This window comes from Ectobacillus panaciterrae DSM 19096 (assembly GCF_000430785.1).
GTDB lineage: Bacteria > Bacillota > Bacilli > Bacillales > Bacillaceae_G > Ectobacillus > Ectobacillus panaciterrae.
This window is the reverse complement of sequence record NZ_KE387248.1, coordinates 1-57,671: the sequence shown is the minus strand read 5'-3', so window position 1 is coordinate 57,671 and position 57,671 is coordinate 1. Positions and strand designations below refer to the sequence as shown.

The 57,671-nt window shown below is 42.0% G+C and carries 51 protein-coding genes, 6 pseudogenes and 1 riboswitch (1 of these 58 running past the window's edge); of the genes and pseudogenes, 49 read left to right on the top strand and 8 right to left on the bottom strand.

What is annotated here, in order from left to right; genetic code table 11:
• The 3 genes from hisS to H540_RS0125050 all read left to right on the top strand — a co-directional run.
• On the top strand, positions 1–1,194 hold the 3' portion of the coding sequence (gene hisS / locus H540_RS0125060) for a histidine--tRNA ligase (RefSeq protein ID WP_028402900.1). Its footprint begins 78 nt before the window's first position; 1,194 of the gene's 1,272 nt are visible here — the last part of the coding sequence; the start codon falls outside the window, past its left edge; it ends in the stop codon at positions 1,192–1,194.
• 12 nt (positions 1,195–1,206) lie between these two features.
• Positions 1,207–2,982, top strand: coding sequence for an aspartate--tRNA ligase (aspS, locus tag H540_RS0125055; protein WP_028402899.1), 1,776 nt, complete (start codon positions 1,207–1,209; stop codon positions 2,980–2,982).
• 201 nt (positions 2,983–3,183) lie between these two features.
• Complete coding sequence (locus H540_RS0125050; RefSeq protein ID WP_028402898.1) at positions 3,184–3,951, top strand: tRNA threonylcarbamoyladenosine dehydratase; 768 nt, start codon at positions 3,184–3,186, stop codon at positions 3,949–3,951.
• Positions 3,952–4,176: 225 nt separating this feature from the next.
• Here H540_RS0125050 and H540_RS0125045 read toward each other — a convergent pair whose 3' ends face one another.
• A complete protein-coding gene (locus H540_RS0125045; RefSeq protein WP_028402897.1) occupies positions 4,177–4,818 on the bottom strand; it encodes an RsfA family transcriptional regulator in 642 nt (213 codons plus the stop codon).
• A gap of 1,054 nt (positions 4,819–5,872) precedes the next feature.
• Here H540_RS0125045 and H540_RS0125040 point away from each other — a divergent pair.
• From H540_RS0125040 to H540_RS0124935, 22 genes are all read left to right on the top strand, one after another.
• On the top strand, positions 5,873–7,132 hold the full coding sequence (locus H540_RS0125040) for a replication-associated recombination protein A (RefSeq protein ID WP_425388179.1): 1,260 nt from the start codon (positions 5,873–5,875) through the stop codon (positions 7,130–7,132).
• Positions 7,133–7,638: 506 nt separating this feature from the next.
• Positions 7,639–9,090 carry an anion permease gene (locus H540_RS0125035; protein WP_028402895.1) on the top strand — a complete coding sequence of 484 codons (1,452 nt, stop codon included), beginning with the start codon at positions 7,639–7,641 and terminating at the stop codon, positions 9,088–9,090.
• Positions 9,091–9,339: 249 nt separating this feature from the next.
• Positions 9,340–9,756 carry a cysteine metabolism transcriptional regulator CymR gene (cymR, locus tag H540_RS0125030; protein WP_028402894.1) on the top strand — a complete coding sequence of 139 codons (417 nt, stop codon included), beginning with the start codon at positions 9,340–9,342 and terminating at the stop codon, positions 9,754–9,756.
• A 36-nt stretch (positions 9,757–9,792) separates the two neighbouring features.
• Positions 9,793–10,935, top strand: a complete 1,143-nt coding sequence (locus H540_RS0125025; RefSeq protein WP_028402893.1) for a cysteine desulfurase family protein — start codon at positions 9,793–9,795, stop codon at positions 10,933–10,935.
• Between the two features lie 18 nt (positions 10,936–10,953).
• The gene (gene mnmA, locus H540_RS0125020) at positions 10,954–12,063 is read left to right on the top strand and encodes a tRNA 2-thiouridine(34) synthase MnmA (protein ID WP_028402892.1); all 1,110 of its coding nucleotides are present in this window, start codon (positions 10,954–10,956) and stop codon (positions 12,061–12,063) included.
• 117 nt (positions 12,064–12,180) lie between these two features.
• Positions 12,181–12,834, top strand: a complete 654-nt coding sequence (locus H540_RS0125015; protein ID WP_028402891.1) for a tetratricopeptide repeat protein — start codon at positions 12,181–12,183, stop codon at positions 12,832–12,834.
• 32 nt (positions 12,835–12,866) lie between these two features.
• Positions 12,867–15,179: an SF1B family DNA helicase RecD2 gene (gene recD2, locus H540_RS0125010; RefSeq protein ID WP_028402890.1), complete on the top strand. Its 2,313-nt coding sequence runs from the start codon at positions 12,867–12,869 to the stop codon at positions 15,177–15,179.
• Between the two features lie 115 nt (positions 15,180–15,294).
• Positions 15,295–15,486, top strand: coding sequence for a hypothetical protein (locus H540_RS0125005; RefSeq protein WP_028402889.1), 192 nt, complete (start codon positions 15,295–15,297; stop codon positions 15,484–15,486).
• 12 nt (positions 15,487–15,498) lie between these two features.
• Positions 15,499–15,627: a YrzQ family protein gene (locus H540_RS32690; RefSeq protein ID WP_081415276.1), complete on the top strand. Its 129-nt coding sequence runs from the start codon at positions 15,499–15,501 to the stop codon at positions 15,625–15,627.
• A gap of 298 nt (positions 15,628–15,925) precedes the next feature.
• Complete coding sequence (locus H540_RS0125000; protein ID WP_028402888.1) at positions 15,926–16,987, top strand: AI-2E family transporter; 1,062 nt, start codon at positions 15,926–15,928, stop codon at positions 16,985–16,987.
• A 290-nt stretch (positions 16,988–17,277) separates the two neighbouring features.
• Positions 17,278–19,914, top strand: a complete 2,637-nt coding sequence (gene alaS / locus H540_RS0124995; protein WP_028402887.1) for an alanine--tRNA ligase — start codon at positions 17,278–17,280, stop codon at positions 19,912–19,914.
• A 71-nt stretch (positions 19,915–19,985) separates the two neighbouring features.
• Positions 19,986–20,252: an IreB family regulatory phosphoprotein gene (locus H540_RS0124990; protein WP_028402886.1), complete on the top strand. Its 267-nt coding sequence runs from the start codon at positions 19,986–19,988 to the stop codon at positions 20,250–20,252.
• A 2-nt stretch (positions 20,253–20,254) separates the two neighbouring features.
• Positions 20,255–20,671, top strand: a complete 417-nt coding sequence (gene ruvX / locus H540_RS0124985; protein ID WP_028402885.1) for a Holliday junction resolvase RuvX — start codon at positions 20,255–20,257, stop codon at positions 20,669–20,671.
• A 33-nt stretch (positions 20,672–20,704) separates the two neighbouring features.
• Positions 20,705–20,989 carry a DUF1292 domain-containing protein gene (locus H540_RS0124980; protein ID WP_028402884.1) on the top strand — a complete coding sequence of 95 codons (285 nt, stop codon included), beginning with the start codon at positions 20,705–20,707 and terminating at the stop codon, positions 20,987–20,989.
• A 453-nt stretch (positions 20,990–21,442) separates the two neighbouring features.
• Positions 21,443–22,522, top strand: a complete 1,080-nt coding sequence (mltG, locus tag H540_RS0124970; RefSeq protein ID WP_028402883.1) for an endolytic transglycosylase MltG — start codon at positions 21,443–21,445, stop codon at positions 22,520–22,522.
• 284 nt (positions 22,523–22,806) lie between these two features.
• Positions 22,807–23,445 (top strand): O-methyltransferase, encoded by a 639-nt coding sequence (locus tag H540_RS0124965; RefSeq protein WP_028402882.1) that lies wholly within the window; start codon positions 22,807–22,809, stop codon positions 23,443–23,445.
• 5 nt (positions 23,446–23,450) lie between these two features.
• A complete protein-coding gene (locus H540_RS0124960) occupies positions 23,451–24,380 on the top strand; it encodes a peptidase U32 family protein (protein ID WP_028402881.1) in 930 nt (309 codons plus the stop codon).
• Between the two features lie 16 nt (positions 24,381–24,396).
• Positions 24,397–25,680, top strand: a complete 1,284-nt coding sequence (locus H540_RS0124955; protein ID WP_028402880.1) for a peptidase U32 family protein — start codon at positions 24,397–24,399, stop codon at positions 25,678–25,680.
• Between the two features lie 17 nt (positions 25,681–25,697).
• Positions 25,698–26,336, top strand: coding sequence for a uridine kinase (gene udk / locus H540_RS0124950; protein WP_028402879.1), 639 nt, complete (start codon positions 25,698–25,700; stop codon positions 26,334–26,336).
• A gap of 153 nt (positions 26,337–26,489) precedes the next feature.
• Positions 26,490–26,966, top strand: coding sequence for a transcription elongation factor GreA (gene greA, locus H540_RS0124945; RefSeq protein ID WP_028402878.1), 477 nt, complete (start codon positions 26,490–26,492; stop codon positions 26,964–26,966).
• A 120-nt stretch (positions 26,967–27,086) separates the two neighbouring features.
• The gene (locus tag H540_RS0124940; RefSeq protein WP_028402877.1) at positions 27,087–28,868 is read left to right on the top strand and encodes a peptidoglycan D,D-transpeptidase FtsI family protein; all 1,782 of its coding nucleotides are present in this window, start codon (positions 27,087–27,089) and stop codon (positions 28,866–28,868) included.
• A 113-nt stretch (positions 28,869–28,981) separates the two neighbouring features.
• Positions 28,982–29,623 carry a YrrS family protein gene (locus H540_RS0124935; protein ID WP_034671920.1) on the top strand — a complete coding sequence of 214 codons (642 nt, stop codon included), beginning with the start codon at positions 28,982–28,984 and terminating at the stop codon, positions 29,621–29,623.
• Between the two features lie 16 nt (positions 29,624–29,639).
• On the opposite strand, the gene H540_RS0124930 is transcribed toward H540_RS0124935, so the two are convergent.
• Positions 29,640–29,861: a YrzA family protein gene (locus H540_RS0124930; RefSeq protein ID WP_028402875.1), complete on the bottom strand. Its 222-nt coding sequence runs from the start codon at positions 29,859–29,861 to the stop codon at positions 29,640–29,642.
• A gap of 148 nt (positions 29,862–30,009) precedes the next feature.
• Between H540_RS0124930 and H540_RS0124925 the strand changes: the two genes are divergently transcribed.
• From H540_RS0124925 to H540_RS0124905, 5 genes are all read left to right on the top strand, one after another.
• On the top strand, positions 30,010–30,648 hold the full coding sequence (locus tag H540_RS0124925; protein ID WP_028402874.1) for a class I SAM-dependent methyltransferase: 639 nt from the start codon (positions 30,010–30,012) through the stop codon (positions 30,646–30,648).
• Between the two features lie 16 nt (positions 30,649–30,664).
• A complete protein-coding gene (gene mtnN, locus H540_RS0124920) occupies positions 30,665–31,360 on the top strand; it encodes a 5'-methylthioadenosine/S-adenosylhomocysteine nucleosidase (protein WP_028402873.1) in 696 nt (231 codons plus the stop codon).
• Between the two features lie 78 nt (positions 31,361–31,438).
• Positions 31,439–32,362: a PLP-dependent cysteine synthase family protein gene (locus H540_RS0124915; protein ID WP_028402872.1), complete on the top strand. Its 924-nt coding sequence runs from the start codon at positions 31,439–31,441 to the stop codon at positions 32,360–32,362.
• A gap of 2 nt (positions 32,363–32,364) precedes the next feature.
• Positions 32,365–33,498 (top strand): bifunctional cystathionine gamma-lyase/homocysteine desulfhydrase, encoded by a 1,134-nt coding sequence (locus tag H540_RS0124910; RefSeq protein WP_028402871.1) that lies wholly within the window; start codon positions 32,365–32,367, stop codon positions 33,496–33,498.
• 338 nt (positions 33,499–33,836) lie between these two features.
• Positions 33,837–34,073: a YrhC family protein gene (locus tag H540_RS0124905; protein WP_028402870.1), complete on the top strand. Its 237-nt coding sequence runs from the start codon at positions 33,837–33,839 to the stop codon at positions 34,071–34,073.
• A 144-nt stretch (positions 34,074–34,217) separates the two neighbouring features.
• Here the strand turns inward: H540_RS0124905 and H540_RS0124900 are convergent, their stop codons facing one another.
• Positions 34,218–35,180, bottom strand: coding sequence for a DUF4097 family beta strand repeat-containing protein (locus H540_RS0124900; protein ID WP_028402869.1), 963 nt, complete (start codon positions 35,178–35,180; stop codon positions 34,218–34,220).
• A gap of 576 nt (positions 35,181–35,756) precedes the next feature.
• On the opposite strand from H540_RS0124900, the gene H540_RS0124895 reads away from it, so the two are divergent.
• Positions 35,757–37,496, top strand: a complete 1,740-nt coding sequence (locus H540_RS0124895; protein WP_155891144.1) for a hypothetical protein — start codon at positions 35,757–35,759, stop codon at positions 37,494–37,496.
• 313 nt (positions 37,497–37,809) lie between these two features.
• Here H540_RS0124895 and H540_RS0124890 read toward each other — a convergent pair whose 3' ends face one another.
• Positions 37,810–38,055 carry a hypothetical protein gene (locus H540_RS0124890; RefSeq protein WP_028402867.1) on the bottom strand — a complete coding sequence of 82 codons (246 nt, stop codon included), beginning with the start codon at positions 38,053–38,055 and terminating at the stop codon, positions 37,810–37,812.
• Between the two features lie 534 nt (positions 38,056–38,589).
• Here H540_RS0124890 and H540_RS30870 point away from each other — a divergent pair.
• The 10 genes and pseudogenes from H540_RS30870 to H540_RS32685 all read left to right on the top strand — a co-directional run.
• Positions 38,590–39,321, top strand: a complete 732-nt coding sequence (locus tag H540_RS30870; protein ID WP_051317273.1) for a C39 family peptidase — start codon at positions 38,590–38,592, stop codon at positions 39,319–39,321.
• 401 nt (positions 39,322–39,722) lie between these two features.
• The gene (locus H540_RS0124880) at positions 39,723–40,487 is read left to right on the top strand and encodes an IclR family transcriptional regulator (RefSeq protein ID WP_028402866.1); all 765 of its coding nucleotides are present in this window, start codon (positions 39,723–39,725) and stop codon (positions 40,485–40,487) included.
• On the top strand, positions 40,481–41,188 hold the full coding sequence (pxpB, locus tag H540_RS0124875) for a 5-oxoprolinase subunit PxpB (RefSeq protein ID WP_028402865.1): 708 nt from the start codon (positions 40,481–40,483) through the stop codon (positions 41,186–41,188). Before H540_RS0124880 ends, pxpB begins: the two co-directional genes overlap by 7 nt.
• Positions 41,185–42,168: a 5-oxoprolinase subunit C family protein gene (locus tag H540_RS0124870; protein WP_028402864.1), complete on the top strand. Its 984-nt coding sequence runs from the start codon at positions 41,185–41,187 to the stop codon at positions 42,166–42,168. The genes pxpB and H540_RS0124870 overlap by 4 nt, the downstream gene beginning before the upstream one ends.
• Before the next feature lie 15 nt (positions 42,169–42,183).
• Positions 42,184–42,960 carry a LamB/YcsF family protein gene (locus H540_RS0124865; RefSeq protein ID WP_028402863.1) on the top strand — a complete coding sequence of 259 codons (777 nt, stop codon included), beginning with the start codon at positions 42,184–42,186 and terminating at the stop codon, positions 42,958–42,960.
• Positions 42,957–43,658, top strand: coding sequence for a DUF969 domain-containing protein (locus H540_RS0124860; RefSeq protein ID WP_028402862.1), 702 nt, complete (start codon positions 42,957–42,959; stop codon positions 43,656–43,658). Before H540_RS0124865 ends, H540_RS0124860 begins: the two co-directional genes overlap by 4 nt.
• A gap of 1 nt (position 43,659) precedes the next feature.
• The gene (locus H540_RS0124855; protein ID WP_028402861.1) at positions 43,660–44,622 is read left to right on the top strand and encodes a DUF979 domain-containing protein; all 963 of its coding nucleotides are present in this window, start codon (positions 43,660–43,662) and stop codon (positions 44,620–44,622) included.
• A gap of 16 nt (positions 44,623–44,638) precedes the next feature.
• A complete protein-coding gene (gene pcp, locus H540_RS0124850; RefSeq protein ID WP_028402860.1) occupies positions 44,639–45,286 on the top strand; it encodes a pyroglutamyl-peptidase I in 648 nt (215 codons plus the stop codon).
• 81 nt (positions 45,287–45,367) lie between these two features.
• Complete coding sequence (locus H540_RS0124845; protein ID WP_028402859.1) at positions 45,368–46,549, top strand: M20 family metallopeptidase; 1,182 nt, start codon at positions 45,368–45,370, stop codon at positions 46,547–46,549.
• A 276-nt stretch (positions 46,550–46,825) separates the two neighbouring features.
• A pseudogene (locus H540_RS32685) lies at positions 46,826–47,806 on the top strand (sigma 54-interacting transcriptional regulator); the annotation flags it as partial.
• Between the two features lie 215 nt (positions 47,807–48,021).
• Here H540_RS32685 and H540_RS0124825 read toward each other — a convergent pair.
• Positions 48,022–48,576, bottom strand: a complete 555-nt coding sequence (locus H540_RS0124825; protein WP_028402855.1) for a helix-turn-helix domain-containing protein — start codon at positions 48,574–48,576, stop codon at positions 48,022–48,024.
• A 112-nt stretch (positions 48,577–48,688) separates the two neighbouring features.
• On the opposite strand from H540_RS0124825, the pseudogene H540_RS34955 reads away from it, so the two are divergent.
• The 6 genes and pseudogenes from H540_RS34955 to H540_RS0124805 all read left to right on the top strand — a co-directional run.
• Positions 48,689–48,835 (top strand): annotated as a pseudogene (locus H540_RS34955) (lysine transporter LysE); the annotation flags it as partial.
• Positions 48,836–48,859: 24 nt separating this feature from the next.
• Complete coding sequence (locus H540_RS0124820) at positions 48,860–50,047, top strand: glycine C-acetyltransferase (protein WP_028402854.1); 1,188 nt, start codon at positions 48,860–48,862, stop codon at positions 50,045–50,047.
• Positions 50,048–50,086: 39 nt separating this feature from the next.
• Positions 50,087–51,076, top strand: a complete 990-nt coding sequence (locus H540_RS0124815) for an L-threonine 3-dehydrogenase (RefSeq protein ID WP_028402853.1) — start codon at positions 50,087–50,089, stop codon at positions 51,074–51,076.
• 248 nt (positions 51,077–51,324) lie between these two features.
• Positions 51,325–51,474 (top strand): annotated as a pseudogene (locus H540_RS33650) (UDP-glucose 4-epimerase); the annotation flags it as partial.
• A 168-nt stretch (positions 51,475–51,642) separates the two neighbouring features.
• Positions 51,643–51,831: pseudogene (locus H540_RS0124810) on the top strand (cation:dicarboxylate symporter family transporter); the annotation flags it as partial.
• 268 nt (positions 51,832–52,099) lie between these two features.
• Positions 52,100–53,491 (top strand): amino acid permease, encoded by a 1,392-nt coding sequence (locus tag H540_RS0124805; RefSeq protein ID WP_028402851.1) that lies wholly within the window; start codon positions 52,100–52,102, stop codon positions 53,489–53,491.
• A gap of 214 nt (positions 53,492–53,705) precedes the next feature.
• Here H540_RS0124805 and H540_RS35750 read toward each other — a convergent pair whose 3' ends face one another.
• The 3 genes and pseudogenes from H540_RS35750 to H540_RS32665 form a co-directional block, all read right to left on the bottom strand.
• Positions 53,706–53,876, bottom strand: a complete 171-nt coding sequence (locus tag H540_RS35750) for a DUF2197 domain-containing protein (RefSeq protein ID WP_425388177.1) — start codon at positions 53,874–53,876, stop codon at positions 53,706–53,708.
• A gap of 242 nt (positions 53,877–54,118) precedes the next feature.
• Positions 54,119–54,376, bottom strand: a pseudogene (locus tag H540_RS32670) (AzlD domain-containing protein); the annotation flags it as partial.
• Positions 54,360–54,539: pseudogene (locus H540_RS32665) on the bottom strand (AzlC family ABC transporter permease); the annotation flags it as partial. The pseudogenes H540_RS32665 and H540_RS32670, both read right to left, overlap by 17 nt.
• Positions 54,540–54,721: 182 nt before the next feature.
• On the opposite strand from H540_RS32665, the gene H540_RS0124800 reads away from it, so the two are divergent.
• Positions 54,722–55,276 carry a helix-turn-helix domain-containing protein gene (locus tag H540_RS0124800; RefSeq protein WP_028402850.1) on the top strand — a complete coding sequence of 185 codons (555 nt, stop codon included), beginning with the start codon at positions 54,722–54,724 and terminating at the stop codon, positions 55,274–55,276.
• Between the two features lie 609 nt (positions 55,277–55,885).
• A riboswitch (Lysine riboswitch) is annotated at positions 55,886–56,064 on the top strand.
• Positions 56,065–56,191: 127 nt separating this feature from the next.
• Positions 56,192–57,079 (top strand): 4-hydroxy-tetrahydrodipicolinate synthase, encoded by an 888-nt coding sequence (dapA, locus tag H540_RS0124790; protein WP_028402848.1) that lies wholly within the window; start codon positions 56,192–56,194, stop codon positions 57,077–57,079.
• The last annotated feature ends 592 nt before the right edge of the window (positions 57,080–57,671 follow it).

Sequence of the window (57,671 nt, the reverse complement as noted above, 5' to 3'; positions counted from 1 at the left end):
GCACGCGATATTTGCCGTCGTTATAACTATAAAGAAATCCGCACACCGATTTTTGAACATACGGAATTGTTTTTGCGCGGTGTAGGGGATACGACGGATATCGTTCAAAAAGAGATGTACACGTTTGAAGACCGCGGAGAGCGCAGCTTGACATTGCGTCCTGAGGGAACAGCGTCTGTTGTTCGTTCCTATGTAGAGAATAAAATGTATGGCAATGCAGCACAGCCGACTAAGCTATTTTATATTGGACCGATGTTTCGTTATGAAAGACCGCAATCCGGGCGTTATCGTCAGTTCGTACAATTTGGAATTGAAGCGCTCGGGAGCAATGATCCTGCCATTGACGCAGAAGTAATTGCGCTTGCGATGGATTTCTACAAAGGACTTGGGCTAAAGAGCGTAAAGCTTGTGCTGAATAGCCTTGGTGATACAGAAAGCCGTAAAGTGCACCGTGAAGCGCTTGTGAATCACTTTGCACCGCGCATTGGGGAGTTCTGCAACGACTGTCAGGAGCGTTTGCATAAAAATCCGCTTCGCATTCTTGATTGTAAAAAAGATCGTGAGCATGAACTGATGAAATCAGCGCCTTCTATTACAGAATACTTGAATGAAAGCTCACAAGCATATTATGAAAAAGTGCAAGAGCTCTTAACGATGATGGGTATTCCGTTTGAAAAGGATCCAAATCTTGTGCGCGGTTTAGATTATTACCAGCATACTGTGTTTGAAATCATGAGTGAAGCGAAAGGATTCGGTGCAATTACAACGCTCAGCGGCGGCGGCCGCTATAACGGTTTAGTACAGGAAATCGGTGGGCCGGAAACGCCGGGAATCGGTTTTGCATTAAGCATCGAGCGTTTATTAATGGCACTGCAGGCAGAAGGCATCGAGCTGCCGCTTTCATCTAAGCTGGACTGTTATGTAGTGGCTTTAGGGGAAAAAGCGAAGGATGCAGCAGCAAAATTTGTGTATGAACTGCGCAAAGCAGGTTTAACAGCAGAAAAAGATTATTTAGACCGCAAAGTAAAAGCGCAATTTAAAGCGGCTGACCGTTTTAACGCTAAATATGTGGCAGTGCTTGGAGATAATGAATTAGAACAAGGTATCATCAACCTTAAGGATATGAACACCGGGGAACAAGAAGAGATTGCTTTGGATGCATTTGTCTCTTATGTAGCAGAAAAGGTATTGTAGGAGGAGAACAGAATGGCAGAGAGAACGCATTACTGCGGAGAAGTAACGTTACAGGATGTTGGAAGTAAAATACAGCTGAAGGGCTGGGTGCAAACACGAAGAGATTTAGGCGGTCTGATTTTTATTGATATGCGCGACCGTACGGGTATTGTACAAGTCGTTTTCAATCCGGAATTTTCTGAAGAAGCTTTGAAGCTTGCAGAAGCAATTCGCAATGAGTACGTACTGCATGTAGAAGGTACAGTCGTAGAGCGTACGGCAGGACAGGTAAATAAAAACATAGCAACCGGCTATATTGAAGTACAAGCAACAGACGTAAAAATTGTAAATACAGCGAAAACACCTCCATTTGCAATTGCAGATAGAACGGATGTATCAGAGGATGTTCGTTTAAAGTATCGTTACTTGGATCTGCGCCGTCCTGCTATGCTAGAAACGTTTAAACTTCGTCATAAGGTAACGAAAGCAATGCGTGATTTCTTAGACGGAGAAGGCTTTTTAGAGGTAGAAACACCGATTTTAACGAAGAGTACACCAGAAGGCGCGCGGGACTACTTAGTACCGAGCCGTGTGCATCCAGGTGAATTTTACGCGCTTCCGCAATCACCGCAAATTTTCAAACAGCTTCTGATGGTCGGCGGCTTTGAGCGTTATTATCAAGTGGCGCGCTGCTTCCGTGATGAAGATTTGCGTGCGGACCGTCAGCCGGAATTTACGCAAATCGATATTGAGACGTCATTCCTTACACAGGAAGAGCTGATCGGTATGATGGAAACGATGATGGCGGGTGTTATGAAAGAAGCGAAAGGTCTTGATGTTACCGCTCCATTCCCTCGTATGACATACGATGAAGCGATGGGACGCTACGGTTCTGACAAGCCGGATACGCGATTTGCGATGGAATTGACCGACTTATCCGAGTTCGCAGCAGGCTGCGGTTTTAAAGTATTTACAAGCGCAGTGGAAAGCGGCGGACAAGTAAAAGCGATTAATGCAAAAGACGCAGCGGACAAATATTCCCGCAAAGATATTGATGCATTAACAGATTTCGTGAAGATTTACGGCGCAAAAGGTCTTGCATGGTTGAAGGTTGAAGCAGACGGTTTAAAAGGACCGATTGCAAAATTCTTTAACGAAGAAGACAGCGCAACTATTATAAGTTTATTAGAGGCGGAAGCAGGAGACTTGTTACTGTTTGTGGCTGATAAGAAAAATGTTGTGGCAGGCAGCTTAGGAGCGCTTCGCTTAAAGCTTGGAAAAGAGCTGCAATTGATTGATGAAAGCAAGTTCAACTTCCTGTGGGTGACAGACTGGCCGCTTCTTGAGTACGATGAAGAAGAAGGCCGTTATTTCGCGGCACACCATCCATTTACAATGCCGTTCCGCGAAGATCTTCCTTTATTGGATACGAATCCAGCTCAAGTACGTGCACAAGCATATGACCTTGTATTAAATGGCTATGAGCTTGGCGGCGGTTCTTTGCGTATTTATGAGCGCGATGTACAAGAAAAAATGTTCCAATTGCTCGGCTTCACACAAGAAGAAGCGCAAGCGCAGTTCGGATTCTTGTTAGAAGCGTTTGAATACGGCACGCCTCCGCACGGCGGTATCGCATTAGGATTGGACCGCCTTGTTATGCTTCTTGCAGGAAGCACAAACCTTCGTGATACAATCGCATTCCCGAAAACGGCAAGCGCAAGCTGTGTGTTGACGGATGCACCGGGTGAAGTGGCGGCAGCACAATTAGATGAGCTTCATCTGCAATTGAAGGTAACGGAAAAAGAATAACATTCAACCTTCGCCTATGTGGGTATACTAAGCTCACATAGGTTTTTTTTGAAATGATAAGAAATTATAAATCATTTATATATATAAAGAATTTTGTACGTGCTCAATTTTTCTCACGGATTTCATAACATTTTCTATACAAATAGTAGGAAAAGAAGGTAGAATACAAATTGGACTATTTTGCAGTGGGGGTGTACGAGTATGTTACATCAATTTTCTCGTAATGAATTGGCCTTCGGGAAAGAAGGACTTGAAATATTAAAAAACAGTACAGTCGGCGTATTGGGAATCGGAGGCGTTGGTTCCTTTTCTGCTGAAGCATTGGCTCGTTCCGGTGTGGGTCGACTTGTGCTTGTAGATAAGGACGTAGTAGATATCACGAATGTAAACCGGCAAGTGCATGCGTTGTTATCTACGGTCGGGCAGTCAAAAGTGGATTTGATGAAGGCGCGCATTTTGGACATTAATCCGGATTGCGAAGTGATTGCCCTCAAGATGTTTTATACAGAAGAAACATACGAAGAGTTTTTCTCTTACGGATTGGATTATGTCATCGATGCTTCTGATACCATTTCATACAAAATTCATTTGATTAAAGAATGCTTAAAGCGTAAAATTCCGATTATCTCCAGCATGGGCGCAGCGAACAAAATGGATCCGACACGTTTCCAAATTGCTGATATTTCTAAAACACATACAGACCCAATTGCGAAGGTCGTTCGTACACGGCTTCGTAAAGAAGGCATTAAAAAAGGCGTAAAAGTTGTCTTCTCTGATGAAAGCCCGATTGTCATCCGTGAAGAGATTCGCAAAGAAATCGTGCCGGATGAAAACGCGAAGATTCGCAAAGCGAAATTGCCGCCGTCTTCAAACGCATTTGTGCCATCTGTAGCAGGATTGATTATGACAAGTTATGTAGTGCGCCAGTTGCTAAAAGATGTGAAAGTAAGCCGCGTAGGGCAAGAATGATAAAAGCTCCTTCAACGGAAGGAGCTTTTATCATTTTTAGCCGAGAATACCCGTGCTTATATATGAGTGAATGATAAATTCGACATGTCCATGTACTATGTGCAGCCAAAAGGGAGTATGATATGCTTCTTCTCTCTGGTTTACCCTTGCATGAACCACTACAAAGGTTTGACCGCTTCTGCACGTCGCCGGATGATCTCTCCCCACTATAAAAAGACGGTTTTTTTATTGTGAAATAATTTCTAAGTTACCGTTTTTGTCCATTTTAAAAATAGGAGCAATTCGATCATCCGGTTCATCAAGCAATACCATTTTTCGTGCGCGGTCCATGATGCGCACCAAATTTTGATAGTCTTCTTGAATCATATCTTGCTGCTGCAGGAGTCTCTCAAGCTTCTTCTGAAGATCTTCGTGCTGCTTTTTCAATTCTTCGTTTTCGCGTTTCAGTATATCGTTTTCCGTCTGTATCCGGATTATATCTCTCGTTTCATGCTGAAATTCTTGTAAATACCGAATCACATCTGTCATCGAAAGAGACGAGACAGAAGGAAGAATTTCTTCCGAAAACTCTGCATCAATGACAATTTGTTCACTAGGCTGTACAAGGGTGATCTTTTGTTTTTGTTCATGCGCAAGCGCACGCTTCATTTCCTTGCGCTGTTTTTTGGCAATTTGTACAGCTTCCTCATATTGCTGGCGCACCTCTGCATTCCAGCGAAAGCCGCACGCAGCCGATGTGCGGTTCAACGCATCGCCTACTTCATCAAACGCCTTCAGTTGCGTGCTGCCTTCCCGAATGTGGCACAATACCGTTTCCGCTAAAAGCAAATCATCTTCTGAGGTCCAAGCATCTTGGCGCATTTTCATAGTAAAACCTCCAATGCGGATGTTTTTTGCTTATATTGTCCCAGGCCCGAGATTTTATACTATTTTTTCGAGTTTTGCAGATTCTTATATACCGCTGCGAGCGCCTGCTCGAATTTTCCTGTTTCTCTCGGCAATATGTTTTGTTTTTGATTGTATCAGTGCAGCATCCAGCCGTTTTCGTAATCATGCGAATATAACCTATTCCTCGCCCGAGCGCTTCTGCCCTTTATAATGCACATCTTTTAAATGTGCTAAAAGAAAGCCTATCTGTTATATGAACCTCCCCCACTTACTCGCTTCCGCTTGAAGTGGGGGCATTCTCGCCTAATTTATGATAAATCCATCTTAATTTTCCGATATATCCAATCTCATCCCATATACGCATGCAACACAGGTACATATTTTCTGTGAAAACGGCATTTCCTTGTTGACGCGAATAAAATAAAATCCGTGCCTAGGGTGGACATCTTGAAAGGTTTGATCGCTTCTACATGCGGATGCTCTAGCCCCACCCGCGAAAAAATACTTTTATCTAATCATCTATATAGATGATTTATAATTTAGTCATATGAACTGCTGCTATACAGAACAAAAGGCAGCCTGCACTCGCTTCCTCTCTCTGGTTTACCCTTGCATGAACCAAAGGTCTAACCGCTTCTGCACGTCGCCGGATGATCTCTCCCCACTATAAAAAGACGGTTTTTTTATTCACTTGTATATATAACTGACTTATAGATTTAGCATACAGTTGAAGTTTGGATAGTAAATGTGTGAATTTGGATAGTAAATGGTCCAAATTGGATAGTAAATGCATCATTTCGGATAGTAAATGGTTCAAGTTGGATAGTAAACGGTGCAAGTTGAGAGATGTAGCATGAAATGTTGAAGAAACTAGTCAGTTATATATAGATAACTTAGTGTCAGAAGAAGGTTGGATATGATAAGGATGATACATTATAAATTACTATTTACTTGTTTAATAGTACAATAAAAGAAATCAGACTAATTAAGCAAGGAGGATGGCAAAGTGGAAAATAAACCTCTTGCTTATCGTATGCGCCCTAGAACTTTGGATGAGGTAATTGGACAAGAACATATCATTGCTCCGACTACAGCATTTTATCGTATGATCCAACAAGGGCATGTCCCTTCTATGTTGCTATATGGTGAGCCTGGTATTGGTAAGACATCCATGGCGTATGCAATTGCAGGCTCTGCAAAGAAGCATTTCATTGCGCTAAATGCGACGACTGCAGGAAAAAAAGATATTGAACAAGTTGTAAGTGAAGCAAAAATGTATAACGGTATTCTTCTTTTCCTCGATGAAATTCATCGGTTTACGAAAGCTCAACAGGATTATCTTCTTTCTCATGTGGAGAGCGGCTTAGTGACATTAATCGGAGCAACAACAGAAAATCCGTTTCATGACGTAAATCCTGCCATACGAAGTCGTTGCAATCAAATTAAACAATTGAAGCCTATCTCTCCTTCTGACATCATCACGGTGTTGAAGAGGGCGTTGAAAGACGTGGAACGAGGATTAGGGAATTTATCGATTGAAATTGCGGAAGAACAGCTAGAAAGAATCGCAAACGGTACAAACGGTGATGTACGAGCTTCACTAAACTTATTAGAGGACATTGTGTATGCTTCCGAAGTGGAAAATGATACATATCACATTAAGGATGGGACCATACAGGAGTTTTTGGTGAACAAGGGATTTTCTCATGATAAAGGTGGTTCAGCTCATTTTAATGTACTTTCAGGTCTCCAAAAGGCTATACGTGGCAGTGATACGAATGGAGCCCTCCATTATCTTGCACGCCTGATCGAAGCTGGAGATTTAACAAGTATTTGTCGAAGATTGATTGTAATTGCTTATGAGGACTGCGGACTGGCATCGGACATGGGGTATAAGACATATCTAGCATGTGAGGCTAGTAAAGCTGTCGGCTTTCCTGAAGCTCGTATCATCCTTGCGAATATTGTAATTGAAATGTGTCTATCAGCAAAATCAAATTCAAGTTACCTTGCCATAGACAAAGCGTTAGAAGATGTCCGAAATGGTGCCCATTATGATATTCCTGCTCATTTAAAAGATAGTCATTATGGCAGCGCGAAAAAGCTTGGACACGGTATAGGATATATCTATCCGCATGATCACCCTTTGGGTAGTTTTGGAGGATGGGTCAATCAGCAGTATCTACCAGATGAACTGAAAGACCGACAATATTATTATCCAAAAGAGGCTGGAAAAGAAAAGACATTAGGAGCTATCTATTTGAAATTGCGTGAGATGAGGGAAAATAAATAAGCCTATCTATATACAAGTGAATAAAAAAAACCGTCTTTTTATAGTGGGGAAAGAGCATCTGGCGGAGCATAGAAGCGGTCAAATCCTTTTCCTGCCCCATACAAGGGCAAACCATAGAGAGAAAGCGCGTGCAGGCTGCCTTTTGTTCTGTATAGCAGCGTTTCCTATGTCGAAATTATCATTCACTCATATATAGATAAATGCAATGTTGCTTTTCCCTCCCCATCAATTTCATTGGCTGTGACTACCGCCCTTTGGTTGCTGTTTTTTACGATTAGAGAGGGATTCTCCTTCTCAACAGCTAGAGAAAAGCATGTGAAACTAATTTCGCATGCTTTTCTTTTTTAGGAATCGTCTGTTTTATGACATCTGACCAAATGAAGAGGCATTGTCAGTTGAAGTATGATAAGATAAGAGTATGCTCATTTATTCACAATTCATAAAAAATGTAATGAGCAGAGCATATTACTAGTACTAATTCTGTAAAATACGAAAGGAGAAACAACATGTCTGAAGAACAAAAGAAGCCCAATACTTTAAAGAAACAGACAGGCGAAGTGAAATTTATTCCATTACTTACTTGTGTAGCAATTGGTCTTATTTTATGGTTTATTACACCGCCGTCTGGATTAGACGTGAAAGCTTGGCATTTGTTCGCTATTTTTGTGGCGACTATTATTGGTCTTATTATTAAACCATTACCTTTAGGTAGTATCGCTGTTTTATCATTAACTATCATCGTATTAACGAATACATTAACACTTGAAAAGTCGTTAAGCGGCTTTCAAAATACGACGATTTGGTTGATTGTTATTGCATTTTTCATTTCCCGAGGATTTATTAAAACGGGATTAGGAACAAGGGTAGCATATATGTTTGTTCGTTTATTCGGTAAGAAAACGCTCGGCTTATCGTACTCGTTAATTGTTAGTGATTTACTTTTATCACCAGCAATGCCATCGAATACGGCGCGTGCAGGGGGGATTATTCTTCCTATCATTCGTTCCCTTTCTGAAACTTACGGATCAAGAACAGGTGACGGAACAGAACGTAAAGTGGGCGCTTTTTTAACAAAAGTATCGTTTCAAGGTGATATGATTACATCGGCAATGTTCGTCACCGCAATGGCGGCCAATCCGCTAGCAGTTAAAATGACGGAGCAAATTACGGGAAAAACTATTTCGTGGGTAGGTTGGGCAGTGGCAGCCAGCGTACCGGGCTTAATCAGCTTAATTGTTATCCCTCTTGTGATTTATAAATTGTATCCGCCAGAATTAAAAGAAACACCTGAAGCTTCTGAGATTGCAGTAAGTAAATTAAATGAAATGGGACCGCTTAAAAAAGAAGAGTGGTATATGATTGGAGTTTTCCTTTTACTGCTCGTACTATGGATTTTTGGCGGAAACTTAAATATTAATGCAACAACAACTGCATTTATTGGGTTATGTACGCTTTTATTAACACAGGTGCTTAGCTGGTCTGATATTAAAAAAGAACAGGGTGCTTGGGATACATTAGTATGGTTTGCTGTACTGGTTATGATGGCTACATACTTAAATGATTTAGGGATGATTCCTTGGTTTAGTCATCTTATGCAAGGAACTGTTAGTCACATGCCTTGGATGGCAACTTTAATCATACTAGCCATCGTGTATTTCTACTCTCATTACTTCTTTGCGAGTAATACAGCACACGTAAGTGCGATGTATGCAGCCTTTTTATCTGTTATTGTGGCCGCTGGTGCACCGCCATTGTTATCGGCTTTAATTTTGGCGTTCTTCAGTAACTTATTTGGCTGTTTGACGCATTACGGAAGTGGCGCTGCGCCGGTGTTCTTCGGAAGTGGTTATGTGACACAGCAGAAATGGTGGTCGCTAGGTTTTTTAATTTCGATTATCCATATTATTATTTGGATGGGTATTGGCGGTCTTTGGTGGAAGTTATTAGGTTTATGGTAAAAAACAGTGGCATACGCCACTGTTTTTTTGATTGATGAGAAACCCTATACATCACTTAGAAAGATATGGTAAGTTTGATACAAATTCCGATTAGAGCAGTTTCATTGTTATCTCTCCTGCTCAAGCATTCTTTCTTCATGGTAACATGTTCCCCGTAAGAGATGAAATTTCTTAGCGCTCTGTTTTATGATATAATTTTATAGGCTTGTTTTTCGTTATATAGTAAGAATGGAAAAGAGGTGTTCTTATATGAAAATTTCAACAAAGGGCCGCTACGGCTTAACAATTATGATTGATTTGGCAAAAAAATACGGGGAAGGCCCGATTTCGTTAAAATCTATTGCTCAGGCGCATGAATTGTCCGAGCATTATTTAGAGCAATTGATTTCTCCGCTTCGCAACGCCCGTCTTGTGAAAAGTACACGCGGTGCTTACGGCGGTTATGTACTGGCAGATCAGCCGGCAAACATTACGGCAGGCGATGTGATTCGTGTGCTGGAGGGGCCGATCAGCGTAGTAGAGGGCATTGAGGAGGAAAGACCGGCACAGCGTCAGCTCTGGCTGCGTATTCGCGATGCGGTACAAGAGGTGATGGACAGTACGACACTTGAGGATTTAGTAAGGTATGATCAAGACAATGGACAAGGCTATATGTTTTATATTTAAGATGGCGTGAAAAACTAAAAGAAAGGAGGAACAAAAATGGAGCGTATTTATTTAGATCATGCGGCAACATCGCCGACTCATCCTGAAGTGGTGCAGAACATGATTCCGTATATGACGGAGATTTTCGGCAATCCATCCAGCATCCACTTCTTTGGACGGCAAAGCCGCCATGCGATTGATGAGGCAAGGCGCGCTTGTGCGAAAAGTATCGGAGCGAACCCGAACGAAATTATTTTCACGGGCGGCGGAACGGAAGCGGACAATTTGGCGCTGCTTGGCGTTGCCCGAGCGAACAGAGAGCGCGGCAATCACATTATTACAACTGCCATTGAGCATCATGCGATTTTGAATACGTGCAAGGTACTTGAAAAGGACGGATTCGAAGTTACATATCTTCCAGTAGATAACACGGGACGCATTCGGCTTGAAGATTTGAGAGATGCATTAACAGATCGCACGATTTTAGTTTCTATTATGTACGGCAATAACGAGGTTGGCACGATACAGCCGATGAAGGAAATCAGTAAGATGTTACAGGGGCATCAAGCGTATTGGCACACAGATGCTGTACAAGCGTACGGTTTAGTTGATATTCATGTAAAAGAGCTTGGGATTGATTTGCTGTCTATCTCTTCTCATAAAATTAACGGGCCTAAGGGAGTCGGATTTTTATACGCCGATCAAAATGTAAAATTTGCGCCGCTTTTAACAGGCGGAGAGCAGGAGAGAAAGCGCAGAGCCGGCACTGAAAATGTACCTGGCATTGCAGGACTTCACCGTGCTGTCATATTGGCAGAACGGGACCGTGAGCAAAAAATTCAACAATATCGTTCATTTAAAGATATAATGATATCTGTCTTTGAAAGTGAAGGCATAGATTTCGAGGTAAACGGCAGTGAGCATAGCTTACCGCATGTGTTCAATATAAGTTTTACAGGAATGAATATTGAATCATTCCTTGTGAATATGGATTTAGCCGGCATTGCTGTCTCAAGCGGATCAGCTTGTACAGCAGGCTCAATTGATCCGTCTCACGTGCTTGTAGCTATGTTCGGAAAAGAGTCCGATAAAATACGTTCATCCGTACGCTTCAGCTTTGGTCTTGGCAATACGAGGGAGCAGGTTGAAAAGGCGGCGTACGAAACAGTGAAAATCGTAAAACGATTGGCACAAAAATAGACAGCGGAGGTGAGAACGATGAACAAATTACCTCAAAGAGTGGTTATCGGGATGTCAGGAGGGGTGGACTCCTCTGTGGCAGCGCTGCTTTTGAAGCAGCAAGGCTATGACGTAATCGGCGTATTTATGAAAAACTGGGATGATACAGATGAAAGCGGTTTTTGTACGGCAACAGAGGATTACAATGACGTAATCCAAGTGTGCAACCAAATCGGTATTCCGTATTATGCAGTTAACTTCGAGAAGCAGTATTGGGACAAAGTGTTCACATACTTCCTTAATGAATATCGCGCAGGACGTACGCCGAATCCTGACGTGATGTGCAACAAAGAAATTAAGTTCAAGGCGTTCCTGGATCATGCGATGGCGCTTGGTGCGGATTATGTGGCAACAGGGCATTATGCGCGCGTAGAGTATCGAGACGGTGAATACAAAATGCTGCGCGGCGTCGATGATAACAAGGATCAAACATATTTCTTGAATCAGCTTGGACAAGAGCAATTGTCCAAAACGATGTTCCCGCTCGGTCATTTAACAAAGCCAGAGATCCGCGAAATGGCGAAGGAAGCAGGACTCGCGACAGCGGCAAAGAAGGACAGCACAGGCATTTGTTTTATCGGCGAGCGCAATTTCAAGGATTTCTTGAGCAATTACCTGCCTGCACAGCCGGGTAAAATGACGACTTTATCCGGAGAAGTAAAAGGCAAGCACGACGGTTTAATGTATTATACAATCGGACAGCGCCACGGTCTTGGTATCGGCGGCAACGGCGATCCTTGGTTTGTTGTCGGCAAGAACTTGAAGGAAAATGTGCTGTATGTAGAGCAAGGCTTCCATAATGAGCTCTTATACGGTGATGAAGTGTTTGCTACAGATATGAGTTGGGTAAGCGAAAAGGCAAAAGATGCAGAATTCAAATGCACAGCAAAATTCCGTTATCGTCAAGATGATAACGGTGTAACGGTTCAAGTGCTTGAAGACGGAAAAGTCCGCATTCTTTGTGATGAACCAATTCGTGCAATTACACCCGGACAAGCAGTTGTCTTCTATGACGGAGACGAGTGCTTAGGGGGCGGAACAATTGATGAAGTGTTCCGTAACGGCGAAAAGCTTTCGTATTTATCTTAACTTTTAGGAAACCTCGGGCTTTTATTGGGCCGGGGTTTCTTTTATGATTAGGAGAGAACATACTTTTGTATATTTGACGAAACGATATCTTGTGATAAATATGAAGAGGTGAAGGATATGTCAAAGCTGGAGCAAGGCATTCAATTTATGCAGGAAGGAAAATGGGAAGACGCAGCAAAGCTATTAACGGAAGCCATTCAAGAAGAACCGAAAAACCCGATTGGCTACGTCAACTTTGCGAACCTTCTTGATGTATTGGGAGAATATGAACGCGCCGTTTCGTTTTATAAAAAAGCGTTGGAACTTGATGATAAGCTGGCAACGGCATACTATGGATTAGGTACAATTTGCTATGAACAGGAGCAGTACGACGACGCTAAGCGCATGTTTGAAAAAGCAATGTCATGCGGATTGCAATCAGGAGACGTATACTTTATGCTCGGCTTCACATACGTGCAGCTTGATAATGACCGCTTAGCTTTACCGTATTTGCAGCGGGCAATGGAATTGAATGAGCAGGACGCAGAAGCAGCTTTTCAGTATGGATTATGTTTAGCGCGCTTAAACCACGTGAAAGAAGCAAAGCCTGTTTTTGAAAAAGTAATCGAATTGGATGAAACACATGCGGATGCTTTATATAACTTGGGCGTAGTATACGCATTTGAAGAAAATGGAGAAAAAGCATTGGAGCTGTTTAAGAAAGCGGTAAAGCAGCAGCCGGATCATTTCCTTGCAGGCAACGGTATCCGTTTATTGGAGCAGGAACAGTAATGCGAAAAGGAGGGTGACGCGTGCAAAACACGATGGATTTGTTTGAAGAGGAGCAAAAGTACATAAAAGCTCAAGTGCTTCATACGATTTTCCATAACGAGGAGAACTTGTACTCTGTGATGCGCATGAAGGTTATGGAGACGAATGAAGCATACGAAGAGAAAGAGGTTATCATTACTGGTCACTTTCCGCGCATGCATGAAGAAGAAATATTCACCCTGCACGGCCATTTCAAAGAACATCCCCGCTACGGCATGCAGTACCATGTGGAAATGTTCAAAAAAGAGCTGCCGCAAACGAAAAACGGCGTTGTGCAATACTTATCGAGCGATTTATTTAAAGGAATCGGCAAACGAACAGCGGAGCGCATCGTCGAGAAGCTTGGCGGGCAAGCCATTTCAAAAATTATGGATGACGAATCCGTTCTTGATGGGATTGTGAAGAAAGATAAAGCGCGCGAGTTGTACCAAACGATTATGGAGCATCAAGGACTCGAAAAAGTTATGAGTTTTCTCGGCGGATACGGCTTTGGAACGAAGCTTACAATCAAAATTTATCAGACATATAAAGACCAAACGCTTGAAGCCATTCGCAGCAATCCGTATCAGCTTATTGAGGATGTGGAGGGAATCGGCTTTGGACGTGCGGATGAAATCGGCAAGGCGTTCGGCATTTCCGGCAATCATCCTGACCGCATTCGCGCCGGATGCTTATTTACGCTTGAAAATGTATCTCTGCAAGAGGGGCATGTTTATATTACGAAGGAGCAGCTTGTTGATCAAACGATGGATTTACTGAATAATCATGAGAAAACAACTGCAGAAGAAGATATACTGCAATGCCTGGAAACGCTGCAAGGGGAAGAAAAGCTGATTGTAGAAAACGATCGCGTATACCTTGCCACGTTGTATTATGCTGAACAAGGACTTGTTACGTCCATTTTCCGGATCATGCATCAGGATGAGAAGGATGCCTTTCCAGAGTCCGAATTTTTGATTACGCTCGGCGGAATTGAAGACAAGCTGAAGGTGCAATATGCGCCCAGACAAAAAGAGGGAATTCAAACCGCGCTTGGGCATCCAATCATGATTTTAACAGGGGGGCCGGGAACAGGGAAAACGACTGTTATTAAAGGAATTGTTGAAATGTATGCGTCGCTGAACGGACTTTCGCTCAACCCTAAAGACTATAACGAAAAAAATCCGTTTCCGATTCTTCTGACAGCCCCGACCGGACGCGCGGCAAAACGAATGAGCGAATCAACAGGCTTGCCTGCAAGCACAATTCATCGTTTGCTCGGCTGGACACCGGAAGGATCATTTCAGCGAAACGAAAAGGATCCAGTGTCGGGAAAGCTCTTGATTATAGATGAGTTTTCCATGGTGGACATTTGGCTTGCAAATCAGCTGTTTAAATCGCTTCCATCTGACATACAAGTGATTGTGGTAGGCGATGAAGATCAGCTGCCATCTGTCGGACCGGGGCAGGTTTTAAAAGATTTATTGGCAGCTGAACTCATTCCGACAGTTCGTTTGACTGAGATTTACCGCCAAGCAGAAGGCTCTTCTGTTATTCAGCTTGCACACGCTATTAAAAAGGGGGAAGTGCCAAGGGATATTGCAGTGCAAAAGACAGACCGTTCTTTCATCATGTGCAGCGGTGCGCAGGTTGTAGATGTTGTTAAGAAAGTGTGTGAAAATGCCCAAACGAAGGGGTTTTCCGCCCGGGACATACAAGTGCTCGCACCTATGTATCGCGGACCTGCAGGTATTAACACGTTGAACCAAGCATTGCAGGAAGTGTTTAATCCGCCCCTCGAAAAACGACGTGAGCTTCTCTTTGGTGAGGTTGCTTACCGAGTGGGAGATAAGGTGCTGCAGCTCGTCAATCAGCCGGAAAGCCAAGTGTTTAACGGAGATATCGGAGAAATTGTTTCCATCTTTTATGCGAAAGAAAACGTTGAGCAGCAGGACATGCTTGTCGTTTCCTTCGATGGCATTGAAGTGACCTATACAAAGCCGGATTTTAATCAAATTACACATGCATATTGCTGTTCTATTCATAAGTCACAGGGCAGCGAATTTCCGATTGTCATCTTGCCGCTTGTAAAAAGCTATTACCGTATGCTGCGCCGCAATCTTATCTACACGGCGATTACCCGCAGCAAAAAGTTCCTTATTTTGTGCGGTGAACAAGAAGCGTTTCAATCTGGCATAAGCCGTACAGATGATTCCGTTCGTCAAACGACACTGCGTGAAAAGCTGCGCGACCGCTTTATGCCAAAGATGGTACCGACAGATGAAGCGGCGGATGTGGAAAATCTTTCTCCTTATGATTTCCTATAGATAAGCCACATTATAAATGTATATAAAGGCAATTCCTTTATATATCAAGGTTTAAACCGCATACGTTTGGGCATAATGGCGTAATAGAAAAGTGTACGATAGGAGTTGGCACGCCTTGTTAATATGTCCAAACTGCAAAGGGAAAGACCTTGGAAAAATTGGTGTGAACCAATTTTATTGCTGGAATTGTTTTATTGAGCTGTCTGTGACAAAGGGTAAGATTTTTATACATCAAGTGGAGGAGGACGGTTCATTAAGCTCCCTTGATGATTTGTTTGATGATGACGAACGAACAATCAGCATGTAAGGAGTGATGAGCTTGAACATGAGATCTTCACTGATCGCGTTCGGTCTAGGAGCTGCAGCGTACCGTTATGCAAGCAGAAACAATATGCTTTCTAACAAAAGCATGAAGAGAGCGAAGAAAATGGTTAGGTCATATCTCTAAGAAGAACGCAGCACGGGAGAAACCTGTGCTGCGTTTTTTCGGAGTATGGTAACGGTCAAAGTCTTTTAGACGCCCTCCTCTGTGTCTTTTGACTAAGTATGGAGGTTTGTTCTGTTGTGCGTCATAGTTCACTGCCATTATCGTTACGTGATGCTTCATTTCTTGAAATAGGGACGAGCGGCAACGAAAGAAACTTTGTCACAAAGCGCTTTATCACCGAAGCATAATAGCTGTCAAACCGTATTCGTGCATAAATGCTGTCTTCCCTCTCCACAATAAAGATACGGAGGGATGATCGGTGAAAAATATAAAAGTGATTTGGATTTATCGTTTGGCGCTTATCCTGCTTCTTTTTCTGTGTCTTCTCGTTTTTTGGAAGCTAAGGCCAATGTGGAAGCCGGTTTTGGATATTGTTAAACTTATTCTTGTTCCGTTCCTCACGGCATATTTTATTGCCTATTTGCTGCACCCGTTAGTGGAAAAGCTGCATCAAAAAGGAATGCCGCGCATACTTGCTATTTTACTCATTTATGTTTTGTTTTTCGGCGGCATCGGCTATGGCATATATAAAGGAATACCGGTTGCCGTTTCACAGCTAAAGGATATGAACGAAAACTTCCCGCAGTTTATGGACATGTATGAGGGATGGACGAATCAGGTAGAAGCCAAAACTGCCAATTTTCCAGAGTTTATTAACGATAAGCTAAGAGAAGCGTTTCTAGGTATCGAGGGGAAGCTTCAGTCTTTATTGAACAAAATGATGAGCACGGCTCGCAGCATTTTGGATTCCTTGCTGATTATCGTTTTGATTCCATTTATCGTATTTTATATATTAAAGGACTATGGAGAACTGTATCGTATCTTTTGGAAGCTTGTGCCGTCGAAGTGGCGCCCGGAGGGACAAAAACTGCTGGATGATATAGATAAATCGCTTGGAAGCTACATTCGCGGCCAGCTGTTCGTGTGTGCCGTTCTTGCCGGATTTGCCGCGCTTGCATTTTGGATTATCGGCATGAAATATCCGCTCCTGCTTGGCATTCTCATCGGGGTGACGGATATTATCCCTTATTTCGGGCCTATTCTCGGTGCTATACCGACTTTTATTGTAGCTACAACGATTTCTGTAAACATGGTTGTGAAAGCTGCTGTTGCTCTTGCTATTTTGCAGTTCGTGGAAAGCAACATTTTATCTCCGTACATTGTAGGGAAATCGCTGCGCATGCATCCTGTCGTCATTATGTTTGCGCTTCTTATCGGCGGGGAAATCGGCGGTCTTGCCGGGTTGCTTCTGGCAGTGCCTGTTTTAGCCGTTCTGCGCACCGTCATTATTCATTCCAAGACGCTTTTGGCAAGACGTTGACAATGGTACGGATTGTGAGCTATAATTCGCATGAATACATAAATCTATGACGGATCGAGTACGTCACAGCCCATTTTCCAGAGAGGACGTCCCGCGGCTGAAAGGACCTCCAGATGAAGAGTGACAGAACGCTAATCCCGAGAGCAGCTAATACCTGCCGTCTTGCCACGTTACGGCAGCTTGAGGTGATGGACTCCGGTCCATAATCAGGGTGGTAACGCGAGTATACTCTCGTCCCTGCTATGGGGGCGGGAGTTTTTTATTTGTCAAAAAATAAGGAGGAGCTATTCATGAAAAAACTGAAAGCTGCAGAAATTCGCCAAATGTTTTTGGACTTTTTCCAGGAAAAAGGTCATGCTGTAGAACCAAGCGCATCGCTTGTTCCGCATGAAGACCCGTCTCTTTTATGGATTAACAGCGGTGTTGCGACGCTGAAAAAATACTTCGACGGCCGCGTCATTCCAGGGAACCCTCGCATTACGAATGCACAAAAATCCATTCGTACGAATGATATCGAAAATGTAGGGAAAACTGCTCGTCACCATACTTTCTTTGAAATGTTAGGAAACTTCTCCATCGGTGATTATTTCAAAGAAGAGGCAATTTCATGGGCATGGGAGTTCTTAACGAGTGAAAAATGGATCGGCTTTGATAAAGAAAAGCTGTCTGTAACGATTCACCCGGAAGACGATGAAGCATTCCAAATTTGGAATGAAAAAATGGGCGTTCCAAAAGAACGTATCATTCGTCTTGAAGAGAATTTCTGGGATATCGGGGAAGGCCCAAGCGGACCGAACACAGAGATTTTCTATGATCGCGGCGAGTCTTACGGCAACGATCCAAGCGATCCAGAATTATATCCAGGCGGTGAAAACGAGCGTTATCTAGAAGTGTGGAACCTTGTATTTTCCCAATTCAATCATAATCCGGACGGCACATATACGCCGCTTCCGAAGAAAAATATTGATACAGGAATGGGTCTTGAGCGCATGGCGTCTGTCGTACAGGATGTGCCGACGAACTTTGACACAGACTTGTTTATGCCGATCATTGAAGCGACGGAAGTAATTTCCGGCGAGAAGTACCGTACAGATAAAGAAAATGATACAGCGTTTAAAGTAATAGCTGATCATATACGGACTGTAACGTTCGCAGTGGCTGACGGCGCTCTTCCATCCAATGAAGGCCGCGGCTATGTGCTCCGCCGTTTGCTTCGCCGCGCAGTGCGTTATGCGAAGAAGCTGAACATCAACCGCCCGTTCATGTATGAATTGGTGCCAGTTGTAGGCGAAGTGATGCAGGATTTCTATCCGGAAGTGAAAGAAAAAACAGAATTCATCCAGCGCGTTGTAAAAAGTGAAGAAGAACGCTTCCATGAAACACTTCACGAAGGAGAAGCTATTCTTGCGGATGTAATGGGGAAAGCAAAGCGAGAAGGAAGCGAAATCATTTCTGGTGCGGATGCATTCCGTCTGTATGACACATACGGCTTCCCGATTGAGCTGACAGAAGAGTATGCTGAAGAAGCTGGCATGAAGGTTGATCATGAAGGTTTTGAAGCGGAAATGGAAAAGCAGCGCGAACGTGCGAGAGCAGCTCGTCAAGATGTAGACTCCATGCAGGTTCAAGGCGGCGTGCTCGGAGATATTAAAGCAGAAAGCCGTTTCGTTGGCTACGATGAGCTTGAAACGGCAAGCAAAGTCGTGGCACTTGTGCAAAACGGAGAATACACAGATGCAGTACAAGCTGGTGAGGAAGCACAGCTGATTCTGGATGTAACACCGTTTTATGCAGAAAGCGGCGGACAGATTGCAGATGAAGGTCATTTAATTGGCGAAGGCGTGAAGGTTGCAGTAAAAGACGTACAAAAAGCGCCGAACGGTCAAAATCTTCATAAGGTAATTGTAGAAGAAGGAACGCTGCAAGCAGGTGCAGAGCTCCAAGCAGTAATTGATACAGCGAACCGTACGAACATCATCAAAAACCACACGGCAACACATATATTGCACCAGGCGTTAAAGGATGTACTTGGAACGCATGTAAACCAAGCAGGCTCCCTTGTAACATCCGAACGTTTACGCTTTGACTTCTCTCACTTTGGCGCAGTAACAGCAGAAGAATTAGAGAAAATCGAACGTATCGTAAACGAAAAGATTTGGGACAGCATCCCGGTAAATATTTCTCAAAAAGCGATTGAGGAAGCGAAAGCAATGGGTGCAATGGCATTGTTTGGCGAAAAGTACGGCGATGTGGTGCGCGTTGTACAAGTCGGCGGTTACAGCTTAGAGCTTTGCGGCGGCTGCCACGTAGACAATACATCTTCTATCGGCATTTTCAAAATCGTATCCGAGTCCGGTATCGGGGCAGGTACGCGACGTATTGAAGCTGTAACAGGTAAAGCTGCTTACGAGCTGATGAACAATCAAGTCACATTGCTCAAAGATGCTGCCGGCAAGCTGAAAGCAAATCCAAAGGACATTCTGACAAGAGTGGACGGATTGTTTGCGGAAGTTAAGCAACTGCAAAAAGAAAATGAATCTCTTGCGGCGAAATTAAGCAACATTGAAGCAGGCAGCCTGACAGACCAAGTGCAAGTCATCGACGGTGTGAACGTGCTCGCAAGCGAAGTAAATGCAACAGATATCAACAACTTGCGCACGATGATGGATGATTTGAAAAACAAAATTGGTTCTGGAGTTATCTTGCTTGCAGCTGTAAACGAAGGCAAAGTGAACTTGCTTGCAGGCGTGACAAAAGATCTTGCAGGTAAATTCCATGCAGGAAACCTTGTAAAAGGAGCCGCAGCGATTTGCGGCGGAGGCGGCGGAGGCCGTCCGGATATGGCGCAAGCTGGCGGAAAAGATCCTAATAAGGTCGATGAAGCGATTTCATATGCAGGTGAGTATGTCAAATCTGTTTTAAATTAATAGGTAATTGGTGTACAATGATAGGGAGAGGATGTCTTCTCCCTATCCCCATTCAAAGTGAGGTGCTTAATGTGGACCCATTCGATAAAACAATGAAGTTTACTTTTCAGGAAGAAAAGCAAAGCGTCCAAGTAAATGATGTATTATTTACGGTTTATGATGCACTTCAAGAAAAAGGATATAATCCGATTAATCAAATCGTGGGTTATTTGTTAAGCGGAGATCCAGCATACATACCTCGTCATAAAGATGCTCGCAACATTATCCGCAAGCTTGAGCGTGACGAACTGATTGAAGAACTGGTGAAATCGTATTTAAAGAATCATCGTGAGGATTAATTATGCGCATATTAGGTTTAGATGTCGGCACGAAAACAGTTGGTGTCGCGATCAGCGATGAAATGGGCTGGACGGCTCAAGGCATTGAAACGATCAGAATCAATGAAGAGCGAAACGAATTTGGATTCGCTCGTATCGCAGAATTAGTAAAACAGTATAATGTGGATAAAATAGTAGTAGGGCTGCCGAAAAATATGAACGGCACTATCGGTCCGCGCGGCGAAGCATGCCAGCAGTTTGCCGAGGATTTGCGCGAGTTTTCCGGCCTTGAGGTCATCATGTGGGACGAGCGTCTTTCTACGATGGCGGCAGAGCGCCTGCTCATTTCAGCGGATGTGAGCCGCAAAAAACGCAAACAAGTGATTGATAAAATGGCGGCTGTTGTTATTTTGCAAGGCTATCTAGACAGTAAACAATAGGAGTGAAGAACAATGACAGAAAAAAACGATATTATCGATGAAAATCAAATTACCATTGTAGATGAGGATGGCAACGAGCATTTATGCGATATCGTTTTAACTTTCCCATCTGATCGCTTTGGCGACAAAATATATGTAGTGTACGCTCCAATCGGCGAGTATGACGAAGATGGAGAGCCGATTTACGATGCTGCTATCGTAGAGCCGGATGAAGGCGACGAAGCAGGCGGAAGACTTGTTCCAATCGAGAGCGAAGAAGAGTGGGAAATGGTGCAAGAAGTATTCAACACTCTTATGGATGAAGAAGGCGAAGAATAAAAAAGGGGAACGGACTGTGAAAGCAGTCCGTTTCTTTGTGGATAGGAACGAGCCGGCTGCGCTTTTGGGTGGTGTCTATATACAACTGAATAAAAAAACGTCTTTTTGTAGTGAGGAAAGAGCATCTGGCGGAGCATAGAAGCGGTCCAACCCTTTTCCTGCCCCCACATACAAGGGTAAGAGAGAGGAAGCGAGTGCAGGCTGCCTTTTGTTCTGTATAGCAGCGGTTCATATGTCGAAATTATAAATCATTTATATAGCTCCGCCGGCAAGCTCCTCCTGTCAGAGAACCTTCACCCATAAAGGCAAAAAGCGCCTTTTTGGGTGAAGAACCTCTGCCTTCCGGAGCTGAACGAGCCGGCTCCGCTTTTCGTGTGTATGTAGAATAATATCGAAAAAAGTCGTTTTGTTGTAGTATAATGATACAGATGAAAGGGAGGGAAACGCTGTTTGATGAATTGGAATGAGCAAGCGAAAAAGAAGAAAAGGCGAAGAAGTGCGGCAGCCGTTTTGCTGATTATTGTACTGATTGGCTTGGCTGGCTATATATATGTAGCATCCGCACTAAAGCCTGTGGATGCGAAGAGCAAAGAACAAAAAGAAGTTACAATTGCACCTGGCACATCTACTGCCGGTATCGGACAGGTGTTAGAGGAGAACAGGATTGTAAAGAGCGGAAAAGTATTCCAATACTATGTAAAGGCAAATTATCAACACGGGCTAAAAGCCGGCACATATTTGCTTAGTCCTTCTATGAGCGTAAAAGAAGTGGCAGACCACATTACGGGCGGCCAAGTATTCAATCCGGTGCGCTATAAAATTACAATCCCGGAAGGCTCTCAGCTGGTGGAAATTGCGGATATCATTGCTAAGGAATTCAAATTGAACAAAGATGATGTCATTCGTCAATTGAATGATCCGGCATTCATCGACAAGCTTAAGGGAACGTACCCGCAGCTTATCACGGATAAACTGAAGGATCAAAATATTAAATACAAGCTGGAGGGATACTTATATCCAGCAACGTATTCATATTACAAAAAGTCAAATACACTTGATGAAATTATTGCTCCTATGCTGAATAAAACGAATGCATTCGTAACACAAAATATGGCAACTATTCAAAATAAGCACCTGGACGTACATCAATTCTTGACAATTAGCTCTCTCATTGAGGAAGAAGCGACTGCAGCTACAGATCGCCAAAAAATTGCAAGCGTATTTTATAATCGTTTAAAAGTAAACATGCCGCTGCAAACGGATCCGACTGTGCTGTATGCGCTTGGCAAGCATAAAGAGAGGGTACTGTATGGAGATTTAAAGGTGAATTCCCCTTACAATACCTATGTGATTAAAGGGCTGCCTGTAGGACCGATTGCAAATGCCGGGGAACCTTCATTGAAAGCCGCATTAGAGCCTGCCCAAACAGATTACTATTACTTCCTTGCCGCGCCGAGCGGAGAAGTGTTTTTTGCGAAAACGCTGGAAGAGCATAATGCTTTAAAAGCAAAATATATTACATCGCAGCAATAGCTGCATAGAGAGATGCGAAATAAAAAGTTCGCATCTCTCATCTTTTTATGGTAAAATGTATCGGATTAAAAAACGGCAGAATTTCTGCTTTTGCATACATGTAAGAACGTACAAGCCGGCACTGAGCATGGCTTGTATTTTACAGTGCTCTGCACACTGCCGAGTTGCTTTTTAGGCAGACAACAAAGAAGCTCGTTTGACTAACAGCAACGGGGAAAAACAGTCCTGTTGCTGAAGTTTCACTTTATATAGGAAAGTTCTCCTGACGAAAGGAGGTTCTCAAGATGGAACAAGATGCAGTACAAGAGTATTTGCTTTCTTTTATCAATCAAAACGATTCGCTTATTTTGGAGATGGAGCAATATGCGGTTGAGCATGAAGTGCCGATTATGGATAAGCTCGGCATGGAATTTATGCTGCAAATGCTTCGTCTCATACAGCCAAAATCAATTCTTGAAATCGGTGCGGCAATCGGCTATTCTGGCATTCGAATGGTAAAAGCAGCGGATGCCGATGTTGTAACGATTGAACGCGATATAGAGCGATATGAGAAAGCTGTATCATATATAGAGACAGCCGGTTTGCAAAATCGCATCTCTCTTCTGTTCGGAGATGCACTCGAAACATTCGGGCAAGTGAGCAAGCACGGAACGTTTGATGTAATTTTTATTGATGCTGCTAAAGGTCAGTATCAGCGATTTTTCGAGCTGTATGAGCCGCTTTTGAACGATGAAGGTGTCATCATTACAGATAACGTGTTGTTTCGCGGGCTTGTTGCAGAAGAAAATATCGAAAATAAGCGCATTCGCAGTTTAGTGAAGAAGATAAAGACCTATAATGAATGGTTAATGACGCATCCTAAATACGATACAACGATTTTTCCGATTGGCGATGGAGTGGCGGTCAGCAAAAAGAAGAGGTGAGAATATTGAAAAAACCTGAATTGCTAGTAACACCAAATAAGGTTGAAGATATAGAGGCGCTTGCGAAAGCAGGTGCAGATGCAATTATAATCGGCGAGCAAAAGTTTGGTATTCGTTTAGCGGGCGAATTTTCTCGCGAAGATGTGAAAAAAGCAGTAGAAGCAGCACATCAGAATAATGTAAAAGTATACGCGGCAATGAACGCCCTGTTCCATAACGAAAAGGTAGAGGATTTAACCGATTATGTGGCGTTTCTAAAAGAAGCGGGCGTGGATGCGATTGTATTCGGCGATCCTGCTGTATTAATGGCGGTTCGTGAAGCGGCGCCTGGAATGAAGCTGCACTGGAACACAGAAACAACGGCAACGAACTGGTTTACATGCAACTACTGGGGACGAAAAGGGGCGAAGCGTGCTGTTCTTGCACGTGAACTGAGCTTTGATGCGATTCTTGATATTAAAGAGCATGCAGAAGTGGAAATTGAAGTGCAGGTTCACGGTATGACCTGTATGTTTCAATCCAAGCGTTCTCTAATCGGCAACTACTTCGAGTATCAAGGGCGCGAATTGGAAATTGAAAACAAAAAGCGCGAGAAGAATATGTTCCTGCATGATAAAGAGCGCAACAGCAAGTATCCTGTTTTTGAAGATGAAAACGGAACGCATATCATGAGCCCCAACGATATTTGCATTATTGATGAGCTTGAAGAGCTGATTGAGGCTGGAGTTGACTCTTTCAAGATTGACGGTATTCTAAAAAGTTCTGAGTATATGATAGAGGTAACGAAAAAATACCGCCAAGCGATTGATTTATGTGCAGAGGATCGCGATGCATACTACGAAGCGAAAGATCAGTTATATAAAGAAATTGAGGAATTACAGCCGGTAAACCGTCCGTTAGATACCGGATTCTTCTATAAAGAAACAGTATATTAAGAAGGAGGGCAAACCCATGACGACTGTTAAAGAAATTTCACAAATTGTCGACGGAAAACGTGTGATTGTGAAAAAGCCGGAACTATTGGCGCCTGCCGGCAACTTGGAAAAGCTGAAAATTGCTGTCCGCTACGGCGCAGACGCTGTATTCATTGGCGGTCAGGAATTCGGCCTTCGCTCCAATGCTGACAACTTCACACTTGAAGAAATGGCAGAAGGCGTTCAGTTTGCAAATCAATACGGTGCAAAAATATATGTAACAACAAACATTTTTGCACATAATGAAAATATGGAAGGTTTGGAAGAATATTTACAAGGAATCGAGCGTGCCGGTGTAACAGGCATTATCGTTGCTGATCCGCTTATCATTGAAACATGCCGGCAAGCAGCGCCTTCTCTAGAAATTCACTTAAGCACGCAGCAGTCCTTGTCCAACTGGAAAGCGGCGCAGTATTGGAAGGAAGAAGGTTTACACCGTCTTGTATTGGCGCGCGAAACAAGCTACGAAGAAATTAAAGAAATTAAGGAGAAGGTCGATATTGAGATTGAAGCCTTTATCCATGGCGCGATGTGCATTGCATACTCCGGAAGATGTACATTAAGCAATCATATGACAGCACGCGACAGCAACCGCGGCGGCTGCTGTCAATCCTGCCGCTGGGATTATGATTTAATTCAAACAACATCCCAAAACAAAGATGCAGAAGAGATTGCCTTGTTTGAAGAAGGAGATGCTCCTTTTGCGATGAGTCCGAAAGACTTGACGCTTGTACAGTCTATTCCGAAAATGATTGAAATCGGTGTCGACAGCTTGAAAATTGAAGGCCGCATGAAGTCCATTCACTATGTAGCTACTGTCGTTAGCGTATATCGTAAAGTAATTGATGCATACTGCGCGGATCCAGATAACTTCGTCTTCAAGCAAGAATGGATTGAAGAGCTGGATAAATGCGCAAACCGTGACACAGCTTCCGCCTTTTTTGAAGGAATTCCAGGGTATCAAGAACAAATGTATGGAAATCATAGTAAGAAAACAATGTATGATTTCGTAGGCCTTGTGCTCGATTATGATCCGGAAACGAAAATCGCAACAATTCAGCAGCGCAATCACTTCAAACCGGGACAAGAAGTAGAATTTTTCGGGCCTGAAATTGAAAACTTCAATCAAAAGGTCGAAGTCATTTGGGATAAAGACGGGAATGAGTTAGACGCAGCGAGACATCCGCTTGAAATTGTAAAAATCAAAGTAGAACAGCCGGTACATCCTTACAACATGATGAGAAAAAGCATACTTCAATAAGAAAGCGGGTAGTACGAATGGGGAAGAAAACGCCTGTTGTCATCGGGATTGCCGGGGGTTCTGGTTCGGGAAAAACGAGCGTAACAAAAGCGATTTTCGATCATTTTCATGGTCATTCCATCTTAATGCTGGAGCAGGACTATTATTATAAAGATCAAAGTGAAGTGCCGTTTGAGGAACGTTTAAAAACGAACTACGATCATCCGCTTGCGTTCGACAATGATTTGTTAATTGAACATATTAAGCAGCTTCTGAAATACGAACAGATTGCGAAACCGGTATACGATTACAAGTTCCACACGCGCTCTGATGAAACGATTCACGTTGAGCCGAAGGATGTCATTATTCTAGAAGGCATTCTAGTTCTAGAGGACAAGCGTCTTCGTGACTTAATGGATATTAAGCTATTTGTGGATACAGATGCAGATATTCGCATTTTGCGTCGTATGCAGCGCGATATTGAAGAACGCGGCCGCACAATGGATTCTGTAATTAATCAGTACGTGAACGTTGTGCGCCCTATGCATAATCAGTTCATTGAGCCTTCTAAGAAATATGCGGATATTATCATTCCGGAAGGCGGTCAAAACCACGTTGCAATCGATTTGATGGTGACAAAGATTGGAACAATTCTTGAACAAATTACAAATTTGTAATAGCATAGAAAAAGACGTCGATTAGAAGGGATTTTTTCTCTATTTATCGAATACAATGAAACATGCAAACCTCACCCGGTGCCGGGTGAGGCCATCTTTATATGGCAGACTCCTCATGACGGGGATTGGTAGACACAAAAAGGAGTGGAAAACATGGCAACTGAAAAAACATATCCAATGACGCAAGCTGGGAAAGACAAGCTTGAGCAAGAATTAGAATACTTAAAAACGGTAAAGCGCAAAGAAGTAGTAGAGCGTATTAAAATCGCACGCAGCTTTGGCGACCTTTCCGAAAACTCTGAGTATGACGCTGCGAAGGACGAGCAAGCTTTCGTAGAAGGCCGCGTTACGCAAATTGAAAATATGATTCGCAACGCTGTTATTATTGAAGAAAATGTAGAAAATTCTACAACAGTGTCCCTTGGCAAATCCGTCACGTTCGTAGAATTGCCGGACGGTGACGAAGAAACATATACAATTGTGGGAAGTGCAGAGGCAGACCCGTTTGAAGGAAAAATCTCCAACGACTCTCCGATTGCAAGAAGCCTGCTTGGCAAGCAAATCGGCGACCAAGTAATGGTGCAAACACCGGGCGGAGACATGAAGGTTAAAATTGTATCTGTAAAATAAGAACAGCGAAATCGTTGTTTCGCTGCTTCGGCAATTTTGCCGGAATTACATAAACCTTACAGCTCTATGTATGAAACACGTAACACCTCGTCGAAACTGATAGATGAGGTGTTTTTTTATATGATTCGGAAAAAGCGTGTAATCTCCGTACTTATCTGTTTTATCGGAATGATTGGATTGCTGATTGGAAGACTTGTGCAGCTGCAGCTCGTTTCGACAGAATCCTTCTCGAATCAGCATGTGAACCTGTTGGAGAAAAGCGTGGCGCAACGCACCCATTCTGTAGTACTCGATGATGGGAGAGGAAGATTTGTTGACCGCAACGGCGATGCGCTGACAGATGATTACCATCCAAGTTTGATTTTATTTCCCTTTCTTAAAAATATAGAATGGCCTGCACAGAAGCTGGCCGATGTTTTGGGAATTAGTGCACAAGAACTGATCCGGCAGACAGACACCGCTGATACGCCGTTCGTTTTTCAGCACGAAGGAAAAGCTCTGCGTCTGACAGAAGAACAAATGGAGAAGGTTAATAAAATTGGCATTCCAGGAGTTGTAGCAGCTAATGCGAGGATAAAAGGAGAGCAAGTGCTGGCTGAGCATTTAATCGGCATTACGGGTCAAAATGAGACTGAACTCGAAAAACAGTATAGCGATAAGCTTGCAGAAGGAAAAATTACAGAAACAACACCGATTGGCATTTCCGGCTTGCAGCGGTCCTTTGATGAATTTTTACTGACAGATGGAGAGGCAAAGCTTTTGTACCATGTCGACCGGCAGGGAGAGCCGATATTCGGAAAGAATGTAAAGTATACGCGTCCCGCTAATCCGTTCTATCCGGTTGTCATCCAAACGACGATGGATAAATCATTGCAGGCGAAAGCGGAAGAAATCGTCAACGGATCCGGTTTGCAAAAGGGCGGTCTTGTGCTGCTTGATGTGAAAACAAATGAAATTCTATCCCTTGTCAGCAAGCCTTCCTTAAATACAGCTTCAGCCAGCTCTTATCAGGCGGGATCTGCAAATCAAATGCTGATTCCGCAGTTTCCGGGCTCAGTATTTAAAACCGTCATTGCTGCAGCCGCCCTTCATAACGGCCTCGTTACGCCGGGGCGTATGTTTGACTGCAATAGCAATCCGTACGGAGAAGGGACTGCAGAGCACCCTATGGGGATGCTTACATTCGAAGACAGCTTCGCGCGCAGCTGCAATCGCACGTTTGCGGACTTAGGACAGGAGCTTGTTCAAAAGGATAAAAATATGATTGAAAAATATGCAGATATGCTTGGGATGTCAGGAACAGCAGGATGGAAGGGGAATGTCTTTCACTTTTCGGCATTTCGTCAGCTTCCGGAAGAAAAGGAAGGAATCATTTGGGCAGACGAGCGTGATAAAGCTGTCAAAAAAGCAATTGCGCAAACGTCAATCGGCCAGAAGGATGTTCGTCTCTCCCCTCTTGCGGTAGCGAACATGATGGCAACAATCGCCCGCGGCGGAAAACGGATGGAGGTAAAGGCAGTCCGGGAAATCGAATATAAAAATGGAGTACAGCTATATCGGTTTCCAGATCATGAGCAAAAAGGCGAGCAGCTTCCGTCTGAAACGATTAAGCAGGTACAAGAGCTGTTAAGAGGGGTTGTTACGGCGCCGAACGGAACAGGAGCGGCGTATCAAGCGCTGCCGCTCACAGTAGCCGGTAAAACAGGCACTGCTCAAACAGGGAAAGACAATAAAGTTAATCGATGGTTTGCCGCATACTTTCCGTATGAGAATCCTCGATATGCCTTAGTAGCGGTAGACTTAGAAACAGATAAGGCAGATAATCTTCCGAAGCAAATTTTCATGGACTATGTGAAAGCCATTGCCGAGCGGGAGCAGCAAAAAGATATTGAATCGCGTTAACTATGTAACAAATGTTTTTATTTTGTAACAATCCGCATGATTTTCTTCAACCCTGTCAAAATTGATGCTACAATAAAAGGTATGTGAAAACAACGTTGATGGGGGTAGGGATAATGACACAAATTGGAGACGGTTCAAGATTGCAAAATAAGAGACAAAAGCGCCGTAAGGGCATTTTGTTAAATGTATGTATCGGAATCGTCTTGCTTGCTGCTGTCACGGTTGCTTATCAAGTTTTCTTCACTTCTTCCGGAGAAAAGGCAGCGATGCAAAAGAAAACGGAACCGAAGAAGGAAGCGAATAAGGAGTCATCCAAGAAAAAAGAAGAATCGGCAAACAAGAAAGAGGATACGAGCAAGACAGAGGATGTAAAGAAACAAGACGAAGCAAAAGAAAATACTGTGCCGGCAACTAAAACAGAAAACGAGAAAGTAACAATAGAAGGCCAACAGGATCAGAATGTGGCAGAGACATACACAAACCGATCTTGGAAGCCGATCGGAACATCGCAAAGCGAACCGCATACAACAAAGTTTGACTCCTCTTCACAGGACTGGAAAGAGATGACACAATCGATTTCATATGCGTTAAACATTCCAGCTGATACGCTCACGATTCTGTTTCTTGGCAATAATGGCCCGAACAAGGCAATTGGAACAGTGCAAGCAAAGGATACGAAGCAAAAATATAAGGTATATATCGAGTGGGCAGAAAGTAAGGGCTGGCAGCCTACACTCGTACAGAGAATGAAATAAAGAAAGAAGAGCGCTTCTAGAAGGCGCTCTTCTTTTTTAGTTTAAAATGCACAACAGCACTGTAATACGGCCGTTTGCTCTCACGATCGACATGCATTTGATGGGAAACGCTTTTTACTTCCAGCAGCAGCGCCCGATTATGATCAATCTGCTCGTTTACTTTTTTCTCCAATGTAGGCAAATCCGCTGCCTCAAAAAACTCAATTTTGTCCTCTAACATGTCAAAGGAGAAACCCATCTTCATCCCTCTTTCTATATATTCCTTACTTCTAAGTGTAGCAAAGAAAATTGGTAAATTCTATTTTTAATTGCAGATTAGTTGACTTTCTAATGAATCCGGCATATTATACTGATAAATCCGATAAGAAAAAGGGGAATTGACCTGTATGGGAACAGAATTTAATCAACTATTTGATGAATGGGCACATACGTATGACTCCTTTGTTGCGGGGAAAGATGACCAATATAAAGAAGTATTTGCACATTATGATACTATTTTAGATGATGTTGTTACAAAGTCTTCAGGAACTGTGCTGGAATTTGGAGTGGGCACTGGAAACTTAACAAACAAAATGCTTGATGCGGGCTATCGTGTGTATGGGATAGAGCCTTCTAAAGAAATGAGAGCAATTGCGAAGCAGAAACTTCCTAAAGAAGTATCTGTTGCAGATGGAGATTTTTTGAACTTTGAAGTTCCTGAGCAAATCGATACAATCGTGAGCACATATGCCTTTCATCATTTAACGGATGAAGAAAAGCGCATAGCAGTCGAGAAGTATAGTCAATTGCTGAACAAAGGTGGTAAAATAGTGTTTGCTGATACTATATTTGTTGACCGAGAGGCATATGATAAGACTATCCAAGAAGCGATTGCACAAGGGTATAATAACTTGGCAAACGATTTGAAATCGGAATACTACACACTCATTCCGATTATGCAGTCTATCTTTGAAGATAACGGCTTCCATGTAACGTTCTCTCGCTATAACCACTTTGTGTGGATTATGGAGGCCGCTAAGAACTAAGAAAGAGGGATATAATTTGAGAATCGCAGTTATCGGAGCAATGGAAGAAGAAGTGCGCATCCTGCGCGACAAACTAGAAAACGCACAAACAGAAACAGTGGCAGGTTGTGAGTTTACAAAAGGAAATCTGGCAGGACATGAAGTTATCCTGTTGAAATCCGGCATCGGTAAAGTAAATGCAGCGATGTCTACCACGATTTTATTAGAGCGTTATGAGCCTGAAAAGGTAATTAACACAGGCTCTGCCGGAGGATTCCACCATTCCTTGAATGTAGGAGATGTGGTTATTTCAACAGATGTCCGCCATCACGATGTAGATGTGACAGCGTTCAATTATGAATACGGTCAAGTACCGGGCATGCCTGCAACGTTTGAAGCGGACGGGGAGCTTGTAGCACTGGCAGAAAAATGCATGCAAACAGCAGAAGGTGTACAAGCGGTAAAAGGTACAATTGCAACCGGCGATTCTTTTATGAATGACCCTGCGCGTGTAGAATTTATCCGCGGCAAGTTCACAGACTTATATGCGGTAGAGATGGAAGCAGCTGCGGTTGCGCAAGTATGCTATCAATATAAAGTGCCGTTTGTAATCATTCGTGCATTATCCGATATTGCCGGGAAAGAATCTGATGTTTCCTTCGATCAATTCTTGGATAAGGCTGCTCTTCATTCTACAAACTTCATCGTTAAAATGTTAGAAGAGCTGAAGTAAGAGGCGAAGAAGGCAACTGTTTATACAAAAAAATACATACAGTTGTCTTTTTCTTTTTGCCATAAGGAGGATAATAGGATGGATATATATCGCGGGGTTCATGAGCTGATCGGAAATACACCGCTTGTGGAGATTACGCGTTTTGCATTGCCAGAGGGAGTTCGATTATTTGCAAAGCTGGAGTTTTTTAATCCGGGCGGCAGCGTAAAGGATCGATTAGGCAAGCATTTAATACAGGATGCGCTAGCGAAAGGTTTAGTAAAGCAGGGCGGCACGATTATCGAACCGACTGCAGGAAATACCGGAATCGGATTGGCCCTTGCAGCACTGCAATACAATGTAAATGTGGTTGTGTGCGTACCGCAAAAATTCAGCATAGAAAAACAAGAGCTGATGCGTGCGCTTGGCGCAACTGTAGTGAACACGCCGACCGAGAAGGGGATGACGGGGGCGATTGCGAAAGCGAAGGAGCTTTTGCTGGAGATTCCAAATTCATATTGTCCGCAGCAGTTCGCAAATGAAGCAAATCCGAAAACATACTATCATACATTAGGACCAGAGCTTTGGAAACAGATGGACGGACAAATTGACGTCTTTGTTGCAGGGGCAGGTACTGGCGGAACGTTTATGGGAACGGCGAAATATTTGAAAGAACAAAACCCGAATTTAAAAACGGTTATTGTAGAACCGGAAGGCTCCATTTTAAATGGAGGAGAACCGGGGTCGCATCATACAGAAGGTATTGGCATGGAGTTTCTTCCGCCGTTTATGGATAAAGGATATTTTAACAGTATTCATACTATATTGGATATAGACGCGTTCCGATGCGTGAAAGAATTGGCTCGTCATGAAGGTTTGCTTGTAGGCAGTTCTTCCGGAGCAGCATTTCATGCAAGTCTCTTAGAGGCTCAGAACGCAAAGCCGGGCACAAACATTATAACCATTTTCCCTGATAGCAGTGAACGGTATTTAAGTAAAAATATATATAGAGGATGGGAATAAAAATGCGAGCAAAAACAAAGTTAATTCATGGTATTCATATAGGAGATCCTTTAACAGGAGCGGTAACTGTACCGATTTATCAAACGAGTACGTATAAGCAAGAAGCTGTCGGTAAGCATAAAGGCTACGAATATTCCCGCACTGGAAATCCGACACGCAGCGCTTTAGAAGAAACGATAGCGGTTGTGGAAAACGGGCATGCTGGTTTTGCATTCGGTTCCGGTATGGCTGCAATTACAGCGATAATGATGTTGTTCTCAAGCGGCGACCATGTTGTGCTGACAGATGATGTATACGGGGGCACATACCGCGTAATGTCTAAAGTATTGAACCGCTTCGGCCTTGAGCATACATTCGTGGATACAACAAGCTTAGAGGAAGTTGAAGCGGCAATCAAGCCAAACACAAAAGCGATTTACATTGAAACACCGACAAATCCACTTTTAAAAATTACAGATATCCAAAAAGTATCAGAATTGGCGAAGCAACATAATTTATTGACAATTGTAGATAACACGTTCATGACACCGTATTGGCAAACACCGATTTCTTTAGGAGCAGATATTGTCTTGCATAGTGCAACGAAATATTTAGGTGGACACAGTGATGTTGTAGCAGGTGTTGTCGTTGTAAATAACGAACAGCTGGCACAAGACCTGCATTTTGTTCAAAACTCTACAGGCGGCATCCTAGGCCCTCAAGACAGCTTTTTATTGCTGCGCGGTTTGAAGACATTAGGTGTGCGCATGGAAGAGCATGAAGCAAACGCACATGCTATTGTAGAGTTCCTGCAAAATCATCCTAAAGTAAAGAAAGTGTACTATCCAGGTCTTGAACAGCACCCAAATTATGAAACAGCAAAACAGCAAGCAAATGGATTTGGAGCAATCGTTTCCTTCGACGTAGACAGTGAAGAAACATTAACGAACTTGATGAGCAAAGTGAAATACTTTACGCTGGCAGAAAGCCTTGGCGCAGTAGAAAGCTTAATCTCTGTTCCGGCGAAAATGACACACGCATCCATTCCAGTAGAGCGTCGCGCTGAGTTGGGCATTACAGATACGTTGGTTCGTATCTCGATCGGTATCGAAGACGGCGAAGACTTAATTGAAGATTTAGAGCAAGCTTTATCCTAATAGCGAAAGGCACCTGAAAAGGTGTCTTTTTTTAAAGATAATTTATAAAATTATGCGTCGATTCTTCCGTTATTTCCCTGTATTTACAACCTTGTGCTGTTCACAGTACACAACACAAAAGAAGAAGCCTATTTGCTTAATAAAAAGACACAGGTGAGGGCGTCTAAAAGAATTTGACCGTTACTAGACTTGGCAGGCGCACTATGCTCACCTAAAAAGAATAAGTTTTTTGGTTCTGCACCTGAGCAGTCGGCAGCGCTTTTCCTGTACTGGTGGAATTTACTTGATTCATAGAGTACGAGAATATGTTATAGTGGTATATATGGAGAGTGGTACAGATGAAGCACATGCAGCATAAGATTGCTGATTACATTCGTTTTGGTCAAGTATTGCTCGCGCTAAGCACGATTCTCATGCTCGGATTGTTAATTCCAAACGGTGAAAAAGAAATGATGCAGCTATATGTGATGATAGGTGCAATTGTTGCCTTTTTAGGAGGTTCGTTTTTCTTCTTCTTCCGTGCCAAAAAAATTCGTGAGAAGATGGATGATTTAGAGCAAGAGCAAGCTCAATAATATAGATACAGCCCCTTGGATATTCCGAGGGGCTTTTTGTATAAATAGGTTTCAGGCTGAAAATCCTACACTGGGAGTGTAACAAAATGAAAAACTTCCTATTTCAGACATCCTTTGTATGCTCCTCTTGTATTGGATGAGATGCTAATTCATTTCCAGTGTGAAATCACCGGATTGTGTTTCTACTTTTACAGCTGGTCCCCCAGAGCCGATAGAGGCGCGAAGGTGATGCTCCGATTTTTCTTCGTACTGCAGCTGCGGTCCTTCTACGTGATTAGAGCCAGAGCTGCTTGTAACATCGAGCGTCATGGCTTCTGGTTCCGTCATAACTAATAAGGAAACATCGCCGCTGCCGCTTTTTATAGTCAAATCGTGAAGTAATTTTTTCGTTTTTAAAGAAAAGTCACCAGATTGTGTATGACCCATTACTTTTCCTTTTAGTTCACGAAGCTTCACATCGCCAGAAGAGGAGATGATATCAGAATTCTCACTCTGGATGAAATCGGCTATTATATCACCTGATTTCGTTTGGATATGCATTTCTTTGCTGCTGGCAGAGGTAAGTGCCACATCGCCGCTGCTTGCTGTGGCTTCAAGCTTTTCTCCCTTTATATTTTTTAAGCGAATATCTCCCGAGTCTGCAGTCAGCAGCAGCTGTTTTGCTTCTAACCCGTCTCCCGTTATATCGCCGGACGATGTTTTAATTTTTAGCGAGTCATAGGCTCTTCTTGGGACTTGCACATCAATTCTAACATCACTCATATAAAAGCCGATAGAGAATGCTTTTTTTTCTTTTACCTGAACTTGTATTGTGTTGCCGGATTGCGCCAATTCCAGCTTATATTGATCTTTAAACTTTTTAGAAGCTCTTCCATTCAGATTTACAATAACTTGTTCTTGGTTGTCGTTTGGGATAATATGTACATCGACAGAAGTTGTTTCAATCTGTATGTTTTTTACTGGTGCAGCGTTTGCCGTTTTAGATGCATTTACTTGTTGGATATTCGTTGACATGGCTGCAATCTCTTCAAAGAAGAAAAAATACGCAATCCAACCAGCCAATCCGAGAAAGGCAAGTCCAAGCATCACTCTTGCAATCGTTTTCAATTGAGTCCCCCGCTTTCGAATACGATGAATATTGTAATGAATAAAAAGGCAGAATGTTTTTAATATTGATATACTTAAATTTTACAACAGGCGATTCTCTTAGTAAACGTAAAGATACAAGAATTAAACATAAGCGATATTGTCTGAATCATATACAAGTGAATAAAAAAACCGTTGATAGTGGAGATAGATCATCCGGCGGCGTGCGGAAGCGGTTAAACCTTTGTAGTGGTTCATGCAAGGGTAAACCAGAGAGAAGAAGCATGCAATACTCCCTTTTGGTTGCACATAGCACATGGAAATGTCGAAATTATCATTCACTCATATACAGTTTATTTTTTCAGAAAGATGTTATGATAATTTTTTATTTTGCCTATTTTCATTTGATTGATGAAAATATTGACATAAAGTTCTTTTTATGGAAAAATTGAAAACGATATACAATTTTCGTGTACTATTAATATAAAAATATCTCACTTTAAGAGAATGGCCGCAGTGATAAAAGATAAGCCATGTGACGCACATGGCTTTTTGTATGCAAAAATACTGGCGTTTATAATAGAAAGGAATTACTTTATGAAGAATGTACATCGAACGATGCGCAACATTTTAAAAGGGCTGAAAAGTGAAGATCCGGAAGTACGGCTAGAAGCAATTGATATTTTGCAAAATATGCATGAACCAAGCATAGACATACGGATTTTATTAGATATGATTGAAGAGGCGGCAGCTAGATTTCCAGAGCCGACAGCGGAATGGGACGATCCTAGCGCTCAAATTCTTGCTTTTGTATGTCAATACACAGATGCATCTTTCATTCGTCCACTTGTGAAACACTATTCATTCTTTAGTCCAATTGGGCAGGATTTTGCAGTTTCATATTTGTGCCGAGTTGGACCAGATCTTGGCGGTTATGCTTTTATTGAAATGCTGGAAACGTATCTGCCAAAAAATCAAGTGAACATTCCGCTAGAGGATGTGCTGCAGCAGCCGGCATGGATTCCGCAGCTGTTCCCGAAATTTATATCTTACTTGGATCACCCGAATTATTCATTTGCTTTCTATCGTCTATTGGACTTTGGTCTAGAAGCAGGCACTCTTCAAGTAAAGTATGCTGATGAAGTGCTGCCGCGTTTATTGCGTGACTATAAGCAGGCTAAGGAAGCTGTTCAAAAGTATGATCAGGATTATCAAACATCCTTCGTATATCATGCGTGGAGAGGCTCATACCTATTAGCGCGTGCCGATTTATGCTTGTTCTTACATCTCATGCGCTATTACTATAATGATGAAATTGAGAAGGAGCTGCAAGAGGCTTTAGTGCTTCATGATCCGATTATTCGCACATACACTGCAGTTTCATTGCTTTATGCAGGAAAAGTTCTTAGGCCTGAAGTTCTTTTTTCTTGTGCGCAAAATCTCGAATCTTGTTCCGTGTTATATGAGGAGCTGGAGCGAAACAATAAAGAGCATTTATATCCAATCCAGCAAAACAAACAGTATGATTTTGCGAAAAGTCATTTGTTTTACTATCTGATTGACCATGAAGAATACGGCGCAGCGGCAGCCGATATAGAAATTGCTCATATCCATCATACAACAAACTATTACGGTCAAGGTATTATATACTACTTAATGAAATATCGTTCCGCTCACCCTGATTGGACGGATAAGGGCTGGCTGACAGCTTGGGTCGGCGGCTATGCCGACGAAGTGCCAGACGGCCTTGCGATATGGGATGGAACATATACGGAATTTGTTCCATTCGAGAGCCGCTCTATAGATGAGCATGTGCGTATCTTTAACGAAAAACGCACACAGGAGCGTCAAGAGAGCGAAGAAGCTTTATACTACGAAGCAAAGGAAAAAATGCCGTGGGTGACATATTATCTTATCTTTTTTACAGTGTATCGCTGGTACAGAGCACTGCAAGATCCAGCTGATCTGGTACTGCTCGGCATAACAGGCGCGCTTACGCTGTATGTGGCATGGAAAGTTTGGCACAGCTATTTGCTGCGCAAGCACACAGTTGTGCACATAAAAGGACATTCAATTCAGTATACGCATCAAGGTCAAAGCGTTTCTCAGCCTCTCCACGAAATACGCTCCATTACAATGGAGAAAAGAAAATGGCGAAAAACAGAGGGTCGTGCGTTTTACACATGGCGCACAAAATATATCGTGTTTACAGATAAGCAAGGAAATGAGTGCCTTGCAATTCCAGCTGAGTATGTAAATGAGGCTAGGCTGCTGTATGCGATTCAAGAATTAACGGAGCACCTCGCAGAGCCTCCGCATATCTTAATGAAAGAGTAAGAAGGAAAGCCGCCATTAGAGCGGCTTTCTTTTGTTTTAGGAATTTTGCTGTACGGAACTCTTTGATAATTATTATCAATTATGTTGCGGTGTATTTCATAGAGGATTTCTTTTCTAATGATGAAGAGATTCCTCGCCAGCATTTGAATAGCTTTTAATTTAAATTCTCTTGAATAGTTCGCGCATGTTCTTCGTTTTTTCTCCATAGAAAATCCCCCTTAGGTAAGACACTACTGTCTTTTTAACGGTGTGTCTACCTAAGGGGGATAATATCAAATTCCTCTGTCTCTTTACGTTATAGACAACTTCTTTTTTAATGATGAAATGGACCTGATGGTTTTGGAATGCCTGCTGTGTCATTGTCATCATTGCCGAGATCGTCATCAAAGTCGTATGTTATTACCATTTCGCTTCGAAGCTCATCACCAGATGCGAAAATTTTTCCTTTGAAGTGGTTGGTATCTTTACCATGAACGTCATTCGTCCTTGTTTCACTGGAAGTAGATCCAGCAGTGTTGAATCTGTTATCTCCTAACGAGTCGTTTGATTGTTTTTTCATCATACACCTCCTGGTTGAGATAGGTGTAGTATGCCCGGATTCGAGGGATTCCATGAGGGATACCAGCCTTCCTTTTGGTTGCACATAGCATATGGAAATGTCGAAATTATAATTCACTCATATATAGTTTAAGCAAAAATTAAGGGATGTATCCTACACTAACATTACTTCTTTCTTTTCTATATCGAAAAATCTGTTGGAGTAAATAAAAAACTAACTATATACAGCTGAATAAAAAAGCCGTCTTTTTATAGTGGGGAAAGAGCCTCCGGCGGAGCATAGAAGCGGTCAAACCCTTTTCCTGCCCCATACAAGGGCAAACCATAGAGAGGAAGCGCGGGCAGGCTGCCTTTTGTTCTGTATAGCAGCGGTCAAACCTTTGTAGTGGTTCATGCAAGGGTAAACCAGAGAGAAGAATACAATATTTCCTTTTGGTTGCACATAGCACATGGAAATGTCGAAATTATAATTCACTCATATATAGATGGTTTCGTATTAGGCACAAGTAAAATGAAAGAATAAGAGGAACTGGCTATGATGACTAAAATAATAGGTTTGTTAGCTACGCCCATAATAGGAATTTCCTTGTTTCAAATGCATACAACGGTCCCGAAACCAAAGGCAATAACGACAGTAAGTACCATACCTATTACACACTATCAACTTCAATCAATAACGAAGTGGATATTAGATGTTCCGCATATTCAGCAGTTGCCAGAGTTGCCTAGGGGGTGTGAGGTAACCAGCCTAGCTATGTTATTGCAGGATGCGGGTGTACATGTTGACAAGGTAGAATTGGCAAATAAATTAAGAGTATTACCTTATCGAGATTCGAATGGGGTATATGGAAATATGCATGAAGGATTTGTTGGGGATATGTATCACCTAGATACAGGTGGTATAGGTGTATTTGCGGAACCTATCTACAACTTAGGAAAACAGTACTTGGGAAATCGATTGATTAATTTAACAAAGCAGCCTGTTTCCGCTATATACGATGCTATTGAAAATGGAAGTCCTGTATGGGTTATTACAACCTCAACGTTTAGTCCTCTTCAAGATAGTGATTTTCTTACTTGGAATACATCACAAGGACAAATGAAAGTGACGTATCGGCAGCACAGCGTAGTGGTAACTGGATTTGACCCAGACTATGTTTACGTAAATGATCCCTTATCTGATACCCCTAATACCCGTGTTAATCGGAAGTTATTTGAGGAAGCTTGGATTCAAATGGGAAGTCAGGCAATTGCTTATTCTTCATAAGGTTCACATTTTATAGAGGGTAATATATAAATGCAACTAAAAAAATCGACAAAAAAACGAAAACCTTTATACAATTTCTGCATGAGACGTTTTACGCGTTAAGCAAAATCAAGTAATAAAGAAGAAACAGACGGTTCCCGTTACGGACCGCTGTTCACTCTGTATGATCTCGTTCCTTTTATGACCTTCTTGCCGACAGGATGCGGACATTCATAATACAATGCAATGATGGGGATTTACGATAACATTATATAAAATAAAAAGCGGTCTTCTAAACGAAGGCCGCTTTTTATTTTACAAAAAAACCATTGTAAATATTGTGTTAATAATCTATAATTTCTGATAATTACATAATTTCATTTTTAGGAATGTTTATTCCGAATTTCGGAACGGAGGATATTATGAGCCGTAACAAGACAATCGTAAAATCAATGGATGTGCTTCATTTGTTTTATAATCATGAATACTTGACACTGCATGAAATGACGGAGCTTTCGGGCATTCCTAAAACGTCTGTTCATAGATTGGCAGGGTCGCTCGAAGAGATGGGGTTTTTAGAGAGGACAGAAGAAGGAAAATATACGCTCGGACTTTTATTTTTGCGCTTCGGACAATTGGTTTCAGAGCGTCTGGATTTGCCGAAGATTGCACGCGCGCATATGAAAAAGCTTCGTGATGAGCTTGGAGAAGCGGTGAATCTCATTGTTCGTGACGGCAATGAAGCAGTTTACATCGATAAGCTGGAGGGGGTACAGTCTGTTCGTGTGTATACAGCGATGGGAAGACGAGCACCGTTGTATGCCGGAGCATGTCCCCGTATTCTGTTGGCTTATTTGCCGAAAGAACAGCAAACGCAATTTCTCGATGAGGCGGATATGGTTCCCTATGCCAAGGGGACGATTACTGAGCGAAGTACATTAGAAACAATGCTGGAAGAGACGAGAGAAAAAGGGTATGCAATCAGTTATTCGGAGCTTGAAAATCATTCGGCAGCTATTGCCTGTCCTATTTTTGCAAGTGACGGTACAGTTGTTGCGGGATTAAGCATATCGGGGGTAGAAGCGCATTACACCGAAGAAAATATGCCGCGTTTCATACAAAGCGTTCGGCAAGCAGCGTATGCAATTTCCAGAGACCTTGGATGGAGAGGGAAAGAGAGATGTTGATGAAACCGTTGGGGGATGCTGCTGTGAGTATTTCCTTTGGAGAGAAAGTTTGCTTGGAAACGTACGGAAAGGTGCAAGCTGTTTTTCAATATTTAAAAGCCGGTTCGTTTCCCGGCATGATTGAATGTGTCCCGTCTTATACATCGGTAACAGTATTCTACAATCCGTATTTGCTTATAAAACTTCACGGTAAAAGAACAAATCCTTATGAGTTTGTGTGTACTTATCTTTCTTCTATTGCGGAAAAGGTAGAGCCGGTACTTCCGAAAGAAGAAGAAATCGTATCAATTCCAGTTTGTTACGGAGGAGATTACGGACCTGACTTGGAGGATGTCGCGTCTTATAACGGACTTAGCAAGGAAGAGGTTATACGATTTCATAGCGAACCGCTGTATTTAGTATATATGCTCGGATTTGCCCCTGGTTTTCCGTATTTAGGAGGTATGCCGAAGGAAATCGCCGCTCCTAGAAGAAGAACGCCGCGACTGCGCGTTCCATCCGGTTCTGTCGGAATCGGCGGCAGCCAGACCGGTATTTATTCGCTAGAAACGCCGGGAGGGTGGAATATTATCGGGCGGACGCCGTTAGCCTTGTTTCAGCCGGAGTGCGATGAGCCAACCCTTTTGCAAGCGGGCACATACTTACGTTTTGTCCCTATAACCGAAGAAGCGTTCGACAACTGGAAGGAATGTGACATATGAGCATAGAGATTATTCATCCCGGCATGTTCACAACAATACAAGATGCTGGGAGAAGAGGATATCGGCAATATGGTGTGAGTACAAGCGGTGCATTAGATTCATTTTCTTTTCGAACGGCCAACCTCTTGGCAGGAAATGCGGAAGGTGAAGCTTGTTTGGAAAGTATAATGGCCGGCTTGAAACTTCATTTTCATGAAACAGTTTTATTTGCAGTATGCGGTGCAGATGTGGAGGCTATCATGGATGATCGGATTGTGCCCTTATGGAGGCCGGTTGCAGCAAGGAAAGGAGCAACTTTGTCGATTCGATCCATCCGTTCCGGCTGCCGGGCGTATATTGCATTTGCTGGAGGGCTTAATGTTCCGCGAGTTATGAACAGCCGCAGCACATATATACAAGGAAGGATAGGCGGAACAGACGGACGTGTCTTAAGAAAAGGAGACATTCTCCAGACAGGCACACCTGGCGTTTGGGCGATGAATCAGCGGCAAGAGCTGCTGAAGGATGGAAAAATGGCAGCCACGTGGGGCGTGTTCTCTCCTTTTACTGAAAAAAGAGAACTTACTTCGATTCGAGTTTTGAGAGGCTGTGAGTATGAACAGTTTACAGAAGAATCGCAGAGACTCTTTTGGAATGACTCATATACTATTTCACGAGACGCAAATCGTATGGGATATAGAACGGAAGGAGAAGCTTTAGCACTCCGTCAGCCGCGTGACATATTGTCAGATGCCGTAACGGAAGGGGTCATTCAGGTTCCGCCAGACGGCAAACCTATTATTCTATTAGCAGATTGCCAAACGACAGGAGGATACCCAAGAATCGGAACGGTTATCTCTGTTGACCTCCCCTTGCTTGGACAAATGCGGCCTGGGGAGAGAATCAGGTTTTCGGAAGCGACGATACAGGAAGCGCAGCGATTATATATAGAGCGTGAAAGCTATTTTGCTTGTCTCAAAAAAATGATATTGCTGCAGTGATAAAGGAGGAAGAACATGTACATTGATTTGAATTGTGACGCAGGGGAGAGCTTTGGAGCTTACAAAATTGGCAATGATGAAGAGCTGTTTGACTATGTGTCATCTGTCAATATCGCTTGCGGCTTTCATGCAGGTGATCCTAATGTAATGAGAAGAACTGTTGGGCTGGCGCTGCAAAAGCGTGTTGCGATTGGCGCTCATCCCGGACTGCCCGATTTAAACGGTTTCGGGCGCCGCGCTATGAAAGTTTCACGAGATGAAGTATATAACTTGATTGTGTATCAAATTGGTGCTTTGCAAGCTTTCGTTCAAGCGGAAGGAGGGAAAATGAATCATGTAAAGCCGCATGGGGCTCTTTATAACATGGCGGCAAAAGACATGGAGATTGCTCGTGCTATTGCAGAGGCTGTATACAAAGTGGACAGGCATTTAATTTTATATGGTTTGTCTGGCAGTATGCTTGTAGAAGCCGGAAAACAAATTGGATTGCGCACGGCTCAGGAGGCCTTTGCAGACCGAACGTATCGGGCAGATGGAAGCTTAACGAACAGAAGCCGTTCAGATGCTCTTATTACAAATGCCGAAGATGCGGTTTTGCAGATTGTTCGCATGATTCATGAAGGGAAAGCAGGGACCATTGACGGAATAGAGATTCCGATTTGTGCCGATACGATTTGTATTCACGGTGATGGTCCGCATGCACTTACGTTTGTGAAAGAGATGCGAAACACATTAAAGCAACAAGGGATTATCGTTCAATCTTTACGAGTTGAAAGGGGAGAGAAAAAATGATTAAGCTGATAGGGGTTTTGATTGTTGCCGCAGGCTTCTTATTCCGTTTTAACACGCTGCTTGTTGTGATGGCAGCCGGCATTGTAACTGGAATGGTGTCCGGTATGTCTTTTGAAGAAGTGATGACGATGTTTGGAAAGTTCTTTATAGAAAATCGTTATATGTCCATGCCGATTTTGCTTACGCTGCCTGTCATCGGCATTTTGGAACGATACGGGTTGAAAGAGCAGGCTGAGAAATTGATAAAAAAAGCAAAGGGAGCTACAGCGGGCCGTGTACTGCTTTCTTATTTGTTTATTCGAGAAGCATCTGCAGCAATCGGGTTGAATATCGGGGGGCATGCGCAAACTGTGCGTCCTCTTATTGCTCCGATGGCAGAAGGGGCGGCGCAAGCTCGTTATGGTGAGGTGCCGGATAGGCTGAGGGATGATATTAAAGCTCATGCAGCTGCGGCTGAAAATACGGGTTGGTTTTTCGGTGAAGACATTTTCATCGCAACGGGTGCCATTTTGCTGATGAAAGGATTTTTTGACTCTGTCGGTATGAATGTAGGCGTATGGGATATGGCGCTTTGGGGACTGCCGACTGCACTCGCAGCCTTTTTCATCAGTTGGACTCGTTTTTATCGTTTAGATAAACGTATCACGCGTGCGATGAGCCAGCCTTTCAAACAAACGCAAAAAAAGGAGGTAATGTAGCATGCCGATGATTACAATGGATACAATCTATTATATTTTAGGAATTATTGTAGCGTTTGTAGCCGTACGCGTAGCATTGGATAAACAGCATCCGAATCGTCTTGGCTCGAGTATGTTCTGGGGGATTTTCTCCGTTACATTTTTATTCGGCAATATGATTCCTCCTTTTTACATCGGTTGTCTCGTTCTTTTGATGGTACTGATTGCAGCGTTTAACAAGGTTACAAAATCAAATGAACAGGAAGCGCCGGATGCAGAACGTGCAGCCAATGCGGAACGTTTACACAATAAGGTGTTTTTTCCAGCTATTCTCATTCCTTTATTTACGATTGTTGGAACGCTGTTGCTTGGTAAAGTGAAATTCGGCAAGGTATTTCTTGTTGATCCTGCAAAAGTAACGCTTATCGCGCTTGCGCTAGGTGCGCTAATTGCCTTCTTTGCAGCGATGACAATTACGCGTGCAAAATGGTCTGTACCTGTTCAAGAAGGAAGCCGTTTATTGCAGGCTGTTGGCTGGGCTGTTATTTTGCCGCAAATGCTGGCTGCGCTCGGAGGCATTTTTGCCAAATCAGGTGTAGGAAAAGTAGTGGCGGGTTTAGTCGGTGAAGTACTGCCGACACAGTATGCTTTTGTCGCAGTGCTGGCTTATTGCTTAGGCATGATGGTATTTACTATTGTAATGGGAAATGCGTTTGCGGCATTTGCTGTTATTACAGGAGGAATCGGCCTTCCGTTAATTGTCCAAATGCATGGCGGGAACCCGGCAATCATGGCTGCATTAGGCATGTTTGCAGGATATTGCGGGACGCTTCTTACGCCGATGGCCGCCAACTTTAACATTGTTCCTGCCATGCTGCTGGAGCTGAAGGACAAAAACGCAGTAATTAAAGCGCAGTGGCCGATTGCAGTGGGGGTGTTTGTTATTAATATGATGTTGATGTATGTGCTTGTTTACAGATTCTAAAAAAGGGGGAAAGATAATGAAATCTATTCTCGTTACCGGGTTTGAGCCGTTCGGCGGAGAAGACGTCAATCCGGCTTGGGAAGCAGTGAAGGGGCTTGACGGATTAAACATCAAGGGTTATCTTGTAACAGCAAAGGAAATTCCGACAGTATTTGGAGAATCTATTAAGCTATTGAAGCAATATATAGAAGAATTGAATCCTGCTTTAATCATTTGTGTCGGGCAAGCAGGAGGACGGACGGATGTATCTATTGAGAGAATCGCCATTAATGTAGATGACGCCAGGATCCCGGATAATAAAGGCAATCAACCGATTGATGTTCCGATTGTGCAGGATGGCCCTGCTGCTTATTGGTCAACGCTGCCGATCAAGGCAATTACAAAAGCGCTGCGTGAATCCGGTATTCCTGCTTCTGTCTCTCATACTGCTGGAACGTTCGTATGTAATCATTTATTTTATGGGCTGATGCATATTCTATCACAAGGAAACAACGGCGCCAAAGGCGGATTCGTTCACATTCCGTACTTGCCGGAGCAAGCAGCGAATCATCCGGGTCAACCCAGTATGCCGTTTAATGCGTTAGCGAAAGGAATTACAACTCTATTACACACAGCGCTTGAAGTTGAAAAAGATATTACAGAAACGGAAGGAATTACGCATTAGATAGCTAGAATACCTTTAATTATCTGATTATTTCATGTATTTTAATAGTTGGATGATTTTTATATAGAAAGGATGAATAATGTGAGTTTAGTAAAAGGAAGCGCTGTCACACAAGAGCAATTAGTTGAATGGAGAAGATATCTGCATATGAATCCGGAGCTTTCTTATCAAGAAGCTAATACTTCACAATTTGTTTATGAAACTCTTAAGTCGTTTCCGCATCTGGAAGTTTCCCGTCCTACAAAGTACAGCGTGATGGCTAGGCTTATTGGAAAAAAATCAGGCAAGGTGCTTGCTATTCGCGCGGATATGGATGCTTTGGCGATTCAAGAGGAAAACAGCTTTGAGTTTATTTCTCAAAAGCCAGGAGTAATGCATGCATGCGGACACGACGGCCATACAGCGACCCTGCTTGGAGCGGCAAAGGAGTTATCGCAAAGAAAAGATGAGATTCAAGGTGAGGTGCGGTTCTTGTTTCAGCACGCCGAAGAGATTTTTCCGGGCGGAGCACAGGAAATGGTCGATGCAGGCGTAATGGAGGGAGTCGACTATGTAATCGGGGCGCATCTTTGGTCTCCTATTGAAGTCGGGAAAATCGGAATTGTTTACGGCACTGCAATGGCTGCTCCAGATGTATTCACAATTACGGTTTCCGGTAAAGGCGGTCACGGGGGCATGCCTCACGAGACAATTGACAGTATCGCTATCGGAACACAAATCGTTTCAAATTTACAACAAATCGTTTCACGTAATACGAATCCGTTTGAACCGCTGGTTGTATCTGTAACGCAATTTCACGCAGGAACGGCGTACAACGTCATTCCGGACAATGCAGTAATCAGCGGAACGATCAGGAGCATGAGACATGAGCTTCGCAAGCAGACAGCCGGGCGTATTGAACAAATTGTAAAAGGAATTACGGAAGCTCACGGTGCTTCTTATTCCTGTGAGTTTGAATATGGCTATCGTCCAGTCGTGAATACGGATTCGGTTACGGAACGAATTGAGCAGACCGCGATGAAGCTGTTCGGAAGAGATAAGGTAGTTCGCTGTCCGCCGACAATGGGCGGAGAAGATTTCTCCGCGTATCTGCAGAAGGCGCCAGGCTGTTTTTTCTTCATCGGTGCCCGCAATGAGGAAAAGGGAATTGTTTATCCGCACCATCATCCCCGCTTTACGATTGATGAAGATGCTTTATCGATTGGTAAATCCCTTTTTGTGCAAGCAGCGTTTGATATTTTAAAGGATGGGAGTGTGGAATGAAGAAAGTTCATTTGCTTCCGCATTCTCTGCGAAAAACGCCGATGAATTGAGACTTATAGTGTAGTCTTTTAATGAATCCGCGATTTGCATGTACGAACAAATGGGAATGAGCGAAATGTACAAGCAAATGAGGAAGCGGTTAAAAAATAGTATTGTATAAAGAGAAAGAGCTTATCTCGCATGTGCAGATAAGCTCTTTTTTCTATACTTTTTGTTCTTCCTTCTTTTGGTTCACTTTAAGCGCCACGAGACTCGCAAAGTCATGAACAATCGTAGCTGCTCGGAAAAAATATTTTTGAATTGGAGGATAAAGGATTATTCAGTCCTTCAGTCACGAGGCTTGTATTAGAAAAAAAGAAAAAAATTTCTATTGTACAAGAAACGAAACACGGTCGGAAAATTCTTGCTGTCGGCAATCCTGTATTCAATGAAAGCGGAGAGATTGATAGAATCATCATTGCTTCAAGGGACATTACAGAAGCAACGAGGCTTAAAACAGAGCTGAAAGAGATGAAAAAGATTTCAGCACAATATAAGAGAGAGTTGGACAGCTTCAAAAATCAAGAGCGTTTTTTTTAGAAGCTCATCTATGCCAGCCCGAAAATGGAACGTATTATTAATCAAGCGAAAAAGATAGCCGATTTTTCCTCTACTGTTCTTATTCATGGAGAGTCTGGTGTCGGAAAAGAAGTGGTTGCCCAAGCCATTCATCAGTTAGGAAAGCGTTCTGCAGGACCTTTCCTGAAGCTTAACTGCGGTGCTATCCCGGAAACTTTATTGGAAAGCGAATTGTTTGGTTATACGAGAGGCGCTTTTACCGGAGCTGATAAATTTCTGTAACTTGCCTTTCATTTTCTGCAGCAGCTGAATGAAAAGTATACCAAAACCTATCAGCTTACGCCGGATGCTCTCAATTTACTGGAAGTATATTCATGGTCCGGCAATGTAAGGGAGTTGCAGAATATTATTGAAAGATTGGTAGTCTCAGCAGAGGAGGAAATGATTGATGCCGATTTTGTCAGTCAATTTCTCGCGCTGGGATATGATTTTCGAAAAACTAAGCCGGTTATCACAAGGGTCATTCCGCTGCAAGAGGCGCTCGATCACGTAGAAGAACAATTGATTGTATTGGCGATGAAGCAATATAAGACGACGACCAAGGCTGCAAAGGCGCTCGGAATCAGTCAGTCTTCTGTAAGCTGCAAGTATCAAAAAATTATGAGTGAAAAAGAAAATGCGGAACATATTTCGTTTTAATAGAAGAAGGCTGTTTTAGCTCTAAAAGCTAAAGCAGCTTTTTTTTTAAGAAATTATAAGATTGCGCTTCAATGATTCCCATTCCGGTTCTGGTGCAAAAACCATTTGATAGAGACATAGAACCTACATGGACTGTTCAATGACAGATTATAAATGTATTGTTACAAAGGCACAAATAAAAACAGAAGCAAAACCCCGTTTTATAAAACGGGGTTTTAATTTGGATAGTATATAATCATACTTAATCGAGTTAATGTGTCTCCCGAATTATGGTATGAATGAGGCCTATCAGCATTGAATCTGATAGAGTCACCATTTTTTATAGTATAGTCAATGTTATTTACACGGACGGTTAGTTCACCATCAAAAACAGTTAAAAACTCCTCAGTTCTCTCTCCGTGCGATTCTGAACTAAGATACCCACCTTTTTCTATCTCGACAGAATATATTTCAAAACGTCTATCATCTTGGAAAGAGAAGTAAGGATAAAGTTGATACTTTCCGTTATCCTCTAAAAGTGTTTGAACTTCACTTTTTAAGACAACGTTAGCATCTGGTTTCGGACTATTTATTAAAGAAGAAAAGGAAATTTTTAATCCATGTGCAATTTTCGAGATTGTTGTAATAGTAGGACTTGATTCACCTCTTTCAATTTGACCAATCATCGTTTTGCTTACTCCAGTCATCTCTGCGACCTTTTCAAGGCTTAATTTTTTATATTCTCTCAAAGCTTTTAAGTTTTTTGCAATGATTAGATTTAGTTCTTCCATAAAAACACTCCTAAATCAGTTTACAATATAACGACCGTATTGTACAATAAAAAGGAAATCGTTATAATGTCCATTTTGAACATTATAACATAAATCACAAAGGGGCTCCAATATGCCTTTATTATCATTTTTGCTATAGGTTTTTGTTACTAGTTTTACTCCAGGCCCCAATAACATTATGGCAATGTTATTTGCTAATAAATACGGGCTTAAAAAGACAATTAGATTTTGTTTTGGAGTAGGTGCAGGTTTCTTTGTATATAAATAACAGGAGGTATCTTTTATGTCTAGCAAAACACTTGAACAATTTCTTATGGAAAACCTTGAAGATCTAAAAACAAAAGGAATGTATAACGTTATTGATCCGCTGGAAAGTCCGAATGGACCAATCATTAAAATCACTGGAAAAGAATACATCAACTTATCTTCTAACAACTATCTTGGATTGGCGACAGATGAGCGTTTAAAAGCATCTGCAAAGAAAGCGCTTGCAATGTATGGAGTAGGTGCCGGCGCAGTACGAACAATTAACGGTACGATGGACTTACACGTTAAATTGGAGGAAAAAATTGCCCAGTTCAAACATACAGAAGCAGCAATCGCTTATCAGTCCGGTTTCAATTGCAATATGGCAGCCATTTCAGCTGTCATGGACAAAAATGATGCCATTCTTTCCGATGAATTGAACCATGCGTCTATCATTGACGGCAGCCGTTTATCCAGAGCGAAAATTATCGTGTATAAGCACTCTGATATGGAAGACTTGCGCCAAAAAGCGAAGGAAGCGACACAAGGTCAATATGGAAAAGTAATGGTAATTACGGACGGCGTATTCTCTATGGACGGCGATATCGCGAAATTGCCGGAAATTGTTGAGATTGCTGAAGAATTTGACTTAATCACATATGTAGACGATGCGCACGGTTCCGGCGTACTCGGAAAAGGCGCAGGTACGGTAAAGCATTTCGGCCTTTCTGACAAAGTGGATTTCCAAATAGGCACGCTTTCTAAAGCGATTGGTGTTGTCGGCGGCTACGTTGCGGGTAAACAAAATTTAATTGACTGGTTAAAAGTTCGTTCCCGTCCGTTCCTGTTCTCCACTTCCTTGACACCTGCAGATGTGGCTGCATGTATGCAATCCATTGACATTATCATGGAAAGCACAGAGCTGCATGACCGTCTATGGGAAAATGGCCGCTACTTAAAGCAAGGTCTAAAAGAGCTTGGTTTTAATATCGGCAACAGTGAGACACCGATTACGCCATGTATTATCGGCGATGAAGTAATGACGCAGCAATTCAGCAAACGATTGAACGAAGAAGGCGTATATGCAAAATCCATCGTGTTCCCGACTGTGGCAAAAGGAACAGGACGCGTGCGCAACATGCCTACTGCGGCACATACGAAAGAGATGTTGGATGAAGCAATTCGCATCTATGAAAAAGTCGGAAAAGAAATGGGAATCATCTAAAAAACAATAAGAGACACTTGCGATAAGGAGTGATATAGTATGAAAAAAATACTTGTTACCGGCTCTCTCGGTCAAATTGGTTCTGAGCTTGTTATGATGCTTCGCGACCTTTATGGCGCATCTAATGTTGTTGCGTCCGATATTCGGGAAACGGACAGCGAGGTAGTGAAATCCGGTCCTTTTGAAATTATCAACGTGACGGATGCAAAGCGTTTATATGATGTGGCAAAGGAAAACGAAGTCGATACAATCATTCATTTGGCAGCATTGCTTTCTGCGACAGCTGAGAAAAATCCGGCCTTTGCCTGGAATTTAAACATGGGCGGACTTGTAAATGCACTTGAAGCAGCGCGTGAGCTCAATTGCAAATTCTTCACGCCAAGCTCTATCGGCGCGTTCGGGCCATCAACGCCAAAGGACAATACACCGCAGGATACGATTCAGCGTCCTACAACAATGTATGGGGTAAACAAAGTTGCCGGCGAGTTGCTGTGCGATTATTATTATCAGAAATTTGGCGTCGATACACGCGGCGTCCGCTTTCCTGGTTTGATTTCTTATGTTGCGCCTCCAGGCGGCGGAACGACGGATTACGCTGTAGAGATTTATTATGAAGCGATTCAAAAAGGAGCTTACACTTCCTATATCGCACAAGATACGTATATGGACATGATGTATATGCCGGATGCGCTTCAAGCCATCGTCACATTGATGGAAGCGGACGCAAGCAAGCTGAAGCATCGCAACGCATTTAACATTACAGCGATGAGCTTTGAGCCGGAACAAATCGCAGCGTCCATCCGTAAGTATATTCCTAATTTTTCTATTGTATATGATGTAGATCCTGTTCGTCAGCAAATCGCAAACAGCTGGCCGAACTTCATCGACGCTTCCGCAGCGAAAGAAGAATGGGGCTTTAAAGCTGAGTATGATTTGGACAAAATGACAGAAGATATGTTGGCAAAGTTAAGAGTAAAACTAGGGGCCTGTGTAGCACTGGAATCAAATTACGCAATAGTGGGCTCATAAGGGTTCTAGTGCAAAGACTTCAAAATATCTGCAAGTAATCTCCCAAACTTGGACGTACTGATATTAGGGTTCTGGTGCAAAAAGAATTGGACAATTAATGTAATCTGAATATTACTCTGTCAAATGAAACATTTATTCAGAACCCTGTATAATTTTCCGAATTTTCATGTTTCAATATACTTAAACGTTTGGAACTACACTTATATTTTTGTATATATTTTGACAGCATTCGAGGTTTGCACCAGAACCGACAATCTATTGCCGACAGTTGGCCCAATATAATAGATTCAACTTGTGCAAAGGAAGAGTGGGGATTTAAGGCGGAATATGATTTGGAGAAAATGACGAAGGATATGTTGATAAAGCTGAGATTAACGTCACTTTTAGTTACCTCATAAATAAACCTGCTAGCCGAATAAACAGAGTTGTAACACTCTTTTATTCGAGTTACTTTATTCAGAAATTTTGAGGTTTTTTAACGTTAAGTGATGTACCTTTTACAACCACTAAAAAGTAAGCGCTTCCTATTGGCGTATAAAATTAAACAACGGGTCGATATAAAGAGGATTTATGAAAAAATTGGGCTTTTACCTCGTATCATTATTGCAATTATTCTTGGTGTTGTAATTGGGAGCACAACACCGGAATGGACGGTTCGAATGCTAGCAACGTTTAACGGAATTTCCGGTAACTTCCTTGGCTTTGCCATTCCTTTAATCATTATCGAATTTATTGCACCGGGGATTGGAGAGATTGCTTAGTATAAAGCCATGCTTCTAAGCTTATAAGATACTGGATGCTGAATTAACTTGAAATTCGCAATCTGGAATAACGTGAAAATTTATAAGAATCTTTCTAACTGTTAGGAATCCTTAAATTAGAAGTGAAGAATGATTTTATGAGGCCGCTTTAAGATAGATTAAAAAAAGTGACGCCTGCTTTATCATTTCAATACTAAATAGAGAGTGTATTAGTATCTTGCATCAAATCTCGACTATTAGTAGTGTAGGAGGAGGAAATAGAATGGCAAACAAAGATTTGAATAGGGACTTGAAAGGTCGTCATATTCAGATGATTGCTTTGGGCGGTACAATTGGTGTTGGTTTATTTATGGGTTCAGCCAGCACGATTCAATGGACAGGTCCGTCTGTAATGTTAGCTTATGCAATCTCAGGGATTTTTATATTTTTCATTATGCGTGCAATGGGGGAAATGTTGTATTTAGAGCCAAGTACAGGTTCATTTGCAACATTTGGTTATAAGTATATTCATCCATTAGCAGGGTATATGACTGCATGGAGTAACTGGTTCCAGTGGGTTATTGTTGGGATGGCAGAAATTATTGCAGTTGGGACGTACATGCATTATTGGTTCCCTGATCTTCCTGCTTGGATTCCAGGTTTCATCGCAATGGTGATTCTTGGAGCAGCGAACTTAATTTCTGTTAAATCCTTTGGTGAAATTGAATTTTGGTTTGCACTGACTAAAATCGTAACAATTATATTAATGATTGTTGCAGGATTTGGACTTATTTTCTTTGGAATTGGTAACGGAGGAGAAGCAATAGGATTATCAAATCTTTGGGAACATGGTGGTTTATTTACAGGCGGTTGGAAAGGGTTCTTCTTTGCTCTATCACTAGTTGTTGCGGCTTATCAAGGTGTAGAACTAATTGGGATTACAGCTGGTGAAGCAAAAGATCCGCAAAAAACGTTAACTAAAGCGATTCAAAGTACCATTTGGCGTATTTTAATCTTCTATATTGGTGCGATTTTTATTATTGTAACCGTTTACCCTTGGGATCAACTAAATTCAATTGGTAGCCCATTTGTTGCAACTTTTGCGAAAGTTGGTATTACAGCAGCGGCTGGAATTATTAATTTTGTCGTAATCACAGCTGCAATGTCTGGCTGCAATAGTGGTATTTACAGTGCAGGACGTATGCTTTATACATTAGGAATGAATGGACAAGCGCCAAAATTCTTTGCGAAAGTATCTCATAGTGGTGTCCCTTTATTCGGTACGTTCGGTGTGCTAGTTGGGTTAGCAATTGGCGTTGTTTTAAGTTATGTTGCACCAGAAAATTTATTTGTACATGTATACAGTGCGAGTGTACTTCCTGGTATGATTCCGTGGTTTGTCATTCTGATTAGTCAAATTCAATTCAGAAAAATAAAAAGAGCTGAAATGGACAATCATCCATTCAAAATGCCTTTTGCACCTGTTACAAACTACTTGACGATTGCTTTCTTAATTATGGTATTAATCGGTATGTGGTTTAATGATGACACACGTATGTCGCTTATTGTAGGAATTGGTTTTCTAGGTATTGTTGTAATTAGTTATTACGCCTTCGGAATAGACAAGCGTGTACCAGTACATGCTCAGACAGATGATGAAGTGATTAACCTATAGTGGTTCTGGTGCAAACATTTTTTGAAGATATAACGAAATTATTAGAGTAACCATTCTAGATCAATACTTTGTATGTACATGTCATGTTAACATAACGCAATTTATCGGAATTCAATGTATCTATAGGCCTATAAAAAATCCCTTTAGAGCTTATTCTGAAGGGATTCTTTGTTCACATAATCAGTGTTATCGGAAGTTCCTCTAGGAAAGATATTTAGTATTTGTTGAAGAAATTTTTTATAGCTTCTAGCCGTATATCATGACTACATTGTTCACAGGTATATTTCCCCTTCCTATTTTCTTTAAACTGCTTATATTTCTGTGTCCCTTCGTATACTCTAAATATTTTTCTACAACTTATACAAACTACTTCATAATAAATAATAATAGACAACCTCCTGTTTTTCCTAATTTTACTATATTAGGCTCATTTGAAAAGAGGAAGATTGGTTGCATATCCTATTCATGTGAGGTTTATATAACATGAGAAAGAGGAAGTTACATGACTACATTCGTTCTTCTTGTCTTTTTAAATCCTACAATCACTAAATAACTAACTTCTTAAACTTAATATACTCATGGTTAGAACTCATCTTAAAATTTTAAATATACCAGCGTGGTTTGTTATTAAATAAAAAATCGTAAGACAGCCATTAAAACGACACCACTAATAACAGTAATTGATAAACTTTTTGTTCGCATAGCAACCAAAAGAGTAGGTATTATCACGATAATAACTGACCAGTTTATTTTTAATGAATGATTAGTTTGAATAATGAAGCTCTCTACTACAAGAGCTGTAAGAATGCAAACAGGTACGTAAGACAGTCACTTTAATATTGGTTCTGGTAGAGTCATATTCCGAACCACTAGAAATGGAACTATTAACCGCTAACAAAGCGCATATGATAAATTGAGCTGATCCGGCATAAACCAGCGTTGATAATAAAGCAACTTCTATTATGCTCAGATGAGAAGATACACCTACTATTCCAGCTGCCAAACCTATACTAATGTATCCTAACAAAGTCGGTATACAATCTTTCATTCCTTGTACGAACGTCGGGCTCAGCTCTTTTACGCTACCTATCGCTTTTTCTGTAATCACTATACCCCCTCTTTTTTTTATATATTACACGTATGTTTGTTATAGCGTACAGTAATTTGTTGAAACAGGCAACAGTATGTTATCATATAAGCAATACTACTTGTATTTGAGGGAGAGTCATTATGGATACTATACAAGCTATTATTTCGGAGAACCTTGCCAAAATCAGAAAAAGTAGGAATCTCACCCTTGATCAAGTTTCTGAATTAACAGGGGTTAGTAAAGCTATGCTGGCACAAATAGAAAAAGGGAAATCCAGCCCAACTGTTACTACTCTTTGGAAAATTGCCAATGGTTTTCAGGTATCTTTTTCTATATTTCTGAAAGAAGAAAAGCCACAAGTAAAGAAAATAAGCATCGAACAATTAGAGACTCTTACAGATAATGAAGGAAAGTATATTGTCTATCCTTTTTTCCCTTATGACCCAGAAAAAAGGTTTGAAATTTACATAATAAACCTTGAACCAGGATGTATACATGACTCAAAAACACACTTAGGAGAAGAGTATATATTAATAAAAGAGGGTGAACTAATAGTTGAGCTTGAAGGGGAGAAACATGAACTGGTTTCAGGAGATGCCCTGCAATTTACAGGAACGATAACACATAAATATATAAATTCTTCAAAAAAATTAACAAGTTTTTTCCTACTGATGTACTACCCAGATCCAGAATGATAAACGCTCAAAAATGCTTATAAATAGACATTTTGTCGCTTGAAATTATCTTTTCACCTGAATTATTATGAATTTGAATCGACATTTTACACAAAATACCTTTACATGCAAAAAGAGCCAAGTTAAATATGGCTCTTTTTGTATTTTTTTAACTAAGGGTACCGCCTCATTGCCATCAAGCTGACAAAAACAAATACTTCATAGCAATCACAGAATTTTCGTTTTGGGGGTACTATAAAACTTTAACTTGATAGGCATGGGGTAGCGCCATCATTTTGCTGATTTTGTGCGCTAAGACTGAGCCCCTTGGTACCTTATCCAGCAGATTTATGTTTTGGTTTTATAAAAAAGTTTGATGATTTTCTACCTGTGTTGCTCCACAATCACGCCCTTTAATGAAGTAACATGACATGGGTTTGCCAAAATCAACAAGAGCAAAAAAGAAAAATCCTGTTTATATTAATACAGGATTTTGATCAGACTTTATTATAAACGATTATTGTTTATTCAAGCATTCTGAAAAAATATATTTAAATGATCCTTGCATGGGAAGGAATTTCCTGCTATATTAAATTCAATTAAATATTTTCTTATTTCAATACTTTTTGAAGTGAGGATAGAGGTGCAAAGATCATGAGTACACAATCTGAGGAGAATGAGATCCAATGACAATTGTGGAAAGGGGTATTTGCCGAAGCGGAAAGAATCTCATGTTCTTGAAGCTGGTTCTGCTGTTGAATAAATACAGAACTGTCATATGGGAAACTATATGGAGGGCTATCTTACGCACGGGAACTATTTTTGATAAATATTGTTTCTACTGCAGCAGCGAATCCCTCGTTGTTGCTTTTTTTCGTTCCTTGTGAATGGCCCTAACCCCTCTAATTAAAAAAAATTTATAAAGGGTGTGTAGTTATGAATTTTGGCCAAGTATTAACAGCAATGGTTACCCCGTTTGATCATAATGGTGAAATTGATTTTAACGCGACGAAAACGTTAGTTGATTATTTAATTGCAAATGGCACAGATGGTTTAGTTGTAGCTGGTACAACTGGAGAGTCTCCAACATTAACCACCGAAGAGAAGATCGAATTATTTAAATGTGTTGTAAAGTCTGCTGACGGAAGAGTTCCAGTCATCGCTGGAACTGGCTCAAATAACACGAAAGCTTCGATCAGCTTAACGAAACTTGCAGAGGAAACAGGAGTCGATGGCATCATGCTCGTTGCTCCATACTATAATAAGCCGTCTCAAGAAGGATTGTACCAACACTTTAAAGCGATTGCCGAATCAACTTCTTTACCAGTCATGCTTTATAATATCCCAGGACGAAGCGTAGTTAACATTTCTGTCGAAACAATTGTTCGTCTATCAGAGATTCCTAATGTTGTGTCAGTTAAGGAAGCAAGCGGCGACTTGGATGCCATGGCAGAGATCATTAGCAAAACACCTAGTGATTTTACGCTATACAGTGGCGATGATGGGTTAACAATACCGGTATTAGCAATCGGCGGAGCAGGAGTTGTTTCAGTTGCTTCTCACATCATTGGCAATGACATGCAAGAAATGATCAATTCCTTTAAAAATTGCGATGTCCAAAACGCTGCTTCTGCACATCGCAATCTGCTCCCAATTATGAGAGCATTATTTACTGCACCAAGCCCTTCACCGGTAAAAGCTGCATTAAATCTAAAGGGGATACATGTTGGTGGTGTTCGCTTGCCGCTGGTTCCTTTAAACAATGAAGAGCAAAGCGCGCTTGAAAAAGCTTTGCAAACTAGTGACATTAACGTTACCTGTTGAAACAAATAAAAACAGATTAAGAGAGAGATTTTCCTCTCTCTTAATTACGACGGTTCATTCAATCGACGCAGCAAGGTAAGATCGGTATCTGCCCAAGGCTCAATCTGTACCCTTATTTGAAATGATTTGCTATGACATCTCTTTCACTCCTAGTCCTAGAGTGATTATTACATTTTTAACTTATCTAATAATCGAAATCTATAACAAAAGTATTTCTCCAAAATTTCTTCTTAAAAATTACTATTCACATCAATACTCTTCTTTTCACTTCTTTTTCAAGAATATGGCCCTTTAACGGAACAACTCTATGTCACTCAATAGCTCCTTAATCCACCTTTTATCATAAATTAGGCGAGAATACCCCCACTTCAAGCGTGTGAACGGTGTGTAACGGTAAGTGGGGGATGAATCGCCTTCGGACAAGAGATAGGCAGGTTCCATCTATATTGTCCGGCATGTAAAAATTTTGCAAATGCATAGAACGTATGTTTCGTTCATGGTAAAATGAGGAATATACAGGAGGTGAATCTATGATTCGAGCGAAACGAGTCTATTTCCAAACCTCAAAGACAAACCTGCAGCGCTTATTTGA

Coding starts and splice junctions, on each gene's coding strand:
- aspS (WP_028402899.1), top strand. CDS start 1,207: ATGGCAGAGAGAACGCATTACTGCGGAGAAGTAACGTTACAGGATGTT.
- H540_RS0125050 (WP_028402898.1), top strand. CDS start 3,184: ATGTTACATCAATTTTCTCGTAATGAATTGGCCTTCGGGAAAGAAGGA.
- H540_RS0125045 (WP_028402897.1), bottom strand. CDS start 4,818: ATGAAAATGCGCCAAGATGCTTGGACCTCAGAAGATGATTTGCTTTTA.
- H540_RS0125040 (WP_425388179.1), top strand. CDS start 5,873: ATGCGCCCTAGAACTTTGGATGAGGTAATTGGACAAGAACATATCATT.
- H540_RS0125035 (WP_028402895.1), top strand. CDS start 7,639: ATGTCTGAAGAACAAAAGAAGCCCAATACTTTAAAGAAACAGACAGGC.
- cymR (WP_028402894.1), top strand. CDS start 9,340: ATGAAAATTTCAACAAAGGGCCGCTACGGCTTAACAATTATGATTGAT.
- H540_RS0125025 (WP_028402893.1), top strand. CDS start 9,793: ATGGAGCGTATTTATTTAGATCATGCGGCAACATCGCCGACTCATCCT.
- mnmA (WP_028402892.1), top strand. CDS start 10,954: ATGAACAAATTACCTCAAAGAGTGGTTATCGGGATGTCAGGAGGGGTG.
- H540_RS0125015 (WP_028402891.1), top strand. CDS start 12,181: ATGTCAAAGCTGGAGCAAGGCATTCAATTTATGCAGGAAGGAAAATGG.
- recD2 (WP_028402890.1), top strand. CDS start 12,867: ATGGATTTGTTTGAAGAGGAGCAAAAGTACATAAAAGCTCAAGTGCTT.
- alaS (WP_028402887.1), top strand. CDS start 17,278: ATGAAAAAACTGAAAGCTGCAGAAATTCGCCAAATGTTTTTGGACTTT.
- ruvX (WP_028402885.1), top strand. CDS start 20,255: ATGCGCATATTAGGTTTAGATGTCGGCACGAAAACAGTTGGTGTCGCG.
- mltG (WP_028402883.1), top strand. CDS start 21,443: ATGAATTGGAATGAGCAAGCGAAAAAGAAGAAAAGGCGAAGAAGTGCG.
- H540_RS0124965 (WP_028402882.1), top strand. CDS start 22,807: ATGGAACAAGATGCAGTACAAGAGTATTTGCTTTCTTTTATCAATCAA.
- H540_RS0124955 (WP_028402880.1), top strand. CDS start 24,397: ATGACGACTGTTAAAGAAATTTCACAAATTGTCGACGGAAAACGTGTG.
- udk (WP_028402879.1), top strand. CDS start 25,698: ATGGGGAAGAAAACGCCTGTTGTCATCGGGATTGCCGGGGGTTCTGGT.
- greA (WP_028402878.1), top strand. CDS start 26,490: ATGGCAACTGAAAAAACATATCCAATGACGCAAGCTGGGAAAGACAAG.
- H540_RS0124940 (WP_028402877.1), top strand. CDS start 27,087: ATGATTCGGAAAAAGCGTGTAATCTCCGTACTTATCTGTTTTATCGGA.
- H540_RS0124935 (WP_034671920.1), top strand. CDS start 28,982: ATGACACAAATTGGAGACGGTTCAAGATTGCAAAATAAGAGACAAAAG.
- H540_RS0124930 (WP_028402875.1), bottom strand. CDS start 29,861: ATGGGTTTCTCCTTTGACATGTTAGAGGACAAAATTGAGTTTTTTGAG.
- H540_RS0124925 (WP_028402874.1), top strand. CDS start 30,010: ATGGGAACAGAATTTAATCAACTATTTGATGAATGGGCACATACGTAT.
- H540_RS0124915 (WP_028402872.1), top strand. CDS start 31,439: ATGGATATATATCGCGGGGTTCATGAGCTGATCGGAAATACACCGCTT.
- H540_RS0124910 (WP_028402871.1), top strand. CDS start 32,365: ATGCGAGCAAAAACAAAGTTAATTCATGGTATTCATATAGGAGATCCT.
- H540_RS0124905 (WP_028402870.1), top strand. CDS start 33,837: ATGAAGCACATGCAGCATAAGATTGCTGATTACATTCGTTTTGGTCAA.
- H540_RS0124895 (WP_155891144.1), top strand. CDS start 35,757: ATGAAGAATGTACATCGAACGATGCGCAACATTTTAAAAGGGCTGAAA.
- H540_RS0124890 (WP_028402867.1), bottom strand. CDS start 38,055: ATGAAAAAACAATCAAACGACTCGTTAGGAGATAACAGATTCAACACT.
- H540_RS30870 (WP_051317273.1), top strand. CDS start 38,590: ATGATGACTAAAATAATAGGTTTGTTAGCTACGCCCATAATAGGAATT.
- H540_RS0124880 (WP_028402866.1), top strand. CDS start 39,723: ATGAGCCGTAACAAGACAATCGTAAAATCAATGGATGTGCTTCATTTG.
- pxpB (WP_028402865.1), top strand. CDS start 40,481: ATGTTGATGAAACCGTTGGGGGATGCTGCTGTGAGTATTTCCTTTGGA.
- H540_RS0124870 (WP_028402864.1), top strand. CDS start 41,185: ATGAGCATAGAGATTATTCATCCCGGCATGTTCACAACAATACAAGAT.
- H540_RS0124865 (WP_028402863.1), top strand. CDS start 42,184: ATGTACATTGATTTGAATTGTGACGCAGGGGAGAGCTTTGGAGCTTAC.
- H540_RS0124860 (WP_028402862.1), top strand. CDS start 42,957: ATGATTAAGCTGATAGGGGTTTTGATTGTTGCCGCAGGCTTCTTATTC.
- H540_RS0124855 (WP_028402861.1), top strand. CDS start 43,660: ATGCCGATGATTACAATGGATACAATCTATTATATTTTAGGAATTATT.
- pcp (WP_028402860.1), top strand. CDS start 44,639: ATGAAATCTATTCTCGTTACCGGGTTTGAGCCGTTCGGCGGAGAAGAC.
- H540_RS0124825 (WP_028402855.1), bottom strand. CDS start 48,576: ATGGAAGAACTAAATCTAATCATTGCAAAAAACTTAAAAGCTTTGAGA.
- H540_RS0124820 (WP_028402854.1), top strand. CDS start 48,860: ATGTCTAGCAAAACACTTGAACAATTTCTTATGGAAAACCTTGAAGAT.
- H540_RS0124815 (WP_028402853.1), top strand. CDS start 50,087: ATGAAAAAAATACTTGTTACCGGCTCTCTCGGTCAAATTGGTTCTGAG.
- H540_RS0124805 (WP_028402851.1), top strand. CDS start 52,100: ATGGCAAACAAAGATTTGAATAGGGACTTGAAAGGTCGTCATATTCAG.
- H540_RS0124800 (WP_028402850.1), top strand. CDS start 54,722: ATGGATACTATACAAGCTATTATTTCGGAGAACCTTGCCAAAATCAGA.
- dapA (WP_028402848.1), top strand. CDS start 56,192: ATGAATTTTGGCCAAGTATTAACAGCAATGGTTACCCCGTTTGATCAT.